General features: G+C 43.6%; 44 protein-coding genes. 13 read left to right on the top strand and 31 right to left on the bottom strand.

The features are described 5' to 3' along the window. Positions 1-447: 447 nt before the first annotated feature. The 5 genes from R8O11_RS21165 to R8O11_RS21145 form a co-directional block, all read right to left on the bottom strand. On the bottom strand, positions 448-618 hold the full coding sequence (locus tag R8O11_RS21165; RefSeq protein WP_162564176.1) for a hypothetical protein: 171 nt from the start codon (positions 616-618) through the stop codon (positions 448-450). Positions 619-962: 344 nt separating this feature from the next. Beyond that, positions 963-1457, bottom strand: coding sequence for a YcxB family protein (locus R8O11_RS21160; protein WP_033906521.1), 495 nt, complete (start codon positions 1455-1457; stop codon positions 963-965). Positions 1458-1680: 223 nt separating this feature from the next. Next, complete coding sequence (locus R8O11_RS21155; protein WP_005376453.1) at positions 1681-1941, bottom strand: DUF5062 family protein; 261 nt, start codon at positions 1939-1941, stop codon at positions 1681-1683. A gap of 82 nt (positions 1942-2023) precedes the next feature. Beyond that, positions 2024-3100, bottom strand: a complete 1077-nt coding sequence (locus tag R8O11_RS21150) for a threonine aldolase family protein (protein ID WP_033906520.1) — start codon at positions 3098-3100, stop codon at positions 2024-2026. Positions 3101-3237: 137 nt separating this feature from the next. Further along, positions 3238-4098, bottom strand: coding sequence for an immunity 49 family protein (locus R8O11_RS21145; RefSeq protein ID WP_033906519.1), 861 nt, complete (start codon positions 4096-4098; stop codon positions 3238-3240). A 356-nt stretch (positions 4099-4454) separates the two neighbouring features. On the opposite strand from R8O11_RS21145, the gene R8O11_RS21140 reads away from it, so the two are divergent. From R8O11_RS21140 to R8O11_RS21125, 4 genes are all read left to right on the top strand, one after another. Next, positions 4455-5069 (top strand): PolC-type DNA polymerase III, encoded by a 615-nt coding sequence (locus R8O11_RS21140; RefSeq protein WP_005376459.1) that lies wholly within the window; start codon positions 4455-4457, stop codon positions 5067-5069. A gap of 252 nt (positions 5070-5321) precedes the next feature. Further along, positions 5322-5849: a DUF6795 domain-containing protein gene (locus R8O11_RS21135; protein WP_033906518.1), complete on the top strand. Its 528-nt coding sequence runs from the start codon at positions 5322-5324 to the stop codon at positions 5847-5849. A 117-nt stretch (positions 5850-5966) separates the two neighbouring features. Further along, a complete protein-coding gene (locus tag R8O11_RS21130) occupies positions 5967-7727 on the top strand; it encodes an ABC transporter ATP-binding protein/permease (RefSeq protein WP_033906517.1) in 1761 nt (586 codons plus the stop codon). 489 nt (positions 7728-8216) lie between these two features. Beyond that, on the top strand, positions 8217-8609 hold the full coding sequence (locus tag R8O11_RS21125) for a hypothetical protein (RefSeq protein WP_005376463.1): 393 nt from the start codon (positions 8217-8219) through the stop codon (positions 8607-8609). Between the two features lie 40 nt (positions 8610-8649). On the opposite strand, the gene R8O11_RS21120 is transcribed toward R8O11_RS21125, so the two are convergent. From R8O11_RS21120 to R8O11_RS21105, 4 genes are all read right to left on the bottom strand, one after another. After that, the gene (locus R8O11_RS21120) at positions 8650-9654 is read right to left on the bottom strand and encodes a metal-dependent hydrolase (protein ID WP_033906516.1); all 1005 of its coding nucleotides are present in this window, start codon (positions 9652-9654) and stop codon (positions 8650-8652) included. 328 nt (positions 9655-9982) lie between these two features. Continuing rightward, entirely contained in the window at positions 9983-10441 is a 459-nt protein-coding gene (locus R8O11_RS21115) for a hypothetical protein (protein WP_033906515.1), read from the bottom strand. A gap of 93 nt (positions 10442-10534) precedes the next feature. Further along, positions 10535-11563, bottom strand: coding sequence for a phospholipase A (locus R8O11_RS21110; protein ID WP_005376466.1), 1029 nt, complete (start codon positions 11561-11563; stop codon positions 10535-10537). 226 nt (positions 11564-11789) lie between these two features. After that, on the bottom strand, positions 11790-12293 hold the full coding sequence (locus R8O11_RS21105) for a DUF2938 domain-containing protein (protein WP_033906514.1): 504 nt from the start codon (positions 12291-12293) through the stop codon (positions 11790-11792). Between the two features lie 84 nt (positions 12294-12377). Here R8O11_RS21105 and R8O11_RS21100 point away from each other — a divergent pair, with 84 nt between their 5' ends. Then, positions 12378-12785 (top strand): helix-turn-helix domain-containing protein, encoded by a 408-nt coding sequence (locus tag R8O11_RS21100; protein WP_165439075.1) that lies wholly within the window; start codon positions 12378-12380, stop codon positions 12783-12785. 72 nt (positions 12786-12857) lie between these two features. Here the strand turns inward: R8O11_RS21100 and def are convergent, their stop codons facing one another. The 7 genes from def to R8O11_RS21065 form a co-directional block, all read right to left on the bottom strand. Next, a complete protein-coding gene (gene def, locus R8O11_RS21095) occupies positions 12858-13364 on the bottom strand; it encodes a peptide deformylase (RefSeq protein WP_017635324.1) in 507 nt (168 codons plus the stop codon). A 234-nt stretch (positions 13365-13598) separates the two neighbouring features. After that, positions 13599-14063 carry an ABZJ_00895 family protein gene (locus R8O11_RS21090; protein ID WP_042520755.1) on the bottom strand — a complete coding sequence of 155 codons (465 nt, stop codon included), beginning with the start codon at positions 14061-14063 and terminating at the stop codon, positions 13599-13601. A gap of 511 nt (positions 14064-14574) precedes the next feature. Beyond that, positions 14575-15114, bottom strand: a complete 540-nt coding sequence (locus R8O11_RS21085; RefSeq protein ID WP_033906511.1) for a tetratricopeptide repeat protein — start codon at positions 15112-15114, stop codon at positions 14575-14577. Between the two features lies 1 nt (position 15115). After that, complete coding sequence (locus tag R8O11_RS21080) at positions 15116-15886, bottom strand: hypothetical protein (protein ID WP_064376936.1); 771 nt, start codon at positions 15884-15886, stop codon at positions 15116-15118. A 296-nt stretch (positions 15887-16182) separates the two neighbouring features. Continuing rightward, positions 16183-17628 (bottom strand): AGE family epimerase/isomerase, encoded by a 1446-nt coding sequence (locus tag R8O11_RS21075; protein WP_064376937.1) that lies wholly within the window; start codon positions 17626-17628, stop codon positions 16183-16185. A 107-nt stretch (positions 17629-17735) separates the two neighbouring features. After that, on the bottom strand, positions 17736-18278 hold the full coding sequence (locus R8O11_RS21070) for an AAA family ATPase (RefSeq protein ID WP_318194408.1): 543 nt from the start codon (positions 18276-18278) through the stop codon (positions 17736-17738). Positions 18279-18567: 289 nt separating this feature from the next. Next, the gene (locus tag R8O11_RS21065; protein ID WP_064376938.1) at positions 18568-19911 is read right to left on the bottom strand and encodes a magnesium transporter; all 1344 of its coding nucleotides are present in this window, start codon (positions 19909-19911) and stop codon (positions 18568-18570) included. Between the two features lie 215 nt (positions 19912-20126). Here R8O11_RS21065 and R8O11_RS21060 point away from each other — a divergent pair, with 215 nt between their 5' ends. Continuing rightward, entirely contained in the window at positions 20127-21002 is an 876-nt protein-coding gene (locus tag R8O11_RS21060) for a universal stress protein (RefSeq protein ID WP_047101465.1), read from the top strand. A 43-nt stretch (positions 21003-21045) separates the two neighbouring features. On the opposite strand, the gene R8O11_RS21055 is transcribed toward R8O11_RS21060, so the two are convergent. Further along, positions 21046-21435: a MazG nucleotide pyrophosphohydrolase domain-containing protein gene (locus R8O11_RS21055; RefSeq protein WP_047101463.1), complete on the bottom strand. Its 390-nt coding sequence runs from the start codon at positions 21433-21435 to the stop codon at positions 21046-21048. 36 nt (positions 21436-21471) lie between these two features. Continuing rightward, positions 21472-21867 carry a PaaI family thioesterase gene (locus tag R8O11_RS21050; RefSeq protein WP_258479066.1) on the bottom strand — a complete coding sequence of 132 codons (396 nt, stop codon included), beginning with the start codon at positions 21865-21867 and terminating at the stop codon, positions 21472-21474. A gap of 211 nt (positions 21868-22078) precedes the next feature. On the opposite strand from R8O11_RS21050, the gene gloA reads away from it, so the two are divergent. Together gloA and R8O11_RS21040 are read left to right on the top strand one after the other, a co-directional pair. Then, the gene (gloA, locus tag R8O11_RS21045; protein WP_005376490.1) at positions 22079-22465 is read left to right on the top strand and encodes a lactoylglutathione lyase; all 387 of its coding nucleotides are present in this window, start codon (positions 22079-22081) and stop codon (positions 22463-22465) included. A gap of 11 nt (positions 22466-22476) precedes the next feature. Next, positions 22477-23577, top strand: a complete 1101-nt coding sequence (locus R8O11_RS21040) for an alkene reductase (protein WP_017820984.1) — start codon at positions 22477-22479, stop codon at positions 23575-23577. A gap of 117 nt (positions 23578-23694) precedes the next feature. Here the strand turns inward: R8O11_RS21040 and R8O11_RS21035 are convergent, their stop codons facing one another. Further along, positions 23695-23970: a nitrogenase-stabilizing/protective protein NifW gene (locus R8O11_RS21035; RefSeq protein ID WP_053349151.1), complete on the bottom strand. Its 276-nt coding sequence runs from the start codon at positions 23968-23970 to the stop codon at positions 23695-23697. A 241-nt stretch (positions 23971-24211) separates the two neighbouring features. On the opposite strand from R8O11_RS21035, the gene R8O11_RS21030 reads away from it, so the two are divergent. Then, complete coding sequence (locus tag R8O11_RS21030) at positions 24212-26062, top strand: acyltransferase family protein (RefSeq protein WP_238975398.1); 1851 nt, start codon at positions 24212-24214, stop codon at positions 26060-26062. A 79-nt stretch (positions 26063-26141) separates the two neighbouring features. On the opposite strand, the gene R8O11_RS21025 is transcribed toward R8O11_RS21030, so the two are convergent. The 4 genes from R8O11_RS21025 to R8O11_RS21010 form a co-directional block, all read right to left on the bottom strand. Continuing rightward, positions 26142-26612: an RES family NAD+ phosphorylase gene (locus R8O11_RS21025; RefSeq protein WP_005376497.1), complete on the bottom strand. Its 471-nt coding sequence runs from the start codon at positions 26610-26612 to the stop codon at positions 26142-26144. Position 26613: 1 nt separating this feature from the next. Further along, positions 26614-27066: an antitoxin Xre/MbcA/ParS toxin-binding domain-containing protein gene (locus R8O11_RS21020; RefSeq protein ID WP_017820987.1), complete on the bottom strand. Its 453-nt coding sequence runs from the start codon at positions 27064-27066 to the stop codon at positions 26614-26616. A gap of 174 nt (positions 27067-27240) precedes the next feature. Beyond that, on the bottom strand, positions 27241-29415 hold the full coding sequence (gene katG, locus R8O11_RS21015) for a catalase/peroxidase HPI (protein ID WP_053307637.1): 2175 nt from the start codon (positions 29413-29415) through the stop codon (positions 27241-27243). Between the two features lie 186 nt (positions 29416-29601). Beyond that, complete coding sequence (locus tag R8O11_RS21010) at positions 29602-31143, bottom strand: glutamate synthase-related protein (protein WP_238975396.1); 1542 nt, start codon at positions 31141-31143, stop codon at positions 29602-29604. A 156-nt stretch (positions 31144-31299) separates the two neighbouring features. Here R8O11_RS21010 and R8O11_RS21005 point away from each other — a divergent pair, with 156 nt between their 5' ends. Beyond that, on the top strand, positions 31300-31779 hold the full coding sequence (locus tag R8O11_RS21005; protein ID WP_053307635.1) for an aminoacyl-tRNA deacylase: 480 nt from the start codon (positions 31300-31302) through the stop codon (positions 31777-31779). Between the two features lie 175 nt (positions 31780-31954). On the opposite strand, the gene R8O11_RS21000 is transcribed toward R8O11_RS21005, so the two are convergent. The 3 genes from R8O11_RS21000 to R8O11_RS20990 form a co-directional block, all read right to left on the bottom strand. Beyond that, the gene (locus tag R8O11_RS21000) at positions 31955-33367 is read right to left on the bottom strand and encodes a coniferyl aldehyde dehydrogenase (protein WP_017820990.1); all 1413 of its coding nucleotides are present in this window, start codon (positions 33365-33367) and stop codon (positions 31955-31957) included. Between the two features lie 125 nt (positions 33368-33492). Then, positions 33493-34065 (bottom strand): GNAT family N-acetyltransferase, encoded by a 573-nt coding sequence (locus R8O11_RS20995; RefSeq protein WP_047101443.1) that lies wholly within the window; start codon positions 34063-34065, stop codon positions 33493-33495. A gap of 104 nt (positions 34066-34169) precedes the next feature. Continuing rightward, the gene (locus R8O11_RS20990) at positions 34170-34628 is read right to left on the bottom strand and encodes an NUDIX hydrolase (protein ID WP_053303530.1); all 459 of its coding nucleotides are present in this window, start codon (positions 34626-34628) and stop codon (positions 34170-34172) included. 168 nt (positions 34629-34796) lie between these two features. Between R8O11_RS20990 and R8O11_RS20985 the strand changes: the two genes are divergently transcribed. Further along, the gene (locus tag R8O11_RS20985; RefSeq protein WP_169644068.1) at positions 34797-35702 is read left to right on the top strand and encodes a DMT family transporter; all 906 of its coding nucleotides are present in this window, start codon (positions 34797-34799) and stop codon (positions 35700-35702) included. Positions 35703-35781: 79 nt separating this feature from the next. Here the strand turns inward: R8O11_RS20985 and R8O11_RS20980 are convergent, their stop codons facing one another. Further along, positions 35782-36096: a DMT family transporter gene (locus R8O11_RS20980; protein ID WP_005376506.1), complete on the bottom strand. Its 315-nt coding sequence runs from the start codon at positions 36094-36096 to the stop codon at positions 35782-35784. 394 nt (positions 36097-36490) lie between these two features. Here R8O11_RS20980 and R8O11_RS20975 point away from each other — a divergent pair, with 394 nt between their 5' ends. After that, a complete protein-coding gene (locus tag R8O11_RS20975; protein WP_318194407.1) occupies positions 36491-37855 on the top strand; it encodes an endonuclease/exonuclease/phosphatase family protein in 1365 nt (454 codons plus the stop codon). Positions 37856-38139: 284 nt separating this feature from the next. Here R8O11_RS20975 and R8O11_RS20970 read toward each other — a convergent pair whose 3' ends face one another. The 4 genes from R8O11_RS20970 to R8O11_RS20955 form a co-directional block, all read right to left on the bottom strand. Then, on the bottom strand, positions 38140-38673 hold the full coding sequence (locus tag R8O11_RS20970) for a hypothetical protein (RefSeq protein ID WP_017635341.1): 534 nt from the start codon (positions 38671-38673) through the stop codon (positions 38140-38142). Next, positions 38667-39053, bottom strand: a complete 387-nt coding sequence (locus R8O11_RS20965; RefSeq protein ID WP_005376510.1) for an MAPEG family protein — start codon at positions 39051-39053, stop codon at positions 38667-38669. Before R8O11_RS20965 ends, R8O11_RS20970 begins: the two co-directional genes overlap by 7 nt. Positions 39054-39262: 209 nt before the next feature. Next, positions 39263-40168: an EamA family transporter RarD gene (gene rarD, locus R8O11_RS20960; protein ID WP_318194406.1), complete on the bottom strand. Its 906-nt coding sequence runs from the start codon at positions 40166-40168 to the stop codon at positions 39263-39265. A 102-nt stretch (positions 40169-40270) separates the two neighbouring features. Beyond that, positions 40271-40993 (bottom strand): sulfite exporter TauE/SafE family protein, encoded by a 723-nt coding sequence (locus tag R8O11_RS20955; RefSeq protein ID WP_042520743.1) that lies wholly within the window; start codon positions 40991-40993, stop codon positions 40271-40273. 444 nt (positions 40994-41437) lie between these two features. Here R8O11_RS20955 and R8O11_RS20950 point away from each other — a divergent pair, with 444 nt between their 5' ends. Continuing rightward, complete coding sequence (locus R8O11_RS20950) at positions 41438-41968, top strand: prepilin-type N-terminal cleavage/methylation domain-containing protein (protein ID WP_005376513.1); 531 nt, start codon at positions 41438-41440, stop codon at positions 41966-41968. Positions 41969-42083 lie beyond the last annotated feature (115 nt).

Raw genomic sequence — 42083 nt, 5'->3', positions numbered from 1 at the left:
GTGACTGAAGCATAGGAGTTCCCTCCAATCGTTGCCTACTTTAAGTATAACAACAGTTAAAGGGAACATAGCCTTTCGAAAGAACCATTGGACGACTAGTCAGAGTATCTAAACAAGCGATATCGTTGCTAAGTTAACCTAACCATTGCAATGGCATAGTAACGTGAATGCTTAGTTAGAGGTGAACTCGTCACCTCATAAGTTAACTGGTGACATTGACATAACGCCGCTAAATGGGATTCTTATTAAGCACTTTTTAGATGAAACTTTCTAACCAAATCGGGTCGCGATTTATCAAAACGAATTTGAAAATAATGAATTTTTCACTATTTTCAAATTCGTGATTAGGAGCCAAAATGTAGGTTTACAGTTTCAACTGTTTTTGGATTTCTGTTGGAAAAGTAACTTAAACAATTGACATTAAATAGATTTAATGGGAAATGGCTCTTACAAAACCCGAACTGCGCCCCCTTCCAAGCTGATGATGATGTAGGTTCGATTCTCGCTGTACACTCCATTCTCATAGGCTACTTTACCTAAAGCTTCGAACGCCTCCCATGGGGCTCGAATCGCAATTCCATGGATAGCCCCCTCAAATCGAATAAGTTTCTTCCGCATAGAAGTTACCTTTAGACGCATAAGTCCAACACTGGCCACATGAACTTTATTAGGGAAAACCCAACAAACTAACGAATGTCAAACCTTTGCCGAACATAGTAATCGAGCAAAAATGCTCTAGAAGTTGGCGTCATCACTGTAGGCTCACAATAAACTATCTCATTGTCACTTTTTTGGTTCAGTTTACACACTAACTCCGCAGCACACTTAAGGAGTCCATATACTGGAAAGACGCAACCAGAAACACCGAGTGTAGTGGTTCAGATTTTGAGCCTGAATCAGAGCTACCCCATAAGCATCAAACTCTAAGATCAAAAAAGCAAACCCACGGACTCGCTTTTTTGTTAGCTCGCTTTTGATGCCGCGTGCTGCTCTACCATAAACGCGATCACTTCTTCGTTTAAGCAAGATTTGCTGATGTATTGGCGTTGTTTACCAAGGTGAAGGATAAAGCCCAAATCAGTTTGTTCGAGTTGGTCGATATCATTCCAAGCGAGGCTGCGGTCAACTTTACCGCTTTTGTAGCGTACGCCATCTGCATTCACTTCAAACACCACTTTACTGCCGCGACTTGAGCTGATGGTTTGACGCCACAGCCACCAAGTTCTTTTGAAGTAAACGCTGCACGCTTCAATCACACTCAATACGATAAAGAACCAACCGACGTAACCGTTAGGTAGCAGTTCAAACTCCAATAAAACCACACCAAAAATTAGAAAGAGGATCCCTTTCAAATACGCTTGCGGGAACTTAACTGGCTGGCTAGTTTGATCATAACACTCAGCAAAAAATGGCTTGTCGAGTGTGTATTCTGTAGTGAATTCGAAATCTTTAGACATGTATGGTTACTTCAAGGCTTCTGTAAATGAGTATTCTTGGTTGCACTCTTGCAACGCGAGCATTGTAGCGCTTCTCTGGCTTTATCTTTAGCCCTTTTGATGCTGTTTTGTAAATCAATGATAACGAAACATTAGAAGACCTCGGTGCACTCGCCAAGATCAAACAAGGCGAACCATTTGGCTCGCCTTGTTAATTAATGACCTATATGACTTATGAGGTTTTCTACTTTAGAGGGTCGTTGTCTGGCAATGCACTGTGTATCCAGACTGCCAGTCGGTGTTTGATGCTTGCGCCGTCTAGCTTGCTTTCCGGTAATGGGGTGATCTGTTTGGCATCAACCAAGAATAGGTAAATCGCTTTTACTCTTAGAGGTTGTGGTGACTGAGGAAGGTCAAAGCCTTGTAGCTTCGCCATCTTCCCACCAATCTCTAGTGCCTTCTTAACCAGTTTGTCTTCATTGTGAAGTTTGGAGCTTTTTGACATTGATAAATCCTCTTCTTCGCTTCAATTAAGAATACATGAAGTGTCGCGTATGGCGTGTTAGTAAGCTCGCATATTGATAAGTTTATGCCTTCTTACCGAGTAACTGATTGAAAAACGACCTTAATTCGTCATCACCAAGATTGAGCAGGTAGTCACCAATATACCATTCAACAATCGATTGATTTGGATGTGCCGTGACTTGCGGGTTACCAAACCAAATGCCCTTTTCCGTGGCAAACGTGTGTTGGAGTTCTTTCAACTCTTCGCAGCTAAATGGCAGGATAAGGTGCAACATGTTTGCTTGAGGCTGGGTTGGTCTCACCGCCAAAGATGGGAACTCTTCAATGATCTTGTAGATCTGTTTTGTTCGCTCAAACAGAGCCGGCATTTGTGACAACCTTTCATCAAACTGCATTGCCGCAGACACCACATAAGGTGTTCTGTGATAGAGGTTGCCACCTTGCCGCTTCATCCACATTGAAGCCAGTTCAATGAACGACTTTGAGCCAAGCAACATAGATCCGCCCATGCCGTTGATGCCTTTGTAAAGTGAAACATAGGTCGTATCAAAACCAGCGGCGATCTCGCGGTATTCTTTCTGATAGTAAGCTGCGGTTTCCCAAAGTCTTGCGCCATCCATATGGAGATGAATTTTGTTTTCGGCGCAGTACGCTTTGATTTCTTCCAGTTCTTGCCATGAAGGTAGCTGACCACCAATTTCTCGCATCGGGAGTTCATAAAGAACGGCTGCGATTTCATCCGGCCAAGCAGTGAGATCCTCAAGCTTCCATGTTTGATAAGGGTTCCCTACTGGCAAAATACTAAAGCGATGTTGAAGCTGATAGCCTTGTTTTTCATGCACCGGAATATGGCTAGATGCGTGCATGGCGACAATAGGATTACGCTTTTGTCTTGTGACAATTTCAAGCACCGTTGGCTGCGTCATCGTCCCTGTTACAACAAAAAGCCCTGCCTCGTAACCCAGCAGATCGGCAACCTTTTGCTCGAACGCTTGAATCGTTTCTCCCTCACCGTAGACATCGTGATTTACGTTGTTCTCTTCGCACCACTTTGTCATTTTCGCAAAGTGTTCGGCTGGAGAATCTTCTTTATTACCAGAGAGATGGATATGACAAAGCTGTTTTAGGTGGGCACTCATTGTTCTGTCCTTTGAATCAAAGCTTCAACAATGTAACTTGTTAAAACGGAGGCGTAAACTGCATTTTCGCGATGTATTTTCTGCGTATGCCTCCGTGCTGAACCTCCGGTTGGACATAGATTTAACTTAAGAGTGATTTACGCAGAACAAAGATCATGCTCACCGTAAACAAGCCATTTAGGTAAATATGCGGCTTCTGGAATCGTCCAGCCATACTTATCGTATGCTAATGCAGCAAGACCAGTCAGTTTCAGAGAAACATTTCCTTTTGGCGAATAGCGAACATCTTCATTCATGTAGAACTGGTAATGCGCCTCTAACGCATCCCTCAGTGCCTCTTGATAATGTGCCTCATCGCCATCGATAATGGCAACAAACACATTCACAAATGGAATAAACAAAGAGTGTACATATGGCACTCTGGTTGATTCTAAGTATTGCGGAGAAGATTTCTCCATCACAGTTTGCAATAACTCAGGTAACGCTGATGAATTGCTAAATACACCGTTAACGAACTCGACTAGCGCAACATTAAACGGCGTCTTTATAGAAACTAACGACTCATCCATGATGGTCATCAGCTCTACGCAGCGCCAATCTCTCGCTGCCATTGCTAAACAGATTTCATCCAACCAAGCATCCATTGTTCCTTCTGCAACAGAACGGTTACCCACTTCCGAAAAGTGTCGGTGCCCAACGGAAAATTCAACCACTTGGTCTGAATGATTGGCCAGCAAGTACACGTTATTCAGTAACTCAAGCGCCCTTTTTATGTAAGCTGGCGAGGCCTGATGTTGTCCGAATTCGGAAGCGGTGAAGAATGCCTCAAGCGAATCCCAAGCATCGCCTTTCATTCTTTTAAGAGGTTGCTTATAAAAAGATTGTTTTTCATCAAGCATTCTTTCCCAGAAGCTGTAGAAATCTTCATCTTCTTCACGAAAAATACGCAATTTTCTTTCTTCAGGTATCTCTAAATAATGATTCTTCATTGGTTCCATCATTCCCTAGCCTCTCATTATAAGTTGTTCTAATTTTTTGCCGTGATGATATTCATACTCAAAATCAAGCCGTGAATGATGCCGAAGTTGATTTATAAAATCAATTTATAATCAGTATGTTGTATCGAAAGTTAATGCTTAATTGAAATGAATCGAAAAGCCGAAAAACATTTGAAATATAAGGCTACCGCACAAGCCGCGATGGGTAAGCCAGAACGTACCTGTCCATAAACTGTGGACGACGAACACTGACTTTGTGGAGTAAAGATAGACAGATATTCACCATTGTGTTCGCCTTTCTTTTTCTGTCGCTTTCGATAATACTCTTGCGCAATATTACTCAGCTGGAAAATTTTATGCCTCAAGCAAACTCTGTGGTCGTACTCGACTTTGAAACCACAGGTCTCTCTCCTACTTTAGGTGATCGCGCAATAGAAATTGGTGCAGTAAAGTTAGTCAATGGCGAGGTTGTCGATAGTTTTCAGCAACTCATGAATCCCGGTTTCAGAGTGAGTTCTTTCATTGAGAACTACACCGGCATTACCAACAATATGTTGCGATCGGCACCAAGCTGCGAAGAGGTAATGGCGTCATTTAGTGAGTTCATTGCAGGCGAAAACCTTATCGCTCACAACGCGTCCTTCGATAAACGATTTTTAGATGCGGAGCTTGAACGAATCAACTGTGGTTATTCGGGTGAGTTTGCTTGCTCCTTACTAGTGGCAAGACGGCTCATTCAAGAAGCCCCATCACATAAGCTAGGTGAACTTGTTCGCTATAAAAATATCGACAACGACGGTGTTTTCCACCGAGCACTAGCCGATGCGCAAATGACAGCCAAGCTTTGGCTCTTAATGGTCGAAGGGATAGAAAACTCAGGCGTCGAAAAACCAAGTTTTCAGTTGATGCAAACGGTCAGTAAAACAGCCAAAGGAAAAGTCGACCTGCTACTCGCCAAAAGCCGTGCGTAACCCCCTCCGAACTAAAAGCTGATTCTAGTCTCTTCGACGTTTAAGTGATTTTCGATATACATGCGATATTGGCTATATCTGTCAATATCGCAGTGCTTCTTATTCAAAACAAAGATCGCCTGGGTCACTCTATCCTCCAAAACTTCTAAAAAAATCGTGAATTATGTCTCACCGATTTAGATACTCGCTATAGTCACTCGAGACAATACGCAACAATTCGAGGTGTATTCACTGACTACTGATTTGTAAGCGATGATCAACAATGTTTTTCTGTTCTTAGAACAGTTTGCAGCTTTACTCATACTCGTACTGATTTCTGTTTTTGCTGTTGGCTTTTTATTTTTTGGTAAGGAAGCTCAAGAGTTTACACCAAGCATAAAAGGACGTATTACGAAGAACGATACCCCCATAAAGAATGCAAATGTAGTACTTACCATTCGGTCAGAAAATCGTTCTTTCGAACGTAGCTTCACCACGAATACAAATGGGGAATTCAAGTTTGATCCTGTTTTCAGAAAAAGGAATAAAGTTCTAAGTATTTTCGACGGTCTATTTCAAACAATATGCAGTGTAGAAGTGACCACAACCGTTGCCAATCAAAAGGTTGTTATTTGGAAAGGAGTTTTCAGGCATCATGTCATCGGTATGAAGGAAAGAGTAAATATGTCTAATTTAAACTGCGAAGCCACCAACCCCATCAGAAAGTTTGAATTTCAATCCCATGGGGATTCCGTAAGTAGTCAATGTGACTTAAGTGATTACTTAAAAGTAAACAGATAGAGTAATGTTTACTCTATCAAACTCCTCAACTTCCTAATCCGAAAGCGGTAGTTCGCTGGTCTCACCAACCAAACTGGCTTACTATGCCAGGTACCTAAAACGCTTTGTGAGTCACTCATGAGCAGAAAAAATAACAAAAATCTCAGCATTCTTCTTAAACTCAGCACCTTTATTGCACCTTATAAATGGCGGGTTGCGGCAGCCTTGGTTGCCCTTGTCGCGACAGCAAGTTTGACGTTATCCGTTGGCTATGGAGTGCGCATTCTTATCGACCAAGGCTTTGCTCAGCAATCATTGCAAGAGCTCACCAATGCGATTCAGTTTATTGTCGGTGTCACATTGTGTATTGCCATTGGGACTTTCTTTCGCTTTTACCTTGTCTCTGCCGTAGGTGAGCGCGTTAGTGCGGATATTCGCCTTGCGGTGTTTAATCATGTGATTACGCTGCATCCGAGCTATTTTGAGACCAACAGTAGCGGCGACATAATGTCGCGCCTGACTACCGATACCACATTGCTGCAAAGCATTATTGGTTCATCGTTCTCGATGGCGATGCGTAGCGCTTTGATGTGTTTTGGTGCCATCATTATGTTATTCGCTACCAACGTTAAGCTCACGCTGATTGTGCTTGCTTCTGTGCCTTTGGTTTTGGTGCCAATTTTGTTTTATGGACGACGCGTGCGTGCTCTCTCTCGCCAAAGTCAGGACTCAATGGCCGATGTCGGAAGCTACGCTGGAGAAGCGATAGAACATATTAAAACCGTGCAAAGTTTTAGCTCAGAGTCGCATGAACGAGCGGCTTTCGCTGTCGAGGTGGAAAAAGCTTATGAAGTAGGCAGACAGAGAGTAAAGCAGCGAGCGATCCTGATATCAGGCGTTATTGTGATTGTGTTCAGCGCGATTTCAGGCATGCTTTGGATAGGCGGCAGCGATGTGATTCACGGAAAAATGTCTGCGGGTGACCTAGCCGCATTTGTGTTTTATGCCATTATGGTTGCCTCATCGACTGCAACCATTTCCGAAGTCATGGGTGAATTGCAAAGAGCCGCAGGTGCTACCGAACGGCTGATTGAGATCCTTCAAGTAGCCAGTGATATTAAAGCGCCAAGCAACCATTTGCCTGTCCGTGCCGACATGCCTGCTGAGGTTAACTTTAATTCGGTGAGTTTCAACTACCCTTCTCGCCCAAATCAACCAGCTATCAAAGAGTTAAATCTAACTGCTGAACAAGGAAAAGTGTTGGCGTTGGTCGGCCCTTCTGGTGCCGGTAAAACAACACTATTCGAACTGCTGCAACGCTTTTATGATCCGCAAAAAGGGCAAGTGTTGTTTGGTGGTGAAGATATTCGACAGTTCGATCCAAACGAGCTTCGACGTCAAATGGCGCTCGTACCACAACAACCAGCGCTGTTTAGCCATGATGTTTTCCATAATATTCGCTACGGTAATCCTGAAGCGACGGATGAACAAGTTATCGAAGCCGCGAAAAAAGCCCATGCCCATGAGTTTATTGAGAAGCTTCCCGAAGGCTATCACAGCTTTTTAGGGGAGCGCGGCGTTAGGCTATCGGGCGGACAAAAGCAGCGCATTGCGATTGCTCGCGCGATTCTAAAAGATCCAAAAATCTTACTGCTAGACGAAGCTACCAGCGCCCTTGATAGTGAAAGTGAACATCACGTTCAGCAAGCACTTGAAGCTCTAATGAAAGGACGCACAACGCTGATTATTGCTCATCGTCTTTCGACTATCCAACATGCGGATAAAATTGCGGTGCTCGACAATGGCGAATTAGTCGATGCTGGTAACCACCAATCATTAATGCAAAGCTGTGAGTTGTATCAGCGACTTGTGGCATTGCAATTTAAGCACTTGGAGTAACGCCTAGTTAAGCGCTCAAAAATAAGCAAAGGCGGACCAAATAATTTAATAACAGGAGTTTAACGATGTTTTTGTGTCAGTCCAGCGAGCCCTTGCGAGACTAGGAATCTAATAGCTGCGCTCTGAGTGGTTAATGAGATATTTTAGACCATGAAGAGCTAGGATAGAAGATCCCACATCATGTCCCATCGTCGCTGTACAAGGTGACGAAATACAAAAGATGCCACTCGCAGTTAAACGAGCGGCATTAAACCAAGCAGCTCGCCTTTTAACAAAGGAATTCCAGTAACCAGCGTATTCTCCCTTCAACTAGAAACACTCGTTCACAACCACCATATAAAACCCAATCAACTTCATTTGTAACAATTCAGGTTTCAAAAATAGGAAATCATTACTGAAAAAGTTTACCGCGTTTTGTGTTGCTATCTATGGTTACAATATTCGAGACATCAATGCCTTTAAACCAAGCAACACAAAAGCGGCACCGATATGAACAGCGAAGCGAAACAACTATTTTCTTATCTATGTCAGCGATACGATGCGCTTTCTCAAGAGCTTGAGTCTCGCCCTTTTCCTGAATTTTCTGAGACTATTACTCATCCTCTTGGGCACTGTTTAGTCCGTTGCCCAGCAGGTAGCCAACGCTTTTCTATTGTAGCAGTCAACTTTGCACCCTCCGTTCGCGGGCAAGGCGTGCTTACTGCATTTATCGACTACATCAAAAGCAATCCTTACCACTACCAAGGTGTTGAGGTTGCAATCATTGAAAACAAGAACTTAGCTAAACGGCTTTTGTCTCTTGGCTGGAAGTACAAGTCCCTGTTTGGCAAGATTTTCTTCGCTAGCAAGCCGACCCTAGTAAAGGACTTTCAGTCTGCGTAATAGTTATTACGAAACCGCATCGACATCCAAAGTAAAACCATCACTCAAAATCCGTAAGCATGTTGAAAAAAACTTGGCGATCTTCTGCAGTACTTCCTCGATGAGCAGTGTATTCAACGTGCGCGTCTGCACTGGCTTTTGGGGATAGATTGATGCCCCATAACGCATTAATTTGGTTTGGTACGATGGAATAACGCATATCAACAATTCGCATTTCATTATTCGGATCCGTCGCTACAAAACCGTTTGAAAACCAACGGAAACGTTCGATGTCTTTTGCTTGTTGCGATTGCGGGTTTAGCCACGGAAATTGCTCTTTTATATTTAACTTTGGAGTTGATTCGCCAGGGTAAATTTTTATTGAACGCCCCACCCTTACGGCATCTACATAGTAGCTCTCTTCCGTTTCATAAATTAGTTTCCAAACCAAAAGATTGCTGAAACTTGGTTTGGCTTTTAATTGTATAGCGTTGTGTTGTCGCTCTTTGACGATTTCCCAACCAGCTACTTCTGCTCTATCTCGTTGTATCGTTCCAAGACTTAGGTAAGCCAGGCACCATAAAAATGCAATGCGGGCATAGTTTGGGCTTCGCTTCAGTGCAACAAACAAAAGCAATATTAAAATAGGGAGTGTGAACGCGGGGTCGATTACCGAAATAGTGTTCCAAGCATAACGCGTGTTGCTTATCGGCCATAGAAGCTGTGTTCCATAACTGGTGCATGCGTCTAATAACGCATGGGTACTATAACCAAGCGCGCAGTAAAACCAACTCTGCCGGAAGCATAGTCCTCGCTTCTTTACGAACAACGGATACAACAACAAAGCACAAATGAAACTACCAAACGGGATAAACAAGAGCGAGTGAGTAAATTGGCGATGGTATTCCAAATACAGCAAAGGATCAGTTGAAGAACGGATGAGCACATCTAAATCCGGAGCCATCCCAGAGACCACGCCCAACACGCCAACAACTGCAAGGTTTCGCTTGTTGCTCACGGCCAGTGGCAAAGCTGCACCCAATAAACCTTGCGTTAACGGATCCATCGTTCACTTCCTTTAGATAGATGAAGCTCAGCTGGAAAGCGTACACGCTCAATAGTCGGTTCCAATTTAAAAACCAGAAGGTTCTTCGACATAAATTATCCGCATTTAAGTGGAAAACAATACACGACTTAGTCATGCATTTGCTTGTTTAGCAACAAACACCTTGATTTAGTGTAAGAAGGAATCACGCCGTTCGCTAGTGAACGAACAAATCTGAGTCTAGGCTTGTTTGGTATTTCAAACCCGAAGGTTTATCTGACGCGAAAAAACAAGGCGATCCAAATGGCTCGCCTTGTTTCTAATTTACTGAACGATAAACGACAGGTGTTTAGTCTTGAGGATTCTCTTTCGCGTTGATTTCAGCGTAAGTGTGCAGCAGATCCGTCAATGTTTTTACCCACGCAAAAACATCCGAAGGTGCATTTTCGATTAGTTTTTCCACTAGAGCACAGTGTGTTTCTAGCGTGATGGCCTCTTCCAAACGGAATGAGATCGCGTAGAAATGCCAAAGCACCAATCGCGTCATTCGCTCGCTATTTTGCTTTGCGTTGTCTGAGTCATCAAACGCTTGTTGAATTTCACTCAGTGCGATTGCTGTCATGCGTAGCATTGCATCAAGACGTGCAGACAACATGCGGTCTTCACTATCCACTTCTTCTTGATCAAAGGTGAACAGATCATTCATCACGTCTTCTGGCACCATTTTACTGATCATACGAGCACTAAACTCTTCCAGCTCATGGCGAGGCATAGTTACAAGACAATCGAAGGTGTAATCACGAAGCATAAAATCACTCTAGGTTAGAAATCAATTTCAGCCTCGCATTCTAAATATTGAAATTTCAATTGCCAGTGTTAATTTCTATCCATCTACGAAAAACTACAAAACACCGTTGATTGCAATACCAACACCAATCCGCTGCTGATTATGATCATAGTCGATCAAGCTCTTACCATAACCCGCTGAGTATTGTGCGTACCCCTGAACTTTGCCCCAAATCGGAAATGACACTCCCAGTTCTGCAAAACCCTTATGTGTTTGAAAGTTCTGGCGACCTAAAAAGGTAAACTCGTAACCATTCCACTTGTAAGCACTCGATAGCTCAAAGTGTCCCATATAGTCTTCGATATCCGGGTTATCATCACCTTTGGGATCATTAGGCGATGTCTTTTCATCTTCAGGTATACGCCACCAAGGCTGGATAGAAACCGCAAAATTGTCTTTTGCAAAGGTTACGTTGGCATAGACACGGTTCCAACTGCGCGATAGCTCCTGTCTCTGACCGTTAGACTCATGTTCAATACCAAAACCTAACCAAGTCGAACCATCAAGTGGTTTCCAGTCAGTTGGGGTGTAGTAAAAAAGCTCTGGACGATAATTGGTTTCACGGAATGGACGAGATGCTGCACCCGTATATACCTGCCAAAATGATTTAAGAGTCATTCCAAAAAACAGACCATCGCCATCAAACAACAAGTCATCATAGTTCATTGGTACTTTAAAACTGATTTGGAACTCCGCCTCTTCCTTACGCAGTTCATCGCCGTATTTGGTGTCGGCATACGCGCGTTTATTTACACGATCACTGTATGTAAACGGAAGAATATAGTTAACGCGATGCGCGACCAGACTAAACGGTTCGAACGCGTTTTCTCGTTCTGATTCCAAACGCTTGTCGACCAAACTTTCCTGAAGTTCTTCAGGCTCTTCAATTTCTGGATCAGCGGGCACTGTGCTGGTTACTGTGTCAAGCTCACACTGCGCGCGAATGCTCTTTATGGTTTCTTCACCTTTGCTTTGCTTTATTTTGTCTAGCAAACATAAATCATAAGCACTGGCTGTTTCTCCCATCGCAACTGGCGCTGCCAATAAACTCAGTATTGATATCCCTGCCACTTTTGAAGCCATCTGAAACCCTTAATATTCTTTATGTCAAACCAGATAATTTTAGTTTTTCTTGGTAAACCGCTTGCCATTCTGACGTTAAGGCAATGTTAAATGTCCGCCGACTTTACGTCTTGGATAAATGCAACAGACTTTAGACATATCGGTCAACTATGATCAAAGCGCAAAAAACAACCAAGAGTTGAGCATCATAGATAAAAACCACTCGTTTGCATGATGCTCATGTTCTCTATGCAAAATACTGGCTCGTAACTTTGATTGCAAACCCGGCTATGAATAAACCCAAACCAAAACCCAAATGCGCCAATGTGCTAAGAAAACGGGCTTTCCAAGGTGTTGGGGTTTTACTCGCAGCAAAACCAAATCCTAGACAAGGTTGAATGACCAAAAATGGGAAGATCAACGTTACCACGCCTGTAATTAAGCTGGGCATTAGACTGGGCTCTACCAACCAATGATGACCAAAAACAGTAACGTGAGCCAAAGCGAAAGTAACGCCGATGGCATAATGCAAAAACCAGCCAAGTGACTTTTCTCCCGGCATCGCCTCTGACGCCATAATTGGCGCATGCATAAACTTTCCTTGGGGCATGTACAAAACCCAGCGCGCAACCAACGCATAGTTTAATGAAGGAATACCAAACACTCTCCTTTGTAACCATGCCCATAAATCCATTATCAAAGTGGCACCAATCCCTATTAGCACCGCTTGCAATCCCATTAAAAGCAGCATTTTTCTCTCCTCAAGTTTTTGATTTGTTAAGGTCTTAGTTGCATGCTACAACTTAAAGCCAACTTGAAGTCAATGGGGAATAATATGGATATTGCAGAAGTGGTTAGAAAATCAGGATTGCCGACTTCAACGCTCAGGTATTACGAACAGCTGGGGTTAATTCGCTCGATAGGAAGGAATGGATTGAGACGCCAATATTCACCAGAGGTACTCAATACACTCAATTTAATTAGTTTGGGGCGTATCGCTGGAATATCGCTTAACGAAATGGCAGAAATGTTGAATCAATCAGAAGTTTCAAAGCCATATATCGATCGTGACTTACTAACGAAAAAGGCACTTGAGATTGATGAGCAAATAAAACGTTTGAAAGCGGTGCGAGACAGCCTAAACCATGTCGCCTCCTGCCCTCATGAATCGCATATGGACTGCTCTTCATTTCAAAGGCTTATGAAAGTCGTAAAGCGTTATGTCCCCCAAAAGCAGAGATGAACCGCTCTCCCTACCTTCCTATTCTTGATTTAAAAGGAAGTAACTCGACATGGAGGGTTACTTCCTCTCATATTACTTAGCTTTCGCTTTTACGTACTTCTTCACTTTTTTCATCGCCATTTTTTGCTTTAACGGTGAGAGGTAATCAATGAACAAGTTACCCGATAGGTGGTCAATTTCGTGCTGCATCACAATCGCCAAGAACTCATCGCTCTCGATTGTAATCGGGTTGCCATCACGGTCTAGTGCAGACACAACAACTGACGTGTAACGCTCTACATCTGCGTAGTACTCAGGAACAGAGAGACATCCCTCTTGACCAAGTGCTTTGTTTTCTCCGCTCACCACTTCTGGGTTAACCAAGATTAAAGGATCATTACGTTCGTCAGAGATATCGATGACAACAACCGCCTCTTTTCTGCCTACTTGGGTTGAAGCTAAACCGATACCATTGCCCGTTGCGTAAAGTGTTTCTAGCATATCGTCTATCAGCGTTTGTACTGTCGATACATCAGTGACTTTTTCTGCTTTTACTTTAAGCCTTGGGTCTGGAATGGAGAGAATTTCGAGGACTGCCATACTTACCTTTCATATCTATAAATCGTAATTCGTGGCGAATTATACACACGTTTCTCGATACATAAACCTGCTAAGCTATCTTGCGCACAAGGCATAAACCATTAACTCAAACGACAACACAATAAATGGGTTTGCCTTTTAGACAAAAAATCCTACAAACAGGAAACTAAAACGCCAGCACATTATGGCTGACGTCTTGTCATGATCCTAATTGAATCGTTTGTTGTATTTTATCTACTGACTTTCCTTGGCTTTGAGTAATACTCTAATCGCCATTTTCTCACCACTTTTTAAAATTAAGTAGGCGATGCCAATCGTTATTAGCATTATGATAGCAATAAAAATACTTACCCCACCGAGCTCAGATAATAAATAAAACGGAGAAATATCTAACGACATTAAGATAAGAGAGAACACTACCAAACTTGCTAAAGTCCACAGTAAAACAGCATACCATCTTGTTTTTGATGGCATTACATCTCCAGTCTTGTAGCCGAAGTAATAACCAACACTCATGGCTGGGATTAACGTGCTAAGAAAGCCTGTACCACTCATTTCTATCCCAACAATATATTCAATGGCCAACAGCAATGCAGCCCAACAAACGGACGCCAGACACAACAGAGACGCAACAAGAAGTACCGATGGTGGCTGGTTTATTTCTGATTCTGAATAGTTATTTTTTAATTCCACTTTCATTTCCTTCCATTTATTTGAATAAAATAAGCGTTTTAGATCATGCTTCCGCTTGGACAACCTAGAGAAACAACACCACAAGAAATACAACTTGTAGCTTTTTAAATAGTTTTATTTTCATTTAACCTAGATTCCAACTAACTGTTATTTTTAAAATTAAACCCTCTCTCTCAAATGGTATATTCAATGAATTTACTCATAAGGGCCCAGTGCAACCATGTTAATACGTTCTATGTATCAGAAACAATTCATTTATTTCCAATGACACTAGTGAGATCATGCGACGTGATTGGAATCTCACTTAAGTTTTCATGGACCTATCACGCTGAAAATTGAAGTCTCTACCTGTTATAGAATAAAAAGCCGTCAAAACCAGTGGTTCTGACGGCTTTTTATTTTCTATTACACACTCGATTATTGTTGCAGCTTCGCTGTGGCTTCTACTGCTTTGTAGAAGTCCAGCACTCTCTGTTTGAGGTTCGATTAAAACCCTATAAAACATTAAGCCGCAATATTAATTGAGCTGTTCTATATAGCGATTCAGCTCTACCGCATATGTTTTTTGATCAATCGCAGTGTCACCTATTTCTTCATCTAGAAATCCAAGTAGCATTTGTGCACCACCTTCACCATTATTTAACGCTTGCGTCAAGTAATAGGCTGAAAGCACCTTATTTTCAGGTAAACCACAGCCATCATCATACAAACATGATCCTAAATAAAATTGTGCACTCGCCAACCCATCATCAGCAGCCTCTGAGATTAAAGAAAAGCCCCGCTTAACATCCATGACTTTTGGCTCTTTCAGAAGGATTATCCCTAAAAGCTCTTTACTATGAACATCATCCACTTCGATAGCTTTGATCAATAAAGACTTTGCTCCTTGCACATCACCTTGTTCATAAAATTTATTTGCTTCGCTGTACAACTGCTCTGGAGCTTCTCGGTTCTTAGTTAGGAGGCTTTCTGTCGTTTTAGTTGCCTCAAACTTTGACGTAGTATCGTTACATGCCGTAACAAGGAGCACTACTAATAAAACGTTAACAATTCTCATGTTATTCCCATGTGCATTTGATAAACAAGACTGCTGTCGAGTATGAATCGTCATACTGACCGCTTACAATTTGAAACTTTGTATTGATCGGAGCTTTAGCACTAGCTTCACACATATTGGCAATTTGACCACGAACATAAGCACTCGAATCAAAGTTATACTTGTCTTCTTGAGGAATTATACTTGCTAATGAAACTCTAGATAGTTGAGGAGCTTTCCCATATTCCCTTTCGACTTTCAAATACTTCACATTAACAATCAAAATGCAGCCAGATGATTCTAGATTTGCATTGTGTACTCGATTAGCTAGTACTCTAACGTTTTGTCGGATAATATCAAAGAGAAGCATAGCTCTGCCTTTCTGTAATACCATCCCTAAGGCCATGGCCCTTCCACTATTTGCTTTCATTGCAGTAGAAGCTAGAGTTGACGACTGTATTGGAGCTAGAGACGAAAATTTACGTGAAGGAATAACAGCTTTGTTTTTCCAGTGCATTCGATCGGTTAACATACCAGACTTAACCGCCATGTTGCGATCTATCTGTTCCTTAAGCTTTTGTAACCTTTTCTCACCTGTAATATCATTTGGAAGCTTACGTAATGGTCCCGCAAGAGAAGTATCTTTTATGGTATTAACGGGAATTTTCTCATTATCTAATTTGCTTCTTAGTTCGACACAAGAGCTAAATAGTTTGTCAGCTGGATACATGCAATTAATGTAGTTGATTGATAACGGCGTATCTCTCTCGTGCGTTAGTATAGAAATGTACATAATGATTCTCTCAAAACCATTATTATGAACAGGATTGCATAAAGTTCCAAGCTCTAAGTTGTCCTAGTTGTGAGATATACCCTAATCAATGAAAGTTAATTTATAGTTAGATATTTGTTAGAAACACTCAGCGGTCATTACAAATAAACATTCGTTAACTATATGTGTTGTCACCATTACATGTAAGATTATTAAAAATAAAGGCTAACCAGTTGGTTAGCCTTTATTGATATTACTGCTACAATTTTGCTTTGGCTTTTACGCGGACTTTAATTAACACATCACCATCGACCAACCTAAGGTCGAATATTGGTGAATGTCGCGGTGGTGACTCCATCACTTTGTGACGACAACGATTTTACGTCTGCGCTAAAGTAATATGGATTAAGTGGCATTTTATTCTCTGCTGGTCGCGCGTAGTAAAGCTTGGCAGGCTGTTTTGCCATTTGTTGCGCGTACAAATACCCGACCAACGCATGTTCAAACTGGTGGTAACCATTTCCCCAATGGAACGCTTTGGTTGATTTAGGGCTTAGACCGACGCCTCCATATTGATGATCCACCCATGCATCCATAAAAGTGGGTAACGTGTATTGAAGCGTTTCTTTCATCGAACCATCAACAAGGGAAACTGTCATTGCCGCTTGATCGAGCTCTGCCCATTCCCAAGACGAGCTATAGTGCTTGTATGGTCTTGATTGCCAAGCAGGAATGCTCTCTTGCGTCCATTTACTCTGCCATTCTGGTGAGAAAAGCGCTTTGACTTGCTCAAAGTTTTGCTGGTATTGCGCTTGTTTAAGCGTGTGTTTCATTCCTTTGAAACCAAACTCTGTCCAATTGGAATTCTCCAACAACTGACCAGTGAGATACGTCATCCAATACGCTTTGATGGTGTGTCCAAAATCATTGTGTTTCGCATCTGGCATCATTACCGCTTTGTGGTGTATCGCGCCATAAAAACGCTGCTCTTTGACGGAATGGTAGTTATCTAGCATCACTTGCATCAGCCATTGCAGATCTTGCTTCCACTTGGCTTGCGCTGGTTCTGGTAAAAGTGGCGCCGTTAACAACAGGTAGCCATTAATTTGGTCAAGTTGAGCGACTAACTCTTGCTGCTTCTCACTTTCCCCATCACCATCTTTCAAAACCCACGCCAGACCGCGATCATCGCTTCGTCGGTATTGTTTAAATATAAACGCTTGCTGGTCGATAAGTGCTTGTTCAACCTTTGGATCTTGCGTTAAGTAGTAGTACATCGCCAACCCCACCAAGGCGTAAGCTTGGTCTTGAGAAGTTCGTTGTTGCCACTCCATCCCCGGTTTTCCACTACGCGTAAAGCTCACGAAGCCGCCGTTTTTCTCATCTTGTAGATGATCAATCAGGTAATAAGCCCCTTTCTTTGCCAGCTCTAATGCTTGCTTGTCACCCGTAAGATGAAAAAGTACGCCATAAGCGTAAGTTTGGCGCGATTTCATGCGGGTGTATTCGCGATCGAAGTGCGGGCTAATCCACCCTTTGTTTAATTCTCCACACGGCTTTTGTGGATCGAGAATGACACCGTTATCACAACGAAAAGTCGGAAAATTCCCCTCAGGTTGTCCATGCGCGCTTTCCATCATCCAATATGGGGCTAGGCCATTCGTCACATGGTTTAACCAATCATCCCCCGAAGGCAGGCCTACATCAGCAAAGCTGCTCATGCTCGTCGTTGCGAGCAATAAGGTAAGATATTTAAAAGACATAACACTCAATTAAGTTATTGAATTTTATCCAGTATAAATAACTCCCTTTACGCATATTGTTGTCGTGCTCACAATAGCCTTACTCATTTGTTTGCATCAATCATCTTTCAGCCTTGTTCGATGACTGAGCCGAGAATAAACGCTACTCTGTCTTCGACTGACATTTTGGGCACTTCGATCAATTGATAACCAAATTTGTGATAAGCGTTGACCATCTGTTGATACGTAGCCACCGCTTCAGAAAAATCTTGCTTTCGCTCTTCGTCATTGCTGAATATCGATGCCCAAGGTGGAAAAATGAACACTTGAGAATGATAACGAAGCGTCTGGCAATGCGTGATGAGCTCATGCGAGATTGGCAGTTGTTCCAACTTACTGTAGCCATATACGTCCACAATACTGCGATCAAAAAACACATTCCCTTGGTGGACATTGAAAGCTCGGTAATTGCTCACTTCTGCCTTCATAATTTCGTCTCGAAAAGCTTGTTTGTCATTCCAAGGTAATGCTGAACCGTGATTGGCAACCTGCGTTTGCATCACGTGACGACCGGTTTCTGGCGCGCAGATAAAGCCTTGTGTTTTTAGCTGTTCGATTACCGAAGTTTTCCCTGCACCGGGACCACCAGTGAATACGATGAGTTTATTCAAAATTGTTTCCTTATTTTTTGTTTGAGTGAAGTAATGCGTGTACAGCCAAGAAAATGGGCATCATCTGGCGTTTGAAATTGGCATTTGGCACGCCAGCGTTAAGCGAGATCGGTAGTGGGAAATTTGGGGAATAGAACTGGGCAGTAAAGAGATATACAAAGTAAGAACCGAAACGACGTGTTCATCGGTTATGGAAAACGGAGGAATGCTGAGTGAAGCAAGCTCGCCCAAAATACTGGGTTGGGAAATGGTGCGATTGGTTCTGCTAGTTAACGCGTCAATTGGATATCTATATCAAGAAAATGGCACCTAAGCCTAAGAACGCAAAGAAACCAACGACATCGGTAACGGTCGTCAATACTACCGAGCCAGCCACGGCGGGGTCAATGTTAAACTTTTTCAACGTGAATGGTATCAACGTACCCGATGCCGCGGCCGCCAAACTATTGAGGAAAATGGCACAGCAAATAATAAGCGCCAATGGCAAAGAGTCAAACACCATGTAAACGACACCCGCGATCACCAATCCCATAATTAAACCATTAATGGTGGCGATTTTTAATTCCTTATTCACCAATAGCTTCAAGTTACTTTGGTGCAAGTGGTTTAGTGCGATACCCCGAATGGCCACCGCTAAGGTTTGGCTACCTGCGATGCCGCCCATACTCGCCACAACGGGCATTAAGATAGCAAGCGCTACAACTTGCTCGACCACATTATCAAAAATACCAATGATGGCAGAGGCAACAAAAGCGGTCAGCAAGTTAATCACCAACCAAAGTGCTCTTAGCCTTGTCGCCACAGTTAATGGTGTGAACAAATCTTCTTCACTTCGTACGTTTTCTGCCACTACAGCTTGTAGGCTGAGTTCACGCAAGGTAATCGCGATGGTCGCCATCGACAAAACGCCCATAATTTTGCCACCAGCCATGATAGGAAACCAATGCGCTCCACCATCAATCGAGACCTGTTTACTGACGCTTTGAATCGTTTGGATATCTTCCAGAATTGGCGTGACTACGGTCAAGTCTGTGAGTTTGGTATGGTTCTCATGCAGCAACAGGGTTTGCGGCTCTATCGTACCAATCACACCACTTGCATCACGCACAATAATCAACCGCACTGGACTTTGCCCACGTTTTAGCAGCTCGGTTTTGATGCCTCCTACGCTGTTTTTAGGGTTTGCGACCAGAAAGTGAGGCTCGGCATAACGTCCAACTTTGTTGTCTTCATACGACAATGCTTGTTGGATATGCGCGACAGACTCTTCACTTTGATCAATAAGGTATTCATCTACAAATTCGGTCGGTAGAAAGTCCGCAAAGATGATCAGTTCTGAATCCGTTATGTACGCCAAGCGTTCATGTTGTAAGTCTTTATTGAGTGATTGATGAATGTGCTTGGCGGTGTCGTATCGGAGCAAATTTAATACCGTCCAATACTTCTCAGGCGGCACTGCTTCTATGACACGCTTACGGTAAGCAATGTTGACCGATTCCAAAATGTTCGCAATCTGTGCTTCTTGATAGTCTTTCAAAAAGCTCAAGTCTTCGGTCGATTCTATCGCTTTAATGATCTCAGCAAGCAAATGTGGCACTTTGCGGTTAATTTGCAATTGGTTGGAATCTATCATTACTTTTACCTATAGCTTTCAGTACCACATTCGCCGCATTGACGATATGTGCTATCCGAAGGCATGAATTCTTGATGTTAAAATTCTAGGCGATAGTTGACTTAATTGCGGAATTTATATTTCGCTCGCAGAAACAAAACGCCTCTGCATCAGTTCATGGTATAGACTTGAATGTGTGTCAGGCTCATTCGCCTTGTTTGATAATGGAGTAATCAATGGCACCTGTATTTTTTCTGACTCAGCAGGCCGCCTTACCAAGTCGTAAGGTGCTTCGTAAAGTGATTCAATTTTCGACAGCGTTGGCTCAGCCTATTGTGGTTTTAGTGGAAGACCATCGCCGAAGTGAAGATCACGCATTCGCTCATTTTCTCAGTTTCAACTCTGACCATATAGAAAAAAGACAAGCTGAGTTTGAAGCTTGGACCTTAAAGTTCAACGCATTAATTGTCGAACTTTGTGAAGAAGAAGAGCTTGAAACGCCAACGCTCTCTTACGAGCATTTCAAAGGGAGTCATTGGGTTGAGCAAGTTGCGAAACGACTTGTTGACCACACTGACTTACTGCTCGTGGGACACTTTAACAAACACGAGATTCAAACGATGCTCACAGAACTAGCACAACAAGATTGCGACTTGTTGCTACTGAGTGAGCGTTCATGGCCTTCTCACGCCAACATGCTTTGTGCAATCGACCCACTTCATCGAGGGGATGAAAAGTCGATAGTAGATAAAGCCATCGTCTCGCGAGGCTCAAAATTAGAACAAACCTTAAGCGGGAAAATGACGCTCGTTTACTGCCGATACGTCGCGCCATACCTCTCTCGCTATCGTGCAGAGATATTAAGCAACCAAAAAGCAGGCATTACAGATTTTATTAGTGCGCAAAGGTTAACTCGAGTACCACTACTGCTGCCAGAAGGAAACCCTGAAACGGCGTTACCAAAAGCAGTTAAGCAATCACAAGCAGCGATTTTGATTATGGGGGCATGTAAACGAAGCATGTCATCTCAATTTTGGTCTGGCAGCACTGTAGACACGTTACTTGATCAACCACCTTGTGACCTACTGTTGGTCAACAGCTCCAAGGGCTGACTAGGTATTCCCTATTAACCTATCCTTTCAATACCAAGCGCAGTTATTGGCTCTTTACATCTTCTAACTGCGCGGCTTCATGTTCCGCGTTCAAGGCTTGTTTCTGCTGCTGTTTTATCTCATCCCAACTGCGTCCCGATTCAATCGCAGATACACGCTGCTCGTATTTAGTGCAGGCTCTTTCGAGTACTTTCTCAGGATCTATACCCTTTTCTCTTTCCAGCGCTTTTAATACGTTAAGGTAGTTCCACAACACATCGCCTAACTCGTCTTCCAAATGACAAAGGCGATCCTCGCGAATCTCTTCGCGGACTTCATCAACTTCTTTGCCAATGGCCTCCAGATAAGTCTCTACGCCTTTAAACCAAGTATTGGTTTGGTCATATTGAGATTTTCTCGTCGCAATTGCATACAGCTCATCAAATTTCTTCATTGCCTCTCCGTAGAACACGTTTTTATTTATGCCTTTTTAGGACGAATAAACTTCGCTTTCGACCCGCAATTGAGCCACCAGTTGATATATACCGCGTCGTTCACCTTCACAGTGTGCAGTAATCGTGACTCGATCATCTAACTGAATCGGTGCATGGTAGCGCACATCCAACTGCGCCGTAAGGGCTTGAATGTCTCTAGATAACAAACAATGCGTCATTGCACCATCGAGAAGCGAACTGGCAATACCACCATGCAACAGGTCTGTGTAACCTTGATGACGCGGTAAAACGTGAAACTCTCCGACAACAGAGCCATCGGCTAGGTATTGATAGTTCACGGCCAAAGAGTTCGGATTCACATTAATTGAAGAACAAACCGCACATTGATGATGAGACTCGTGAGTGTAATGACAGTAGCTGTTTGTGGACATGATAGTTACTCGGTTTCTCAAAAGAGTAATTAGCATATGCCAACAATTAAAAAGAAACGGCGAGTAATCTTTGTTTGCATGTTGCAGGGCCAGCAACCTCGCTTTTCATAACACTAAATAATCATTTTAATAATTAACGATAATTTCCAGTTTATTTAGAGTGGCGATATGGTTTGCATAGTGATTACGCAACGTTATGAAAAGGCGACTTATGAAGTTTCTCCACACGATGATCCGTGTTGCTGACCTAGACAAATCTATCGAATTTTATACAAAAGTTCTGGGAATGAGTGTTTTGGATCGTTTTGAAAACCAAGAATACCGTTACTCACTGGTGTTTGTTGGTAACCCTGATCAACCAGATGGCGCGACCATCGAGCTAACTTATAACTGGGATACCGACAGTTACGACTTGGGTAACGCATTCGGACACATGGCACTGGGGTCTGAAGATATTTACGCCGCTTGCGAAAAAATTAAAGCGCTTGGTGGCAACGTTACTCGCGAGCCAGGTCCAATGAAAGGCGGAGAAACTCACATCGCGTTCATTAAAGATCCCGATGGTTACCAAATCGAACTCATCCAAACTCAAAAATAACGAGGTTTCCTATGACAGACGCATTATTTCAACCCATTCAACTTGGCTCTCTCTCATTAAAAAACCGTATCGTTATGCCTCCGATGACGCGCTCTCGTGCTTCTCAACCAGGTAATATCGCTAACGACATGATGGCGACCTACTATGCTCAACGTGCTGAAGCGGGCCTAATCGTTGCTGAAGGCACACAAATTTCGCCAATGGGTCAAGGCTATGCATGGACACCAGGCATTTACAGCCCAGAGCAAATTGCTGGCTGGAAAAAGGTAACCAATGCGGTGCACGAGAATGGCGGCACTATCTTCGCGCAATTGTGGCACGTTGGTCGCGTGACTCACCCTGATAACATTGGCGGTGAGCAGCCTATTTCTTCTTCTGCGCTAAAAGCAGAAAACGTGAAAGTATTTGTCGATAACGGCACAGACGAACCGGGTTTTGTCGACGTGGTTGAGCCACGTGAAATGACCAAACAAGACATCAAGAACGTTATTGAAGAGTACCGCCAAGCCGCCCTAAACGCGATAGAAGCCGGATTCGACGGTATCGAGCTTCATGCAGCGAATGGCTACTTGGTTAACCAGTTTATCGATTCTGAAGCGAATAACCGCACCGATGAATACGGCGGCTCAATTGAAAACCGTCTGCGTTTTCTTGGTGAAGTGGTAGAGGCGATGACGCAAGCTATTGGCGCTGAGCGTGTTGGTGTTCGTCTTGCACCATTCACTTCGTTAAATGGCACCGTTGATAGTACGCCAGTCGAAACCTACACCGCCGCTGCAGCGCTGCTTGATAAACTCAATGTGGTTTACATTCACATTGCTGAAGTGGATTGGGACGACGCGCCAGACACTCCGCACGACTTTAAAACCGCAGTTCGTGAGGCGTATAAAGGCACACTGATCTATGCCGGTCGTTACAACGCAGAAAAGGCGCAACACGCGATTGAAAGTGGTTTAGCCGACATGATTGGCTTTGGCCGTCCGTTTGTTGCAAACCCAGACTTACCAAGCCGCATCAAGCATGGCTATCCGCTGGCAGAACATGACCCTGCCACATTGTTCGGCGGCGGTGAAAAAGGCTTGGTGGACTACCCTGCGTATCACGCGGGTTAATTCATCTACGTAAAGCTGATTCGTAACTCGCGACAAACCAATAGCGAAACCAAAAGAACCTTGCTCTTCCCCCTGTGACACCAAGATGCAGGGTTCTTTTTAGGCAAGCCACCAGAATTAACGTCTTTGACAAGATGTACAACCTCGACACGCAGAGCGCGTCGTTTTACTGAGCAAACTGCGTTGTACTTTACAGTAAGCATTCTTTAAAGCACGACGACCTGAAAACCAATCATCCGGTTTAGTGAGGATTAGGTAGCCGTTAAACCTCTTAACCAACTCGGTTCGATTGTTTTCGATAAATCGGCTATCAAACTCGATGTCGAAGTAATTCAAAGCCTCTTCGATACAAGTAAAGCTGGCAATTTTTTCCTGAATCGTATTCTCTGTCATCGTTTCTTTAGCGTAATCATTTTCAATGAAGTCTAAGTGCCTCGCGCTTTACGTTCTTTGATTTAGCACTTCTTAAGATCATTCTTTATGGGGTTTCCATATTGAAATTCAATTTGGGAATTCGTTAACCCACCTAGCATTTTCATTTTGATGATCATTTTAAGGCACTGATTTAAATAAACATTATTTCTGGTTCATATTTTGCTCTACTTCATTAAACGGAATGTTGGAGCAACACGATATGACTTACAGAGCAGAAGTAGACGGATTAAGGGCGATTGCTGTCACGTTGGTGATTTTGTTTCATGCAGGAGTTGAGCAATTCGCTGGTGGCTTTATTGGCGTCGACGTGTTCTTTGTGATCAGCGGCTATTTGATCACTGCCATCGTGATTAACGACTTAGAAAACCAGAAGTTCAGCCTTGGTGATTTTTATGAGCGACGCATTCGTCGCATACTCCCCCTCTTACTGGTGGTGATCGCCGTCAGCTATTTGATGTCTTGGTGGCTATTTTTGCCGCAAGCACACAAAGACGTTGGTCAGTTCGCAGTGTCTTCTATTCTTTCTTCATCCAACATTCTTCTGTATCTAAAAGGCCACAATTACTTCGGTTTAGAAGATCAAGCCAATCCGCTGTTTCACACTTGGAGCTTGGGCGTTGAAGAACAATACTACATTGTCATTCCTTTACTACTCATGCTACTCGCTCGTGGTAAAAACGCGTTTTACCTGACTTTTTTCATCGCGGTATTTGCGCTGAGTTTGATGACTATTGTCTACGCGAGCAACGATCCTGATTTCGCTTTTTACATGATCTTCTCTCGTGCTTGGGAACTGGCAACCGGTTCATTACTCGCATTAGTGATGAGAAAAGTCCAAGTTCAATCTAACGATACGCTAGCAACCATTGGCATCGTTTTGATATTGGCTTCCGCGCTTTTGTTTGAAAAATCGCAAGATGGCGCGGGCATTACGCTGCTGGTGCCGGTCATCGGTAGCGCGTTGGTGATTTTGTTTGCCTCTAAAGACAATGTCTGCGGTAGATTACTGAGCCTAAAGTGGGTCGTGTTCGTCGGCTTAATCAGCTACAGCTTATACTTGTGGCACATTCCATTATTTGTCTTTTACCGCTACGTGTTGGACGCAACACAAGACGTCAATATCCCGCTTTACGTTATCGCTCTTTTTGTACTGTCTTACTTCACTTGGCGCTTTATTGAAAAGCCGTTCCGTAGCCGAAAAGCCATGAGCATGCGCACTGTGTCCGCGGTTATTGTGTTGTTGACGTTGCCCTTGCTAACGTTCGGCGTTATCGGTCATCAAAACGGTGGTTTTCCAGAAAGAAGCGTATTTTTCGAGGCCATGCGCGTTAACAACGGTTATGGTTTAGATTGCAACGGCAACACCAACGTTAACGATGTGTGCTCGTCTGCGCCGCAGCCCGCCATCGCTGTGTTAGGCAATAGTCACAGCATGGTTTACGTGAAGCGTCTATCCGAAGTAACACCAACTGGCGTGGTACAACTTACTCAAGATTCCTGTGCGGTCGGTTATGTCGACACCATCAAAGGCGCTGGCTCAGTTCCTTGCCGACAGTTCTTTAATGAGGCTGTCGATACCATTCTAAGTACCCCTTCCATTCGTCGCGTTGTTATCTCTTCTAATTTCAATAAAGAGCTTTCACAAGCCGATTATGAAGCATCATTAACCAAATTATTGAATGAACTGAAAGGAAAGGAAGTGGTCGTTTTTAGTCCAACCCCTTCTGCACCGTTTGCGGTAGGAGAATGCCTTTGGAAAGCGCGTTTGTTTGGCGAGACAGAAGAGTCTGCCTGCGACTTTTCTCCCAAACAACATCACCCTCGAAACGTCGCGAAGTTAGTGAACTACTTTGAGCAATTTGAGCACGTTGAGTTTGTCGACTTGACCGATGCCATTTGCAGAAATGGCGTATGTCGAATGAGAGTTGGAGCAAACAATGCGATGTATACGGATGACAGCCATTTATCTTACAAAGGTGCTGAGTTGGTGCTTGGGCATTACCTCAACACTACAAATGAAGCGCAACAGTTCACTTACGACCGACAATAACCAAGGAAATAAACTTTTATGCTTCAGCGCTTATCTCAGGTAAGCGCTGAATGCTTTAAAGCAAGACAAAGCTAGGCGTCTATTTGAAAATGCGCGGATCAAACGCGAAATCGAGCTTTTCGGCTTTCTTGATGATCTCTTTCATTTTGGGATGATTTGGATTCACCACGTAGTTTTTATCACGAGGTGAAATCGTTGAAGGCACTTGCAGCGCGGCAAACTCTGGATGAGGATCATTGAGAAACTGATCACCAATGTACTGCGTAGACTCGCTCGCCGGTATTGCTCGCCACGTCACAGGGAGATCTTCTTCATCTAAGGTGGCGATGAGGTATTCTGGCATTTCAATACGATATAAATCGTAAAGTTTGGTGATAGCAGGATCGTTGTTTACGTGCACAAACACTTCCAACGAGCAAAGGGATTCCGATTCAGAGAAGTAGAGGGCTTCGGTTCCTTTTGAGTTCCATCGCCCTCCAAATAACTTTGCGCCAACGGGGCTGAATGGCGTGTCAGCAAATTTCTTTTGTGTGAGACGATAGAGCTTCATATTACGAGAATACCCCGTGCTCTAAACGGCCGATCAAATCTTTTACGATTTCAAAATCCACCGTGGTCGAGACCATATCAAGTGGACGTTTTCCACCTAAGCCATACACATTCTCTCTCATCCATTTTAACGCGCGCTCTTCGTCGTCAAACAGTTCTGTCGCGAGTTTCAATAACATCGCTAATCGATAGATTGCATCACTTTCTTGCGTATTGAAGCGCTCATCGTTTTTTAGACGACGCTTGATCGTGCTAACAGGTATCAATGTGACGTTTTGAAACTCACTCTGAGAAAGCTTCACACGCTCAACAATATTGCGATACACCTTTGGCTCAAAGCCTTTGTGAACCGCATCAGTGCGACCTGTTTCAGCGTCTTCAATACCCAACATAAACCAGAAATTGGCTTTATGAGGTTGTTTCGGTTTGAAGCTTTTTAATGCTGCAGTTGCCATATCAAGCTCCTGTGGTTCATATGGTCCGGTTATTATGGTTCAAATGAGCTTAATTTTCAATCAAAGTAACAATCAAAGTAAAAAGATAGGTAAAGAAAAAGGCGAGCTTTTCGCCCGCCTCTCTTACTTATTCATCAACTTTGTTTACGCATCTATCGATGAACATCGTTTCACTTATTGCAAGTCAAAACGATCCGCGTTCATGACTTTCGCCCATGCGGCGATGAAGTCATGGATGAATTTTTCCTGATTATCATCTTGCGCATACACTTCCGCATACGAACGCAGGATCGAGTTTGAACCAAAGACAAGATCCACTCGAGTAGCCGTCCACTTCACAGCGTCGGTTTTACGATCACGGATTTCATATTGATTAGCACTCACTGGTTTCCACGTATATGCCATGTCAGTAAGGTTCACGAAGAAATCATTCGACAAAGTGCCTACTCGGTCAGTAAATACGCCCTCTTTTCCACCGCCGTAGTTACTGCCTAGAACGCGCATACCACCGATAAGTACCGTCATTTCTGGCGCCGTTAGCCCCATAAGCTGAGCACGATCTAATAAAAGCTCTTCTGGCTTAACCGCGTAGTCTTTCTTCAACCAATTTCGGAAACCGTCAGCAACAGGCTCAAGTACTTCGAACGATTCCACATCCGTCATCTCTTGGGTGGCATCACCTCGGCCTGGCGCGAATGGTACGGAAACATTATGACCTGCGGCACGCGCAGCCAGTTCAATACCTACGTTCCCAGCAAGCACGATAGCGTCTGCAACACTACAGCCCTCTTCTGCTGCTATTTTTTCTAGCACAGCAAGAACACGGCTTAGACGTTCAGGTTCGTTCCCTTGCCAATCTTTTTGCGGAGCCAAGCGAATTCTCGCGCCATTTGCACCGCCTCGGCGGTCAGAGCCACGGTAAGTACGCGCACTATCCCACGCCGTACTAACTAACTCACTAATGGATAGGCCACTTGCTTCGATTTTTGTTTTTACTAAATCAACATCGTAGTCTGTCTTACCTGCGGGCGTTGGGTCTTGCCAAATAAGATCTTCGCTTGGCACATCAGGGCCGAAATAACATGATTTTGGTCCTAGATCGCGGTGTGTCAACTTAAACCAGGCACGAGCAAAAACGTCATCAAAGTACGCAGGGTCATTTTGGAACTTTTCTGCAATCTTACGATATTCAGGGTCCATTTTGAGCGCCATATCGGCGTCGGTCATGATTGGATTGTAGCGCTTAGAACCATCTTCAACATCGACAGGCTTGTCTTGTTCTTCAATGTCGATTGGCTCCCATTGCCATGCGCCGGCTGGGCTCTTTTTCAGTTCCCAGTCATACTTAAATAGTAGGTGGAAGTATCCGTAGTCCCATTGTGTAGGGTGTGTTGTCCAAGCACCTTCAATACCACTCGTTACCGTGTCACGGCCAATACCACGTGTTTTGTGATTAATCCAGCCAAGACCTTGCTCATGAACGTCTGCTGCTTCGGGCTCTGGGCCAAGGTTTGCGGCATCACCATTACCATGACACTTACCCACCGTGTGACCACCAGCTGTGAGCGCGACGGTTTCTTCATCGTTCATTGCCATTCGCGCAAAGGTCACTCGCATGTCATGTGCTGTTTTGAGAGGATCTGGGTTACCGTCTACCCCTTCAGGGTTCACATAGATAAGACCCATCATTACCGCAGCAAGCGGGTTTTCTAAATCTCGCTCACCAGAGTAGCGGCTGTTATCAGCGTCACTTGTGGCTAACCATTCTTGCTCAGAGCCCCAGTAAGTGTCTTTTTCTGGGTGCCAAATGTCCTCTCGTCCAAACGCAAAGCCAAAGGTCTTAAAACCCATGGATTCGTACGCCATGTTACCGGCAAGGACAATCAGGTCTGCCCAACTTAGTTTGTTGCCATATTTTTTCTTGATTGGCCATAAAAGGCGTCGAGCCTTATCGAGGTTGGCGTTATCTGGCCAAGAGTTGAGAGGAGCAAAGCGTTGGTTGCCTGTAGCAGCACCGCCACGGCCATCCGCAATACGATAACTGCCCGCTGCATGCCATGCCATTCGGATCATTAAACCACCGTAGTGTCCCCAGTCGGCAGGCCACCAGTCTTGGCTATCAGTCATTAAATCTTTTAAATCTTTTTTAAGTGCTTCGACATCTAGCTTTTTCAGTTCTTCTTTGTAATTAAAGTCCTGACCAAATGGGTTGGTTTTGGAGTCGTGTTGATGCAGGATGTCTAAGTTCAAGGCATTCGGCCACCAATCCATCACCGACTTATCTGTAGATGTTTGCCCACCATGCATAACTGGACATTTACCTACCGAACCGCCGTTTGCTTTGCTCATATAATGCTCCTTCGTGTCGTGGTTGTGGTAACCACTCTTTGTTATTCAATAAATCGAATATCCACCTCAAACAGCGTAGTCCATACACTGTTTTTTTAGTTAACGCCAAGTCAAAATTTCAAACATTTCAGCGAATAAATAATTGTTATCAAACATGTACCTATATGTAGAAAATATGGATAGAGATCAGTTTAAGTCCATACCTGAATACTTAATCCCAGACAGCCTCGCCATGTTGTGATCCCAGGTCGCTAAATCATGATGACTAAATTCATTCAGAGCGTGATGACCACACGCCCTCGCCATGACTTGCATGAGCTCGACCGAGGATTCGAAGAAATTTTTCAGTTGCTGGGATGACTTTTCGACGTCGAGACGCTGCCTCAAATCGGCATTTTGTGTCGCAATGCCTGCCGGGCAATTATTGGTGTTGCAGATGCGAGCCGCGACACAACCGATCGATTGCATCGCACTGTTTGCTATCGCTACTCCGTCTGCTCCAAGTGCCAACGCTTTGACAAAATCCGTAGGAACTCGCAACCCACCGGTGATGATTAATGTGACGCGGTCACTTACACCTTTTTCATCTAAGTACTTACGTGCACGAGCTAATGCAGGAATGGTGGGCACACTAATATGATCACGGAACATAGTTGGCGCCGCACCCGTGCCACCACCGCGACCATCTAAGATGATGTAATCAGCCCCAGCATCAAGCGCAAACTGAATGTCTTGCTCAATATGGTTGGCACTGAGTTTAAATCCAATTGGAATACCGCCTGTGATGCCACGAACTCTGTCAGCAAACTTTCTGAAATCGTGAGTAGTGTGAAGATCTTTGAACGTTGGTGGTGATATCGCTGGTTGTCCTTCGGGGATGCCTCTCACCTGAGAGATCTTATCTACATTTTTATTTGCAGGCAGATGACCACCCGTGCCCGTTTTTGCTCCTTGCCCGCCTTTAAAGTGAAACGCCTGAACATTAAGAAGCTTAGATTCGTCGTAGCCAAATTGAGCACTAGCAAGCTCATAGAAATACCGTGAATTAGCGGCTTGCTCTTCCGGTAACATGCCACCCTCACCAGAGCAAATCCCAGTCCCCGCCAACTCTGCACCTTTTGCTAGTGCAATTTTCGCCTCTTCAGAAAGTGCGCCAAAACTCATGTCCGACACCAACAAAGGAATGGCGAGTCTGAGCGGCTTACGCGCGTTTGGTCCCACAATCAACTCGGTAGACACAGGAACGTCTTCCAACAACGGTTGTGTCGCCATTTGCGCCACCATGATTTGTATAGCATCCCAATGTGGTAGCAAATGCCTAGGAACCCCCATTGCAGCCAACGGACCATGATGACCGAGTTTAGAGAGTCCTTCTCTCGCTAATTGGTGGATAAACTCGAGGGTTGGTTCTTCTTGAGTAGCAGACGCCGTTGGTTTGTCTCTTTTCTCTCGCTTTTGTTCCGGTCCCTCTTTACCGACTTGCTCTGCGGTAAATCGCTTGTGTGTACCATCACAAAAAGGAGCATTGGCGGTATGCTTACATTGGCAGAGATAGGCATCTTCGTCTTTTTCCGCACTAAAGCTCATTGGCTTTAAGCCGGTTCCCGAATGAGACCCATCGCAGTAAGGTTGATTTTTAGAACGCCCACATCGGCAGAAGTAATATTCTTGCCCAGCTTTCAACTCTACTTTGATCGGCTTGTTATCAGCGATGATTGGCTTGCTCATGTTGCCCCCTATTTATTATTGTTAACCATGCTTTCTCGCTGGCTTGCAATAAGCGTAGAACAGGAGCGTAAAGAGCGTCAGTGTCGCCGAGTAAAATGCGCGATTGTCGCCCGACTAACCTATACTTTTTATGGGTCTCATACACGTGGAGGCTATATGACGATTGCAACCCGATTAGATGAATATTTGACTGAGCATAACATTCACTTTCAAACCGTGAATCACAGCCACAGTCATAGCTCGCTACAAAGTGGTGTTGCAGCAGGTGTGCCTTTAATGAATATCGCAAAAGGTGTGATTCTAGAGGATCATGAAGGGCGTCATATGATGGCGGTCTTACCTGCCAACAACAAAATCAGTTTGTCGAGATTAAACGACGAATTTAATGCCACCTTCCACTTGGTGAAAGAGCATATGGTTTACCGACTCTTCACCGATTGTGAACACGGCGCTATTCCACCGATTGGTAGCCCTTACCACATGTCGACAGTTTGCGATGAAAGACTAGCAAACTTGGAACATGTCTACCTTGAAGCTGGCGATCATGAAACTCTGATTAAGCTGGACCGAAAGGCGTTTAAAGAACTGATGAACGACTGTAGATATCTAAGATTCAGCAGTGAAGTTCTGCATTAAACTTGCCAAGATCTCTCGACACTTCCTGAACAAGGCTCTTTCAACAAGAGCCTTTCTTTGTTTTGTTGGTAGCACGCGATGGAAGTTTCTCGGACTTTGGTGCCCAGCGTTTCAGAGCATATAGAAACAAAAAACCGCCTATTCGGGCGGTTTTTTATCAATCAAATCATAATTATTATCGAACAAAGATCTTTTGGATCGCTTTTATCGCCATAGCCCTACGGCGCATTAATACGCTCGTTCTTGGCAACCATTTCGGTGTGTGAAGAATGGTTTTCGCATGACTAAAAGTTCTGAATCCTTCCTCTCCGTGATAATGCCCAATACCCGATTCACCAACGCCACCAAAAGGCGCATCTTCAGCGCCAACATGTAAAACCGTATCATTAACGCCGACGCCACCACTGTGGGTGTTGCGTACAATATGTTTGATGGTCGATTTGTCGTCCGACATAACATACAGCGCAAGTGGTCTTTGGTGCTGATTAATGTAGTCAATCGCTTCATCAACGGCATTGTAGGGCTTAACAGGTAGAAATGGCCCGAAGATCTCCTCTTGCATGATTCGCATATTCGGCGACACATCCGTGACCAAATGAGGATACAGAAGTCGTTCCTCTTGGGGCGACGCTTCAACAGTGTGAAGGTTAGCACCTTGCGCTTTTGCATCCTCAAGTAGCGCAGTTAAACGATCATATTGTCGTTGGTTGACAATATGGGTCAGCTTTTGATTCTTGTTGGATTTTAAATAGAGCTTTTCAAAACGTTTTAAGAATAGCGAAATGAACTCTTCGACACGTTCTTGCGGTACAAACGCGTAGTCAGGCGCGACACAAATCTGGCCTGCATTAATGCATTTACCAAACAAGATAGCATCAACGGCTTTCTTCATGTCTGCATCTTTTGCAATGATCACCGGGGACTTTCCACCCAACTCTAACGTCACCGGGGTAAGGTTTTCCGCTGCCGCTTTTGCCACTGCGCGGCCAACACTCGTAGAACCCGTGAACAAAAGGTGATCGAATGGCAGTTGGCTGAATGCTTGTGCGACGTCTGCTTCACCCTCAAAAACTTCGACATACTCAGACAACCCACGGCAAATATCGACGATGACTTTATTGGTTTTTGGCGTAAATTCGCTGAGCTTCATCATCACGCGGTTGCCAGCAGCCAATGCTGTCACTAAAGGCGCAAGGCTCAAAATCACAGGAAAGTTCCACGGTGAAATGATCCCGACGACACCTAACGGTTGATACTGAACGGTGACTTTAGAAGGTGCGAGCAATAAGCCGGATTCGCGCTTGCTGGGTTTGCACCATTTTTTTAGTCGTTTGAGGGTATAATTAATATGCGAGACCGTTGGCAAAACGTCGGTCATGGCGGTATCAAATTCTGAGCGATAGCCAAAATCGTCACTTAACGCTTCAACCAAAGCTTGTTTGTTCTCAAGCAGCGATTTTTTTAACAAAACGAGGCGCTGTTTACGTTCATCCAAACTAGGATAAGGCTCGGCTGCATATGCCGCTTTTAAGCGTTCGAGGCTTTGCTGTAACAAGTTATCTACTTCAACCTCTGTGATTGCGTTCATGATGCTTCTCCTAGCCTAGTTTCTGCCAATGACGCCCCAAGTTAACACGAGCGCAACAATGTTACTATTGTAGCGCTCGTGAAGTTAGAGTTCGAACTCTGATTAAAATATTTCTGGGGTGGATACTACATCAAACGTAGTTCATAAATGCCTAGTCGTTGAGAGCGGTCAAGCATATCGAACTCATGATCAACGTATTCTTTTAATGTGGCGCCTGCACGCTCAGCAATATTGATGCTAGCGATGTTATCTTCCATACAATGGAACTGAATGAATTGTGCGTGCCCTTTCTGCTTCAAAAAAGGGATCAATACTGCGAGCACTTGATCAATCACACGATGGCCTCGCCCATTGTTGGCAAGCCAGTAGCCAATTTCAGTAACACGAGTATGTGAATCCACACCTTTAATGCCAATAACACCCGTAAGCTGCTCATCAAAATAAATTGCACACCAGTGGGAATCCAGCGCGTTACTGTTCACTCGCTGGGAAATGTAGTTCACAGCTTCTCTATGATTCGTGACAGAATCCGTCCAAGGTAGATAACCCTCAAGGCTCTCTCGGTGAGTGTTCACAACCTCTAGTAAAGCGGACGCGTGTTTCGTATTGAGGGGCTCAATTGAGACCCTTTGCGAGACGGAAAAACGCTTCTGTAAGTGATTTCCTTGATACGTCTCTTGGCATGTGACTTCATCCATAGATGTTATTCCTTTTTATTGTGAACGCTCAGCGCAAATCCTAACGCTTCATTTTATGAGAACAAACCTCTCTATAAAAACTAATCAAAGCCGTTGCCGTTCATTTAGCCCTTTTGATCGATCAGCGTAAATGGCGTTAGTGATGCCACATCTACATAATGTTTCCATACATGTTCATAGAGGTGATGCTGATTGGCAAACGGAGCAAGCTGCTTAGCTTCTTCAAGCGTACACCAGCGATACTCTGTATGCTCTTCGTTAAGAACAACTGATTGGTTAGGCGGACAAAATAGTACAAAACATGGGATAACCATGATGCGGTTATTTTTTGCTTCGTAGAACTGCTCTAGAAAGTCTGCTGTATGTAACTCAACTTGGTCAATTCGTGTCTCTTCTTTTAACTCTCTTAAAATGGTTTGCCACCCGGCTTCACCCGCTTCGATACCACCTGCAACATGGCACCAATAGCCACCTTTTACGCGTTTGAGTAACAGCATTTTTTCTATACCATCAATTTTTGAAATGACAACGCCTGAAACATGCGTTGCTTTTATCGGGATCATGTAAGCTCCTTAAATATCGAGTTTTTATTGTTACGCTGAGAGAGGCAGATTAATTGCTACGTATTCTACTGTTTATTCATCTTGTCGACAGAAGTGTTTGAGTTGAGAGGATTTAATCGCTAACTAAGTATGCTAAAGTGAGATCTGTCGCAACAAATGAGCAGTAAAATGTCCAATTCATTCAACACTATGATTCCCATCGGTGTGCGCTTTATGGTGCTTTCCGCGTTCGGCTTTGCTCTGATGTCGGCTACAGTAAAGCACGTCGGCAACTACGGTATCCCCGTTTTTGAAATCGTTGCAGCAAGAGCGCTCGTTTCACTTATCATTAGTTATTTCGATGTAAAGCGAAAACGAATTTCTTTATGGGGCAATAATAAGCCATTACTATTTGCACGCGGTGCTGTGGGCACGATGGCTCTGATGTGTGTATATTATTCAGTGACCACCTTACCTTTGGCAGAAGCGACGATATTCCAATATATTCATCCGGTATTTACTGCACTACTCGCCGTATTTTTCTTGAAAGAGCGCATCCAGCCGTCAACTTTCCTTTGTATTGCGTTGTGCTTACTCGGCATCTATATCATGGTAAGCCCAGAAACTGGGCAAGGCTCAGATAGCGCTTTACCAATGTTTAGCGTCATGATTGCGATCTTAGGCGCATTTGGTAGCTCAATTGCCTACGTCATTGTCAGAAAACTGAGTCAGACAGAAGACAGCTCAGTGATCATTTTCTATTTCCCGTTGGTTGCTCTCCCCGCTTCACTCTTACTGATTGGCGACGATTTTGTAATGCCCGATCTATATCTGACTTTCATGTTGGTTCTAGTTGGTGTCTTTACCCAAATTGGACAATTGGGGTTAACCAAAGCGATGCAAACTCAACAAGCGGGTAAAGCCTCCGCTTATTCGTATATCCAGATCGTATTTTCTGTGTTGTTAGGCATCATTTTCTTTGGCGAGGTTCCGATCATTTGGACGTACGTCGGTGGCGGTCTGATTGTTACAGGCGCATTAATTAATGCGTTTGGTCATCACTTGCGATTACCTTTTGTTAAGCGCAACGCTTGATATACCTACCCAGAACCGTAAACACGACATTTAGAAAAACAGCCAGAGTGACTCTGGCTGTTTTGTGTTTAGCCTAACGTTAAGCTGATATTTTTAACCCTGCGATACCAGCGACAATCATTAGCAAGCTTAAGGCTTTGATAAGTGTTGCTGGCTCATTGAACAGATAAATACTCACGACTGCCGTGCCTATTGCGCCAATCCCTACCCATACGCCATAAGCAATGCCTAGAGGCAAGGTTCTTAACGCAATGCCAAGCAACCAAAAGCTCAATAACATAAAGACAATAGTGAATGCCGAAGCACCGAATTTGGTAAACCCTTGTGAATATTTAAGACCGACAGCCCATGCGATTTCACACAAGCCCGCAATGAAGAGAATTCCCCAAGCCATGTCACATTTCCCAACGAGATGGGGTCGTCCCCGAGAAAAGATAGAGCGGTGAGGTCGTCCTCACTTCTGATTGACTACTTATTATATACGGAAATCTAAACATAAAAAATAAAACACGTCGATAAGCATACAACTCAAACATCTCATGCACTCTTAAATTCTACGCTTTTCTTTTTAACGGTGGCGGACTCTCTATTTCGCATCAATAACGACACCGTTTTTTAACAATTTACATATAACCTTCTGGTGTTGAAAGTGTTGCATTTATTGCACAAATCACACAAAAACTAATTGAACATGTAAATATGAAAACGTTTGTGTGACTAATATCGCTTAAAACAATGACTGATGACTTTAATATTCAGCCGAATTAATTATAAGGTATGACGTACCCATGAAAGCAATCAAAACCTCTATCGCTGTCCTTGTTGGCGCCGCTCTACTATCTGGATGTAATGACGATACTGAATACGTCAATGTTCAGCCTAAAGAAGTAAAAATAGCGACTTACAACCTCTCTTTTGACCGCGCTACCTTCGAAACTTTGGTAGATGAAATGCAAATTGAACCAACGCAGCAAGCTGCGTTGGTCACCTCTTATTTAGACGGTTCAATCGCAGCCGAAGACAAAACCACTGCGGAAAAAGTCATTCAAATTCGTAACGTTGCAGCAATCATTCAAAAGAATCGTCCTGATGTTCTTATGATGGCGGAATACAACAACGACGGAACAGGCGAAAACAAAGCAGCCATTGAAGGATTCCAGAAGAACTACTTGTCTGTCGCGCAAAGTATCGATGGCGCGGGCGGTGAAGCAAACCTTGAGCCTATTGAATACCCTTATGCTGAATCTTATTCAACTAATACAGGGTTGTTGAGTGAGTTTGATCTCGACAACAACGGAACCGCAGGTCAAATGCCAGGTGATGCATGGGGCTTTGGCATGTACCATGGTCAATATGCATTTGCCCTTATGTCTAAGTATAAAATTGACACAGCAAACACACGTACATTCCAAGCATTTAAATGGAAAGATATGGAAGGTGCGACAATTCCAACCATTACTACCTGTGACGGTTCGCAAAAGATTCCAGACGGCATGAAGTGTGGTGATGAATGGTACTCAGCGGAAGAGTGGGATCAAATGCGTCTATCTTCGAAAAATCACGTCGACGCGCCAATCATCATTCCAACTCGCAATGGCGAGGAAGTTGTACACTTGTTGATGTCTCATCCTACTCCACCAGTATTCGACACCGGTAAAAACAAAGCGCAAAACGCAGCAGAAGTGGAGTTTTGGCATCATTACATTCAAGGCAAAGACTATTTTTACGACGATGCGGGTAAAACAGGTGGCTTAACGAACGGCGCTAAATTCGTAATGATGGGTGATCAAAACCTTGATCCAGTGGCTGGTGACGGCATTAGCTCTGTAATGCAGAAGCTGCATAACGATCCATTAGTTAACCAAACCGTGATGAATGGTGAGCTTTACCCAACAAGCTTTGGTGCAGCTGAACACGCTGTTGACCGCAGTTCAACTCACCCATATCCGAATCGCATCACTTCAACGTTTGGCTTAGGGGTAGACTATGCCTTGCCTTCAGCAAATTTGAATGTAATAGACTCTGGTGTGTACTGGTCAGCGTCTTATGAAGAAGGCCGTAAACTATTTAACGATGCACGTATCGGTAAGTATGGTGATGGTAAGGATGTATCTTCCGACCATCGCATGATCTGGATTAAAGCACAGTTCTAGACTGCATAAAAAAAAGCCAACCACAAGGAGTCGTGATTGGCTGTATATATTTGTGAACAAGATGGTTCACTAACAACGTCAGTTGGCTAGGTGACCCTCGGCTTAGAAAGGGTCACTCATACTAAAGCATGAGACGTGCCAACTTTTCAGCGCACAAAAACAGGTTGTTATTTAATCACTTTCATTAAAACTTAACCAATAGCTACTGTTTGCTCACAGAATAAATTGCAATTTGCAAACTACCATTGGCATTTCGCAATAAACCTGATCTTTAGCTCTTGCTTTTATTGCTTCCTAGCTAAGTCGCGTGCAAGGATTAACGCAAGTCCGAATACTTGTAAGAAGAGTCCGATATTCTTGTACCAAGCGATCTTTTCATCCTGCTTTGCCATTACCTCATTGAGCTCTACATTCTCAATGTAGTAATTATCGATGCGGTCTCTATACGAAGCTTGTGCCTGATTTATCTTTGACATTAGTTGAGGAAGTTGATCAATTTTTATTTCATCCGACTCGTTATGAACCCAAGAAGATAAATGACCTGCTAATACCTCTTCTAGCTCTAAAGGTATCGCTACGCTCTGACTTATGTGCACATGCAGCAGTAAAGCTTCTCTTTTCCTTTCTAGGGTTTCCACACTGTTCCATGCGAGTTGGATGGAATACAAGTTTTCTGCTGTTTGCTCTGCGAGCTGCGAGTGCTGTTTACCCAACTTATCAAGGACTAAGCTAGTAACGATGATCGCGCCAATATTCAGTACTAATCCAATCAGAACGAGTACCCAAGGTGGTGGAATGTAACGTCGCAGACTTACCATAACTTATCGTATGGCAGGTAAATCATATTTAACACAACCAATGAAAGTATCACCAGAAATGTCACCTGCATCCCTCTAATGCGCTTTTTCAAGTCTTTTTTCAATATGCCTTTAGCATGAATAACTCGACCAATTACAAAAATAATACCGGTGAGATGTATCCATGTTGGGTAAGCACTATTGAATTCTAAAAGTGCCATTAAAATCAGGGTGATGGGGATATATTCTGTCGCATTACTCTGGGCACTACGAGCAATTTGTAGAGCCTCTACCCCACCATCTGCATAAGCAATTTGATTTAAGCGACGTTGCTTAATTACTTGAACAGCCAACCAAATAATGAGTATTGCGAGAATGTTGGCATACAGAGCTGTGATCATATGTCGTCCTTCTTGATCTGGTTTTCACTTATATAAGCGTGTCACTTGGCTATAACTATAGCGGTATCATTATGATAATGCGTCAAATAATCTCAAGTTATGATTTCTATTCGGGCAAAAAACGAAAGCCAATGCTTCATGACATTAAAAATGCCCTCGAATGGAGGGCATAAGAATAAAGAAGCTAATATGTGAGAATATTGAAACCACTATAAGGGGTGTTTGACCAGCTTTTTGCGCCGATGCCCTTTGATAATACTTTCAAAAATTGTGAACAACAGCCCTACCCAAATAAATGCAAAGGTCACCGCTTTCACTTCGTCAAACAACTCGCCAAAAAACATAACTGCCAACACAAACTGCAAGCTTGGCTCGATGTATTGCATTAGACCGACGGTTGATAAATTAGTTATACGTATTGCGATAGAATAAAATACGAGTGGTAAAAGTGTGATAGGTGCACTGCCAAAATACAAAAGCAATGTTGTGGTATCTGTGCCCGAAGCCAGTTCACCAGTTGCCCATTGTTTATAGAGCAAATATGCGAGTGCAACTGGAGTCAGTAACAACGCCTCAACAAACAAGGTTGTACTCCAGTCATAATTTATCTTCTTCTTGTACAGCCCATACAAAGCAAAGAACAACCCCATCGTTAGTGCGATAACGGGTAGCTGACCATAGTGAATCACTTGATACATAACACCAATTGTTGCCAACACGATTGCAATAAGCTTGCCTATTGAGAGCTTATCCCCAAGAATAAATACGCCCAGTGCAACAGATACTAATGGTCCAATAAAGAAGCCTAAGCTGGCATCGATGACCCGATGATGGGTCAAAGCCCAAGTGAACGCACTCCAAGAAATACACATCAAACTGCTCGCCACAAACGTGTACCACAAGGATTTTTTATCAAGCCAGATTTCTTTCCAATTCAGCTCTCGACGGGTTATCCCAAGTACAATTAGAAACCCGACAGGTACAGACCCAATGATTCGCCATGCTAGCAACTCATCCATAGAAGCATTCGGTAAATAACGATAATAAATTGGTAGCAATCCCCAGATCACAAAGGAGAATGCTGCCATAAAAGTGCCATAACGAGTGTTATTCATAAAACTATCGCCCATCTAAACGACCAATTTGGCGTAAGTAAACAAGTCCGCCATACATAAAAAGGAATGCAATCCCGCAGTGACTTTATGATGCAGATGGCATTATTGGCTCAACGCTTGTACGACGGCGGTAAAGCCACTTACAAAACACAACATAAGTGCCCCAAACCGAATCTTTTCTTTTGGTAACGACTGGGTAGTTTTCATTGCTAGCCAGTAACCAAGCGCCGCAGCAGGTAATAGAGGAATAGTAATGACCAAATGATGCAATGTGAAGAAGCCTACTGGGATTTGTACTATTAGTGAAATAATCGAACTGAAAACAAAAAAAGCCGATAAATTACCGCGTAACTGATTCGCTTCTTGATGCTGCAACAATAACGCCATCGGAGGGCCTCCAATCGCAGAACTGGTACCAAACAACCCAGAAAAGAAACCAGCACATGTCATACGCGAAGGCGTAGGCTCAACCCGAAACGGTAAAACACTCACCACGACTGCAAACAGCACCAACAAACCAATCCAAAGCGTGAGAGTTTGTGTAGATACAAAAAAGAGTAGCAAGCCACCAGCAATTGATCCCGGCACTCGCCCAATCAACGCCATCTTTAAACCGCCGATTTCAACACTACTGCGGTGCTTCATCGCATTCATCAACGAAATAAATAACGCGACTAAACAGATTGGCGCAGGAACATATTCTGGTGCCCAAAGAATCAGTAAAGGTGCGGCAACAATAGCCAAGCCAAAACCGATTGCGGTCTGGACATAAGAGCCAAGAAATATCAAACCTATTGCAAGGAAGTTTATCGAATCGAATTCCATTTAGATTATTCTTATATTTGAAAAATAAACACAAAACCAAAGCACATTCGCATGATGAATACCTCAGGCATACTGCGATATGAATTCCGCGTAGCATTCATCAAAGTGAATAAAAAGACAATCCATTTGTGCGGTTCGCCCTCATTTGCATTTTGTATTTCATTCCGCTGATGTACATGTTTGCTTACATCGAAGAGGATTCATGCTCGCCTGTTCACGCAGCATTTCTTCAGCGGAATTAATGACCTCTTAAAATCTAGCCGAATTAGACCCGTGAATTCTCCGTAGCATTTAATAGATTCAGTCAATTAGTGCGGCGTCCGTATAGCACTTTACAACTCACCTCTTTATACTATTGATCGATTTATCATTACCGTACTTATTTACACAATAAACAAGTGTACGGTCAGTGTTTTTCTACCTTTAACTTGCTGTGAAAATAATATGAAAAAACAAACGGGATTTACTCTAATAGAGTTAGTCGTAGTTATTGTCGTGCTCGGTATTCTTGCTGTCACTGCCGCGCCACGCTTTTTAAACCTTCAAAGTGATGCACGTGAAGCTCGTTTGGAAGGAATGAAAGGCGCTATTGCGTCAGCATTAGGCGTCGGTTATGGGAAAATGGCGATTGCGGGATTGGAAAGCAAGCCTTACGTTTCAAACTTCGTAGACAGTGCTTTAATGGCAGATTTACCATTTGACGGCTGTAATATTGGTGGTTCAAAGCGCTGTGTTTTTTTATATGGATATCCTGATTCTGATAGCGAATCGATGAAGTTACTCGTGCAAGGACTGAACGAAGAAGACTCGGATTGGAAAACATTTCATCACCCGGCTGGTTCAACAACTCGCGAAATGGTCATTGCTGCAGCCGACGAAAAAAGAGCTAGCCTTACACAATGTGGAATTTTATATGGGCCACCGCAGACTCCAAACGAGAGTTACACCTTAGATATTCTTCCCTGCCCTCAATAAAAATAAGGCTGCCAATCGGCAGCCTTATTTGTTTCATCTGTGCCGTCCTAAATAAGGTTGACACTTTCTACCCCCAAAATTGGAGAGTGTTATGAAATCAACAACTAAAAGAACT

Source organism: Vibrio sp. 1288, assembly GCF_033344475.1.
The sequence above is the reverse complement of the archived record's forward strand: the minus strand, read 5'-3'. Positions and strand labels throughout refer to the sequence as shown.

What these genes read in the sequence shown, in the direction of transcription:
- R8O11_RS21135 (WP_033906518.1), top strand. Translation starts at nt 5,322, where the DNA reads ATGATCAACAATGTTTTTCTGTTCTTAGAACAGTTTGCAGCTTTACTC.
- R8O11_RS21140 (WP_005376459.1), top strand. Translation starts at nt 4,455, where the DNA reads ATGCCTCAAGCAAACTCTGTGGTCGTACTCGACTTTGAAACCACAGGT.
- R8O11_RS21145 (WP_033906519.1), bottom strand. Translation starts at nt 4,098, where the DNA reads ATGGAACCAATGAAGAATCATTATTTAGAGATACCTGAAGAAAGAAAA.
- R8O11_RS21005 (WP_053307635.1), top strand. Translation starts at nt 31,300, where the DNA reads ATGACGATTGCAACCCGATTAGATGAATATTTGACTGAGCATAACATT.
- R8O11_RS21115 (WP_033906515.1), bottom strand. Translation starts at nt 10,441, where the DNA reads ATGCTTCGTGATTACACCTTCGATTGTCTTGTAACTATGCCTCGCCAT.
- R8O11_RS21010 (WP_238975396.1), bottom strand. Translation starts at nt 31,143, where the DNA reads ATGAGCAAGCCAATCATCGCTGATAACAAGCCGATCAAAGTAGAGTTG.
- R8O11_RS21165 (WP_162564176.1), bottom strand. Translation starts at nt 618, where the DNA reads ATGCGGAAGAAACTTATTCGATTTGAGGGGGCTATCCATGGAATTGCG.
- R8O11_RS20975 (WP_318194407.1), top strand. Translation starts at nt 36,491, where the DNA reads ATGAAAGCAATCAAAACCTCTATCGCTGTCCTTGTTGGCGCCGCTCTA.
- R8O11_RS21055 (WP_047101463.1), bottom strand. Translation starts at nt 21,435, where the DNA reads ATGAAGAAATTTGATGAGCTGTATGCAATTGCGACGAGAAAATCTCAA.
- katG (WP_053307637.1), bottom strand. Translation starts at nt 29,415, where the DNA reads ATGAGCAAAGCAAACGGCGGTTCGGTAGGTAAATGTCCAGTTATGCAT.
- R8O11_RS20965 (WP_005376510.1), bottom strand. Translation starts at nt 39,053, where the DNA reads ATGATCACAGCTCTGTATGCCAACATTCTCGCAATACTCATTATTTGG.
- R8O11_RS21035 (WP_053349151.1), bottom strand. Translation starts at nt 23,970, where the DNA reads ATGACAGAGAATACGATTCAGGAAAAAATTGCCAGCTTTACTTGTATC.
- R8O11_RS21040 (WP_017820984.1), top strand. Translation starts at nt 22,477, where the DNA reads ATGACAGACGCATTATTTCAACCCATTCAACTTGGCTCTCTCTCATTA.
- R8O11_RS20955 (WP_042520743.1), bottom strand. Translation starts at nt 40,993, where the DNA reads ATGGAATTCGATTCGATAAACTTCCTTGCAATAGGTTTGATATTTCTT.
- R8O11_RS21075 (WP_064376937.1), bottom strand. Translation starts at nt 17,628, where the DNA reads ATGTCTTTTAAATATCTTACCTTATTGCTCGCAACGACGAGCATGAGC.
- R8O11_RS21050 (WP_258479066.1), bottom strand. Translation starts at nt 21,867, where the DNA reads ATGTCCACAAACAGCTACTGTCATTACACTCACGAGTCTCATCATCAA.
- R8O11_RS21155 (WP_005376453.1), bottom strand. Translation starts at nt 1,941, where the DNA reads ATGTCAAAAAGCTCCAAACTTCACAATGAAGACAAACTGGTTAAGAAG.
- R8O11_RS20990 (WP_053303530.1), bottom strand. Translation starts at nt 34,628, where the DNA reads ATGATCCCGATAAAAGCAACGCATGTTTCAGGCGTTGTCATTTCAAAA.
- R8O11_RS21080 (WP_064376936.1), bottom strand. Translation starts at nt 15,886, where the DNA reads ATGTACATTTCTATACTAACGCACGAGAGAGATACGCCGTTATCAATC.
- R8O11_RS20995 (WP_047101443.1), bottom strand. Translation starts at nt 34,065, where the DNA reads ATGGATGAAGTCACATGCCAAGAGACGTATCAAGGAAATCACTTACAG.
- R8O11_RS21105 (WP_033906514.1), bottom strand. Translation starts at nt 12,293, where the DNA reads ATGCTGCTTTTAATGGGATTGCAAGCGGTGCTAATAGGGATTGGTGCC.
- R8O11_RS21110 (WP_005376466.1), bottom strand. Translation starts at nt 11,563, where the DNA reads ATGGCTTCAAAAGTGGCAGGGATATCAATACTGAGTTTATTGGCAGCG.
- R8O11_RS21060 (WP_047101465.1), top strand. Translation starts at nt 20,127, where the DNA reads ATGGCACCTGTATTTTTTCTGACTCAGCAGGCCGCCTTACCAAGTCGT.
- R8O11_RS21020 (WP_017820987.1), bottom strand. Translation starts at nt 27,066, where the DNA reads ATGGCAACTGCAGCATTAAAAAGCTTCAAACCGAAACAACCTCATAAA.
- R8O11_RS20950 (WP_005376513.1), top strand. Translation starts at nt 41,438, where the DNA reads ATGAAAAAACAAACGGGATTTACTCTAATAGAGTTAGTCGTAGTTATT.
- R8O11_RS21090 (WP_042520755.1), bottom strand. Translation starts at nt 14,063, where the DNA reads ATGAAAGTGGAATTAAAAAATAACTATTCAGAATCAGAAATAAACCAG.
- def (WP_017635324.1), bottom strand. Translation starts at nt 13,364, where the DNA reads ATGGCAGTCCTCGAAATTCTCTCCATTCCAGACCCAAGGCTTAAAGTA.
- R8O11_RS20980 (WP_005376506.1), bottom strand. Translation starts at nt 36,096, where the DNA reads ATGGCTTGGGGAATTCTCTTCATTGCGGGCTTGTGTGAAATCGCATGG.
- rarD (WP_318194406.1), bottom strand. Translation starts at nt 40,168, where the DNA reads ATGAATAACACTCGTTATGGCACTTTTATGGCAGCATTCTCCTTTGTG.
- gloA (WP_005376490.1), top strand. Translation starts at nt 22,079, where the DNA reads ATGAAGTTTCTCCACACGATGATCCGTGTTGCTGACCTAGACAAATCT.
- R8O11_RS21065 (WP_064376938.1), bottom strand. Translation starts at nt 19,911, where the DNA reads ATGATAGATTCCAACCAATTGCAAATTAACCGCAAAGTGCCACATTTG.
- R8O11_RS21130 (WP_033906517.1), top strand. Translation starts at nt 5,967, where the DNA reads ATGAGCAGAAAAAATAACAAAAATCTCAGCATTCTTCTTAAACTCAGC.
- R8O11_RS21030 (WP_238975398.1), top strand. Translation starts at nt 24,212, where the DNA reads ATGACTTACAGAGCAGAAGTAGACGGATTAAGGGCGATTGCTGTCACG.
- R8O11_RS21125 (WP_005376463.1), top strand. Translation starts at nt 8,217, where the DNA reads ATGAACAGCGAAGCGAAACAACTATTTTCTTATCTATGTCAGCGATAC.
- R8O11_RS21085 (WP_033906511.1), bottom strand. Translation starts at nt 15,114, where the DNA reads ATGAGAATTGTTAACGTTTTATTAGTAGTGCTCCTTGTTACGGCATGT.
- R8O11_RS21120 (WP_033906516.1), bottom strand. Translation starts at nt 9,654, where the DNA reads ATGGATCCGTTAACGCAAGGTTTATTGGGTGCAGCTTTGCCACTGGCC.
- R8O11_RS21000 (WP_017820990.1), bottom strand. Translation starts at nt 33,367, where the DNA reads ATGAACGCAATCACAGAGGTTGAAGTAGATAACTTGTTACAGCAAAGC.
- R8O11_RS20970 (WP_017635341.1), bottom strand. Translation starts at nt 38,673, where the DNA reads ATGGTAAGTCTGCGACGTTACATTCCACCACCTTGGGTACTCGTTCTG.
- R8O11_RS21150 (WP_033906520.1), bottom strand. Translation starts at nt 3,100, where the DNA reads ATGAGTGCCCACCTAAAACAGCTTTGTCATATCCATCTCTCTGGTAAT.
- R8O11_RS21025 (WP_005376497.1), bottom strand. Translation starts at nt 26,612, where the DNA reads ATGAAGCTCTATCGTCTCACACAAAAGAAATTTGCTGACACGCCATTC.
- R8O11_RS20985 (WP_169644068.1), top strand. Translation starts at nt 34,797, where the DNA reads ATGTCCAATTCATTCAACACTATGATTCCCATCGGTGTGCGCTTTATG.
- R8O11_RS21160 (WP_033906521.1), bottom strand. Translation starts at nt 1,457, where the DNA reads ATGTCTAAAGATTTCGAATTCACTACAGAATACACACTCGACAAGCCA.
- R8O11_RS21100 (WP_165439075.1), top strand. Translation starts at nt 12,378, where the DNA reads ATGGATATTGCAGAAGTGGTTAGAAAATCAGGATTGCCGACTTCAACG.